This window comes from Kordia sp. (genome assembly GCF_022447245.1).
GTDB lineage: Bacteria > Bacteroidota > Bacteroidia > Flavobacteriales > Flavobacteriaceae > Kordia.
The window spans coordinates 1-50,496 of sequence record NZ_JAKVBC010000037.1 but is presented as its reverse complement, the minus strand read 5'-3'; the positions used below and the strand labels follow the sequence as shown (position 1 = coordinate 50,496).

Annotated in this window: 49 protein-coding genes and 1 pseudogene; 27 read left to right on the top strand and 23 right to left on the bottom strand. The window is 33.2% G+C overall.

From position 1 onward, the window contains the following. Positions 1-175: 175 nt before the first annotated feature. Positions 176-1,486, bottom strand: a complete 1,311-nt coding sequence (locus MK119_RS20110) for an Omp28-related outer membrane protein (RefSeq protein WP_290682721.1) — start codon at positions 1,484-1,486, stop codon at positions 176-178. A 230-nt stretch (positions 1,487-1,716) separates the two neighbouring features. On the opposite strand from MK119_RS20110, the gene MK119_RS20105 reads away from it, so the two are divergent. Further along, positions 1,717-2,205, top strand: a complete 489-nt coding sequence (locus tag MK119_RS20105; protein ID WP_290682719.1) for a TlpA disulfide reductase family protein — start codon at positions 1,717-1,719, stop codon at positions 2,203-2,205. Positions 2,206-2,255: 50 nt separating this feature from the next. Continuing rightward, entirely contained in the window at positions 2,256-3,941 is a 1,686-nt protein-coding gene (locus MK119_RS20100; RefSeq protein ID WP_290682717.1) for a DUF6029 family protein, read from the top strand. 110 nt (positions 3,942-4,051) lie between these two features. Here MK119_RS20100 and rsmG read toward each other — a convergent pair whose 3' ends face one another. After that, positions 4,052-4,681 carry a 16S rRNA (guanine(527)-N(7))-methyltransferase RsmG gene (gene rsmG, locus MK119_RS20095; RefSeq protein ID WP_290682715.1) on the bottom strand — a complete coding sequence of 210 codons (630 nt, stop codon included), beginning with the start codon at positions 4,679-4,681 and terminating at the stop codon, positions 4,052-4,054. A 122-nt stretch (positions 4,682-4,803) separates the two neighbouring features. On the opposite strand from rsmG, the gene MK119_RS20090 reads away from it, so the two are divergent. Next, on the top strand, positions 4,804-5,850 hold the full coding sequence (locus MK119_RS20090; protein ID WP_290682714.1) for a fatty acid desaturase: 1,047 nt from the start codon (positions 4,804-4,806) through the stop codon (positions 5,848-5,850). A gap of 209 nt (positions 5,851-6,059) precedes the next feature. Further along, a complete protein-coding gene (locus MK119_RS20085) occupies positions 6,060-7,244 on the top strand; it encodes a pyridoxal phosphate-dependent aminotransferase (RefSeq protein ID WP_290682712.1) in 1,185 nt (394 codons plus the stop codon). Between the two features lie 739 nt (positions 7,245-7,983). Here MK119_RS20085 and MK119_RS20080 read toward each other — a convergent pair. The 3 genes from MK119_RS20080 to trkA all read right to left on the bottom strand — a co-directional run bounded on the left by MK119_RS20080 (position 7,984) and on the right by trkA (position 11,197). After that, complete coding sequence (locus MK119_RS20080) at positions 7,984-8,241, bottom strand: hypothetical protein (RefSeq protein ID WP_290682710.1); 258 nt, start codon at positions 8,239-8,241, stop codon at positions 7,984-7,986. Between the two features lie 106 nt (positions 8,242-8,347). Beyond that, positions 8,348-9,805: a potassium transporter TrkG gene (locus MK119_RS20075; RefSeq protein WP_290682708.1), complete on the bottom strand. Its 1,458-nt coding sequence runs from the start codon at positions 9,803-9,805 to the stop codon at positions 8,348-8,350. A gap of 42 nt (positions 9,806-9,847) precedes the next feature. After that, positions 9,848-11,197 (bottom strand): Trk system potassium transporter TrkA, encoded by a 1,350-nt coding sequence (gene trkA, locus MK119_RS20070; RefSeq protein WP_290682706.1) that lies wholly within the window; start codon positions 11,195-11,197, stop codon positions 9,848-9,850. Positions 11,198-11,358: 161 nt separating this feature from the next. On the opposite strand from trkA, the gene ubiE reads away from it, so the two are divergent. Continuing rightward, on the top strand, positions 11,359-12,087 hold the full coding sequence (gene ubiE / locus MK119_RS20065; protein ID WP_290682704.1) for a bifunctional demethylmenaquinone methyltransferase/2-methoxy-6-polyprenyl-1,4-benzoquinol methylase UbiE: 729 nt from the start codon (positions 11,359-11,361) through the stop codon (positions 12,085-12,087). Between the two features lie 5 nt (positions 12,088-12,092). Beyond that, complete coding sequence (locus MK119_RS20060; RefSeq protein ID WP_290682702.1) at positions 12,093-12,812, top strand: porin family protein; 720 nt, start codon at positions 12,093-12,095, stop codon at positions 12,810-12,812. Between the two features lie 181 nt (positions 12,813-12,993). On the opposite strand, the gene MK119_RS20055 is transcribed toward MK119_RS20060, so the two are convergent. Beyond that, complete coding sequence (locus MK119_RS20055) at positions 12,994-13,725, bottom strand: RNA methyltransferase (RefSeq protein ID WP_290682700.1); 732 nt, start codon at positions 13,723-13,725, stop codon at positions 12,994-12,996. 38 nt (positions 13,726-13,763) lie between these two features. Here MK119_RS20055 and MK119_RS20050 point away from each other — a divergent pair, with 38 nt between their 5' ends. The 4 genes from MK119_RS20050 (at position 13,764) to accD (ending at position 19,577) form a co-directional block, all read left to right on the top strand. Next, positions 13,764-16,319, top strand: coding sequence for a BamA/TamA family outer membrane protein (locus MK119_RS20050; protein WP_290682698.1), 2,556 nt, complete (start codon positions 13,764-13,766; stop codon positions 16,317-16,319). Positions 16,320-16,502: 183 nt separating this feature from the next. After that, positions 16,503-17,138 carry a CPBP family intramembrane glutamic endopeptidase gene (locus tag MK119_RS20045; RefSeq protein WP_290682697.1) on the top strand — a complete coding sequence of 212 codons (636 nt, stop codon included), beginning with the start codon at positions 16,503-16,505 and terminating at the stop codon, positions 17,136-17,138. A 250-nt stretch (positions 17,139-17,388) separates the two neighbouring features. After that, positions 17,389-18,456 (top strand): class II fructose-bisphosphate aldolase, encoded by a 1,068-nt coding sequence (gene fbaA / locus MK119_RS20040; protein ID WP_290682696.1) that lies wholly within the window; start codon positions 17,389-17,391, stop codon positions 18,454-18,456. 263 nt (positions 18,457-18,719) lie between these two features. Further along, positions 18,720-19,577 (top strand): acetyl-CoA carboxylase, carboxyltransferase subunit beta, encoded by an 858-nt coding sequence (gene accD, locus MK119_RS20035; RefSeq protein ID WP_290682694.1) that lies wholly within the window; start codon positions 18,720-18,722, stop codon positions 19,575-19,577. An 81-nt stretch (positions 19,578-19,658) separates the two neighbouring features. Here the strand turns inward: accD and MK119_RS20030 are convergent, their stop codons facing one another. Then, positions 19,659-20,426, bottom strand: a complete 768-nt coding sequence (locus MK119_RS20030; protein WP_290682692.1) for a hypothetical protein — start codon at positions 20,424-20,426, stop codon at positions 19,659-19,661. Positions 20,427-20,732: 306 nt separating this feature from the next. On the opposite strand from MK119_RS20030, the gene rpsO reads away from it, so the two are divergent. Both rpsO and MK119_RS20020 read left to right on the top strand, forming a co-directional pair. Then, positions 20,733-21,002, top strand: coding sequence for a 30S ribosomal protein S15 (gene rpsO / locus MK119_RS20025; RefSeq protein ID WP_290682690.1), 270 nt, complete (start codon positions 20,733-20,735; stop codon positions 21,000-21,002). Between the two features lie 164 nt (positions 21,003-21,166). Then, on the top strand, positions 21,167-23,344 hold the full coding sequence (locus tag MK119_RS20020) for a polyribonucleotide nucleotidyltransferase (RefSeq protein ID WP_290682688.1): 2,178 nt from the start codon (positions 21,167-21,169) through the stop codon (positions 23,342-23,344). Between the two features lie 87 nt (positions 23,345-23,431). On the opposite strand, the gene MK119_RS20015 is transcribed toward MK119_RS20020, so the two are convergent. From MK119_RS20015 to MK119_RS19990, 6 genes are all read right to left on the bottom strand, one after another. Next, a complete protein-coding gene (locus MK119_RS20015) occupies positions 23,432-23,935 on the bottom strand; it encodes a hypothetical protein (RefSeq protein ID WP_290682686.1) in 504 nt (167 codons plus the stop codon). A 306-nt stretch (positions 23,936-24,241) separates the two neighbouring features. Further along, positions 24,242-25,357: a helix-turn-helix transcriptional regulator gene (locus MK119_RS20010; RefSeq protein WP_290682684.1), complete on the bottom strand. Its 1,116-nt coding sequence runs from the start codon at positions 25,355-25,357 to the stop codon at positions 24,242-24,244. 266 nt (positions 25,358-25,623) lie between these two features. Beyond that, positions 25,624-26,040, bottom strand: coding sequence for a GtrA family protein (locus tag MK119_RS20005; protein ID WP_290682682.1), 417 nt, complete (start codon positions 26,038-26,040; stop codon positions 25,624-25,626). A gap of 56 nt (positions 26,041-26,096) precedes the next feature. Continuing rightward, a complete protein-coding gene (locus MK119_RS20000) occupies positions 26,097-26,666 on the bottom strand; it encodes a CDP-alcohol phosphatidyltransferase family protein (protein WP_290682680.1) in 570 nt (189 codons plus the stop codon). A gap of 1 nt (position 26,667) precedes the next feature. Then, a complete protein-coding gene (locus MK119_RS19995; RefSeq protein ID WP_290682678.1) occupies positions 26,668-27,183 on the bottom strand; it encodes a CDP-archaeol synthase in 516 nt (171 codons plus the stop codon). Next, positions 27,176-29,485: a phosphotransferase gene (locus MK119_RS19990; RefSeq protein ID WP_290682676.1), complete on the bottom strand. Its 2,310-nt coding sequence runs from the start codon at positions 29,483-29,485 to the stop codon at positions 27,176-27,178. Before MK119_RS19990 ends, MK119_RS19995 begins: the two co-directional genes overlap by 8 nt. Positions 29,486-29,672: 187 nt before the next feature. On the opposite strand from MK119_RS19990, the gene MK119_RS19985 reads away from it, so the two are divergent. The 3 genes from MK119_RS19985 to rpe all read left to right on the top strand — a co-directional run bounded on the left by MK119_RS19985 (position 29,673) and on the right by rpe (position 32,226). Continuing rightward, positions 29,673-30,434, top strand: coding sequence for a 7-carboxy-7-deazaguanine synthase QueE (locus tag MK119_RS19985; protein ID WP_290682674.1), 762 nt, complete (start codon positions 29,673-29,675; stop codon positions 30,432-30,434). A gap of 133 nt (positions 30,435-30,567) precedes the next feature. Then, positions 30,568-31,431, top strand: coding sequence for a sigma-70 family RNA polymerase sigma factor (locus MK119_RS19980; protein WP_108112975.1), 864 nt, complete (start codon positions 30,568-30,570; stop codon positions 31,429-31,431). A 135-nt stretch (positions 31,432-31,566) separates the two neighbouring features. Further along, positions 31,567-32,226 (top strand): ribulose-phosphate 3-epimerase, encoded by a 660-nt coding sequence (gene rpe / locus MK119_RS19975; protein WP_290682669.1) that lies wholly within the window; start codon positions 31,567-31,569, stop codon positions 32,224-32,226. A gap of 63 nt (positions 32,227-32,289) precedes the next feature. Here rpe and MK119_RS24420 read toward each other — a convergent pair whose 3' ends face one another. The 3 genes and pseudogenes from MK119_RS24420 to MK119_RS19960 all read right to left on the bottom strand — a co-directional run bounded on the left by MK119_RS24420 (position 32,290) and on the right by MK119_RS19960 (position 35,287). After that, positions 32,290-33,897 (bottom strand): thrombospondin type 3 repeat-containing protein, encoded by a 1,608-nt coding sequence (locus tag MK119_RS24420; protein ID WP_366512848.1) that lies wholly within the window; start codon positions 33,895-33,897, stop codon positions 32,290-32,292. Between the two features lie 14 nt (positions 33,898-33,911). Next, a pseudogene (locus MK119_RS19965) lies at positions 33,912-34,274 on the bottom strand (thrombospondin type 3 repeat-containing protein); the annotation flags it as partial. A 230-nt stretch (positions 34,275-34,504) separates the two neighbouring features. Further along, positions 34,505-35,287, bottom strand: a complete 783-nt coding sequence (locus MK119_RS19960; protein WP_290682667.1) for a T9SS type A sorting domain-containing protein — start codon at positions 35,285-35,287, stop codon at positions 34,505-34,507. A gap of 605 nt (positions 35,288-35,892) precedes the next feature. On the opposite strand from MK119_RS19960, the gene MK119_RS24415 reads away from it, so the two are divergent. Continuing rightward, positions 35,893-36,006, top strand: coding sequence for a histidine kinase (locus MK119_RS24415; protein WP_366512847.1), 114 nt, complete (start codon positions 35,893-35,895; stop codon positions 36,004-36,006). After that, positions 36,003-36,548: a hypothetical protein gene (locus MK119_RS19955; protein ID WP_290682665.1), complete on the top strand. Its 546-nt coding sequence runs from the start codon at positions 36,003-36,005 to the stop codon at positions 36,546-36,548. The genes MK119_RS24415 and MK119_RS19955 overlap by 4 nt, the downstream gene beginning before the upstream one ends. On the opposite strand, the gene MK119_RS19950 is transcribed toward MK119_RS19955, so the two are convergent. Then, complete coding sequence (locus MK119_RS19950) at positions 36,545-37,291, bottom strand: zinc-dependent peptidase (protein ID WP_290682663.1); 747 nt, start codon at positions 37,289-37,291, stop codon at positions 36,545-36,547. The two genes, MK119_RS19955 and MK119_RS19950, sit on opposite strands and share 4 nt — an antisense overlap. A gap of 272 nt (positions 37,292-37,563) precedes the next feature. Between MK119_RS19950 and MK119_RS19945 the strand changes: the two genes are divergently transcribed. From MK119_RS19945 to MK119_RS19925, 5 genes are all read left to right on the top strand, one after another. After that, complete coding sequence (locus MK119_RS19945; RefSeq protein ID WP_290682661.1) at positions 37,564-38,004, top strand: hypothetical protein; 441 nt, start codon at positions 37,564-37,566, stop codon at positions 38,002-38,004. A 78-nt stretch (positions 38,005-38,082) separates the two neighbouring features. Then, positions 38,083-39,390, top strand: coding sequence for an aryl-sulfate sulfotransferase (locus MK119_RS19940; protein WP_290682659.1), 1,308 nt, complete (start codon positions 38,083-38,085; stop codon positions 39,388-39,390). A gap of 346 nt (positions 39,391-39,736) precedes the next feature. Next, positions 39,737-40,231, top strand: coding sequence for an RNA polymerase sigma factor (locus MK119_RS19935; protein ID WP_290682657.1), 495 nt, complete (start codon positions 39,737-39,739; stop codon positions 40,229-40,231). Further along, complete coding sequence (locus tag MK119_RS19930) at positions 40,215-40,835, top strand: hypothetical protein (protein ID WP_290682655.1); 621 nt, start codon at positions 40,215-40,217, stop codon at positions 40,833-40,835. The genes MK119_RS19935 and MK119_RS19930 overlap by 17 nt, the downstream gene beginning before the upstream one ends. A 97-nt stretch (positions 40,836-40,932) precedes the next feature. Further along, positions 40,933-41,961, top strand: coding sequence for a hypothetical protein (locus tag MK119_RS19925; protein WP_290682653.1), 1,029 nt, complete (start codon positions 40,933-40,935; stop codon positions 41,959-41,961). Between the two features lie 1,033 nt (positions 41,962-42,994). On the opposite strand, the gene MK119_RS19920 is transcribed toward MK119_RS19925, so the two are convergent. The 6 genes from MK119_RS19920 to MK119_RS19895 all read right to left on the bottom strand — a co-directional run bounded on the left by MK119_RS19920 (position 42,995) and on the right by MK119_RS19895 (position 47,756). Beyond that, a complete protein-coding gene (locus MK119_RS19920) occupies positions 42,995-43,618 on the bottom strand; it encodes a hypothetical protein (protein WP_290682651.1) in 624 nt (207 codons plus the stop codon). Between the two features lie 83 nt (positions 43,619-43,701). Further along, the gene (locus MK119_RS19915; RefSeq protein WP_290682649.1) at positions 43,702-44,031 is read right to left on the bottom strand and encodes a hypothetical protein; all 330 of its coding nucleotides are present in this window, start codon (positions 44,029-44,031) and stop codon (positions 43,702-43,704) included. 322 nt (positions 44,032-44,353) lie between these two features. After that, complete coding sequence (locus tag MK119_RS19910) at positions 44,354-44,764, bottom strand: DUF2452 domain-containing protein (RefSeq protein ID WP_290682647.1); 411 nt, start codon at positions 44,762-44,764, stop codon at positions 44,354-44,356. A 21-nt stretch (positions 44,765-44,785) separates the two neighbouring features. Then, positions 44,786-46,321 carry a cryptochrome/photolyase family protein gene (locus MK119_RS19905; protein ID WP_290682645.1) on the bottom strand — a complete coding sequence of 512 codons (1,536 nt, stop codon included), beginning with the start codon at positions 46,319-46,321 and terminating at the stop codon, positions 44,786-44,788. Beyond that, positions 46,322-47,620 (bottom strand): DASH family cryptochrome, encoded by a 1,299-nt coding sequence (locus MK119_RS19900; protein ID WP_290682643.1) that lies wholly within the window; start codon positions 47,618-47,620, stop codon positions 46,322-46,324. Then, complete coding sequence (locus MK119_RS19895; protein ID WP_290682641.1) at positions 47,613-47,756, bottom strand: DUF2256 domain-containing protein; 144 nt, start codon at positions 47,754-47,756, stop codon at positions 47,613-47,615. Before MK119_RS19895 ends, MK119_RS19900 begins: the two co-directional genes overlap by 8 nt. Positions 47,757-47,850: 94 nt before the next feature. On the opposite strand from MK119_RS19895, the gene MK119_RS19890 reads away from it, so the two are divergent. From MK119_RS19890 to MK119_RS19870, 5 genes are all read left to right on the top strand, one after another. Further along, a complete protein-coding gene (locus MK119_RS19890) occupies positions 47,851-48,624 on the top strand; it encodes an SGNH/GDSL hydrolase family protein (protein ID WP_290682639.1) in 774 nt (257 codons plus the stop codon). A gap of 119 nt (positions 48,625-48,743) precedes the next feature. Beyond that, the gene (locus MK119_RS19885; RefSeq protein WP_290682637.1) at positions 48,744-49,307 is read left to right on the top strand and encodes a nuclear transport factor 2 family protein; all 564 of its coding nucleotides are present in this window, start codon (positions 48,744-48,746) and stop codon (positions 49,305-49,307) included. A 43-nt stretch (positions 49,308-49,350) separates the two neighbouring features. After that, a complete protein-coding gene (locus tag MK119_RS19880) occupies positions 49,351-49,854 on the top strand; it encodes a DUF2867 domain-containing protein (protein WP_290682635.1) in 504 nt (167 codons plus the stop codon). Between the two features lie 172 nt (positions 49,855-50,026). After that, a complete protein-coding gene (locus MK119_RS19875; RefSeq protein ID WP_290682633.1) occupies positions 50,027-50,266 on the top strand; it encodes a YciI family protein in 240 nt (79 codons plus the stop codon). Between the two features lie 4 nt (positions 50,267-50,270). After that, positions 50,271-50,420 carry a hypothetical protein gene (locus MK119_RS19870; RefSeq protein WP_290682631.1) on the top strand — a complete coding sequence of 50 codons (150 nt, stop codon included), beginning with the start codon at positions 50,271-50,273 and terminating at the stop codon, positions 50,418-50,420. The last annotated feature ends 76 nt before the right edge of the window (positions 50,421-50,496 follow it).

The window sequence follows — 50,496 nt, the reverse complement described above, 5'->3', positions numbered from 1 at the left end:
TCTTTTTGAGTTCGCTTTACATAATTTGTTTTAATTACACTTAAAATTTAGTGTAACGCTATTTCAGGACGGGACATTACTAAAAAAGAAAAAGTATAGAACAAAAAAAGCAGCCTAATAGGCTGCTTTTATGTAAGAATTAAATGAATCCTAGCTAACTTTATAATTAATTTGATTAATTAAAATCTTTATCTTCTCCTGTGTGACCTCCATTAGATGATACAATATCAAAAGTATTATCAATGATCATAGCAACTACAGATATTTTAGTGTTATCAGAAATATTGCTTGGTATAGGAACATCATATATTTGAGTATACTTTTGTCCTGCTCCAGTGTTTCCTGATGGTATAGCATCTCCAAGTACAGCAGTAAGAGAGTGTCTTAACACATGATGGTGTCTGAAATCAGTAATTGGGTCAACACCTCCATAATAGCTAGTATAGTTTGCCTGAGAAGCTACGATATCACTTTCAAGAACGTATACTGCTAATTTAGCATTTGGCATTGCTTGTACAAAAGCTGCACTGACATATACTTGTAGGTTATTTCCAACTACCATAGAGTTTACAGATAATCCTCTTGAAGTTGTTCCTGAAGCCAAGTTAGTCACTTGATCAACATTACTGGGTTCTGGGTACGTCCACTCAGTAGTACCATTAAGTACAGCTGTTGGGTAGCTTCCTCCTGGATTTACTTGAGCAACTAAAGCAGAACTGTAAGAGTTTTGCATTCCATCTCCACTGTGTGCAGCAACGACAAATGCTTTATCTGTTGCAGCTTCAACTAATTCAATTCCGTAAGAAACTCTAGTACACCATCCACACCATGTCCCAGTTGCATCAATAAGACTCACTGTTCTCTGGAATGTTCCTGGTGCTGTTTCATCAGTCACCGGTAAGTCAAATACTGGAGAGTCTACTCCATCTTTAGTAGCTGTCACTTGTAAATCATCTGTAGTAATAGCCATAAATCTGCTTCCTGTAATTTGGTTTCCATTTACTGTAATTGTCGCACTATCCGTAATTGTATACTCATTATTTGAAGCATCTGTACCGATTACAATAAAATCAGCTGTATCTCCTATTTTTATAGTTGATTGTGTACTTTCTACTCGCAAAGCAGTAATGACTGGAGGAGTTACCTCTAAAGTAATTGCTCCACTAGTAATATTTTGATACCTTGCAGTAATTTGGTAGTTACCCGTTGCTGTTGGTGTAAACTCTACTCCTTGTATTGTACTGTTATTTACTAAAATAGAAGCACTAGATGTTACATTAGATCCATCATTTGCAGTTACTGTAAAAGTTACAGATCCACCTAATTCAATTGAGTTAGCACTTGCTGATACCGTAATAGAAGTAATTCCTGAACCTCCGCCACCTGGGTTCGGCTCTCCAGTATCATTGTCAGAATCACTGCTACATGAGTACATGAATAAAGCGAATACGACAACTAGGCATTGTAAAATGTTTTTTGTTTTCATAAGACTTTTTTTTGTTTACAAAGTTTGGTTTATGGTATAATTTGGGACTAATTTAGAGTAAATTTTCGTTAAAAAAAAGAAAAATCTAATAAACAGTTAATCAAACAAATAGCCTATAATTTATATAGAGAATATGGAGAAAATGCAAAAAATGAATTATTTTGTTTTTATTGTTTTTTTAACGCAAGCTTTTATATATTTACAGCGTTCTCACTATTAAACTAAAAAATATGAAGTCAATTATGAGTATTGTTGTTGTATTCTTAATGTATACACTACAAGCAAATGCGCAAAAAGAAATCCCGAATGTTTCTGTTAAAAAATTGGATGGTAGCTCCTTAAACATGGATGAAATCACCAAAACAAAAGGCGTAAAAGTGATCAGCTTTTGGGCAACTTGGTGTGTACCTTGTATTAATGAATTGGATGCAATTAGCGAAGTATATGATGATTGGATCGATGAAACAAATGTTGAATTGATTGCCATTGCTACTGATGATGCCAGAACAAAGAAAAGAGTAAAGCCATTAATTAATGGTAAAGGTTGGGAATATAAAATTCTCTTAGATGAAAATCAAGAATTACAACGTTCACTTAACATTACTGTGATTCCTCATGTGATCGTTATTAAGGATGGTAAAATTGTTTGGCGCCATACAGGGTACCAAATGGGTGCTGAAGAAGAACTTTACGAAGTAGTTAAGAAAAACGCAAAGTAAAGAAAACTGACCAACCAACCAAACACTAAACTAAACTATTATATATTTACATGAAGAAATTACTATACCTTTCTTTTGCATTAGCTTGCTCTGTTGGATTTGCACAAACACAAGATGATAGCGAAGATAAAAAGAAAGACTGGGGAACATTGACTGGTGGATTTGAATCAATTGTCCAATGGTATAATGATGATACAGGTCTTGGGAAATTTGCCGAAGACGAACACGTACGCTCTAACAATTATTTAAAATTAGATTATAATTACGGAAATTGGTTTGCTGGAATTCAAGTAGAATCGTATGCTCCAATGCCTTTACTAAATTACTCTCCAAAATTAGACGATTCAGGCATTGCACAATATTATGCAATGTACAAAACCAACAAGTTAGAAGTAACTGCTGGATATTTTTACGAACAATTTGGTAGTGGACTTATTTTACGTGGATGGGAGAATAGACCTCTAGGGATTAATAATTCATTTAGAGGTGGACGCGTAAAGTATCAACCTTCAAATTCATTATCATTCACAGGAATGTATGCAAGACAACGTGATGGTTTTGAAGTATCAGAAGGTGAAATTTTTGCTTTCAATTCTGAAATTGACCTCACAAATCTATTCAAATTGCAAAGTTCATCACTTTCAGCAGGATTCAGTTATGTTGGAAGAAAAGAAGATATACCAGAAGAATTTCAAAATACGGGCTTTGATGAAATGACAAATGCTTTTTCAGCAAGACTTGATTATTCTGGAAACTCTTTTTATTCTGGTATTGAATACATTACTAAAAGTGATGATGCAATCGTAAATTCACAGCGATTTATTGAAAACTTCGTAGAACCTGGAAGTGCACTTTTAGTTAACCTGGGATATTCTCAAAAAGGATTAGGAATTGATGCTACTTTTAGAAGATTAGAAAACATGAATTTCTTTTCTGAAAGAGAAGCCTCCGGAAATGTATTCAATGAAAATATCATGAACTATTTGCCAGGATTGACAAAACAGCATGATTATTTACTGACAAACATATATGTGTACCAATCACAACCTGCGATTTCCGTTCCAGATCCTTCTTTATTGAAGTTTGGTGAAATTGGAGGACAAGTTGATATTTTCTATAACTTCAAAAAAGGAACAGCACTCGGAGGAAAATACGGAACAAAGGTTGCATTAAATGCATCGTATTGGGCTGGATTAAAAGGAGATTTTAATTTTACAGATAGAAATGCTGAAATAGAATACTTTGGCTTTGGCCAAAAATACTTCTCTGAATACAGCTTAGAAGTTCGTAAAAAATGGAATCGCAAATGGCAAAGTATATTTTACTATGTGAATCAATATTATAACCAACGTTTTATTACAGATCAACGTGGTGAAGTAAATTCTAATATTGCTGTTGTTGAATCTACATATAGAATTAGTTCAAGACAATCTGCACGTATGGAGTTACAACATTTATGGACGCCAGACGATAATAAAAACTGGGCTGGAGCAACACTCGAATTTAATCTAACACCAAGATTATCATTCTATGTAAATGATATCTACAATTACGGAAACGATGATAAAGACGAACAAATTCACTATTACAATGTTGGAGGAAGTTTTGCAAGAGGCGCCACGCGTTTTGCAGTAAACTACGGTAGACAACGTGGTGGATTAGTGTGTGTTGGAGGTGTTTGCCGATTTGTACCACAAAGTACAGGTGTCACTTTTAACATTACAACAGCATTCTAATTTAGAACATAAAATAATATCTATTAAGATATAAAGAACTCTCAATAACCAAACCAACCAACTAACTACAAAAAATCCCTTAAGTATTCGTACTTAGGGGATTTTACTTTTTAAGGTTTATATTTTAAAGGAAGATGCACTACCTTTTTGGTGTCAAAGAAATCTTCTTCAAAGTAATCAGGAATAGCATACAAAGTAGCTTTTGGAAAATCTTTCAATTCTTCTGTCAAATCGCCTCCCTTCAAATACAAAATTCCGTTTTTTAATTCGTGTCGTTGTTTTTTAGCAACCTTTTTACGAACCCACTTTACAAAATCAGGCATATTGGTAACTGCTCTACTTACGATAAAATCGAACTCTCCCTTTACCTTTTCAGCACGTATATGATAAGCTTCCACATTAGTTAAACCAATACTTTCAGCAACAGCGTTAACAACTTTTATCTTCTTTCCTATCGCATCAACCAGTACAAAATTGACTTCTGGAAATAATATTGCTAGCGGAATTCCAGGAAAACCACCACCAGTACCAACATCTAAAATTTTTGAACCAGCTGCAAACGATTGCACTTTTGCAATGGCAAGTGCATGCAATACATGACGCACATACAATTCGCCAATATCCTTTCTTGATATCACATTAATTTGTGCATTCCATTCTTTATATAACATTTCTAACTGCTCAAATTGTTCTATTTGAGTTGCTGTTATACCTGTAAAATATTTTTGTATTATTTCCATATCTGCGGCAAAACTAATCTTTATTTATGATTATGTAAATTTATTGTTTCCAAATTACGATATTTGCAATATATTGTACCAAAAATTTAAATTGATTCTAAAATATTAAATAGTTTCCCTCCATGGCGCAGAATAATATTGATAAAGAGATCAAAGAAGCTCTTAAAAACTGGAGATCAATCATATCTAAATACAAGAAAAAAAATACTAAAAAGGCCATCGGCCAAATGCTATCTTCTTTTTTACCGTTTATTGCCGTTTGGGTATTAATGTATTTTACTCTCGAATTTTCATTAACCCTGACTATTTTATTAGGAATTTTAAATGCCTTCTTTTTGGTTCGAATTTTTATCATTCAGCACGATTGTGGACATGGTTCCTTTATTAAGTCAAAAAAAGCGAGTGATATTATTGGATATGCATGTAGCGTATTTAGTTTTCTACCATTCAAATATTGGGCAGAAACACATACATTTCACCATGGACATAACGGACAGCTAGAAACAAGACAAGTTGGTGATATGCCAACACTTACCGTAAAAGAATTTCGTGAAAAGAGTTGGTGGGGAAAATTTAGATACAAGGTGTTTAGAAGTCCAATCGTAATCTTTGTGATTGCTCCTGCGTACTACTTAATTGTAACTACAAAATATCCGTTCTTACAATTTAACAAGTGGCAAAAAATTACATTGACACTTTTAAAAGACAACCTCATCATTATTATTCCATATTTAATTATTGGGTACTTTGCAGGTTGGGCTGATTTCTTTGCGGTTCAGTTTATCATTCTATTTTTCTTTGGAATTATTGCATTTTGGTTCTTTTATATTCAACACCAACACGAATTCTCCTATAAGAAATGGAAAAAAGATTGGGACTTTTTACTTTCAGCCATCAAAGGAAGTACCTATTTAAAATTACCTAGAGTGATGGAATGGTTTACTGGCCATATTGGAATTCATCACATTCACCATTTAAACAGTAGAATTCCAAATTACAACTTAAGAAAATGTATTACTGAAAATAAAATTTTATCAAAATACGTAACAACTTTATCCTTTAAAGACGGATTAAAAATGATGTTTTTAAAACTTTGGGATGAAGAACAAGAACGTATGATAACGTTTAGAGAATATTACAAATTAGAAAAGATGCGCTTCTCTAACTAAAAAAATAAAATCACTTACAAAAAGTCTGCATTATGCAGGCTTTTTTTTATTTCTGTAACTATCTGTATATATTTTATCATATTTACCTAAAAACTAAAACTCATTGCAGAAAACCAAACAATTAGTAGCTACATTGTTTCTTCCTAAATGATAAAATACCTAATTTCGTAGCATTCAGTTTTTAAAATAAAATAACACAACACACAACGATGTCATTATTATCTGAAAGAGTTTTAAACATGTCTACTTCCGCTACCTTAGCAATGGCAGCGAAAGCAAGAGAATTAAGAAATGAAGGCAAAAATATTATCGGGCTAAGGCTCGGAGAGCCAGATTTCAACACGCCAGAGTTTATAAAAGAAGCCGCAATTCAAGCCATTAATGATAACTACAATAGTTACACACCTGTAGATGGTTATGGCGATTTGAAAGAAGCAATTATTAATAAATTTAAGCGCGATAATAATCTTACGTACACCGCAAGTCAAATTGTAGTTTCTACTGGAGCAAAACAATCACTAGCTAATGTAGCAATGGTTTTATTGAACGAAGGAGACGAAGTAATTCTTCCTGCGCCGTTTTGGGTAAGCTACAGTGATATTGTAAAATTGGCTGAAGGTGTTCCTGTGCAGGTAGCTACTTCTATTGAGACTGATTTTAAAATGACACCTGAGCAATTGGAAGCTGCTATTACACCAAAAACAAAAATGATTTGGTTCAGTTCTCCTTGTAATCCCAGTGGTTCTGTATATAGCGAAGCTGAATTAAAAGCATTGGCCTCAGTTTTAGAAAAGCATCCAAACATATATGTTGTTTCTGATGAAATATACGAACATATCAACTTTACAAGTGAACACTATAGCATTGCACGAATTCCGTCCATGTACGATCGCACAATTACGGTAAATGGTGTTTCTAAAGCATTTGCAATGACTGGTTGGAGAATTGGATATATCGGTGCTCCAGAAAAAATAGCGAGAGCTTGCAACAAAATTCAAGGACAAGTAACTAGTGGAGCTAATTGTATTGCACAACGCGCTACGATTGCAGCTCTAGAAGCTTCTAAAGACAAAATTCAATACATGATGGATGAGTTTTTAAAGCGTAGAGATATTGTCTTAGGTTTACTTAAAGAAATTGATGGTTTCAATGTCAATGTTCCTGAAGGTGCATTTTATATATTTCCAGATATTTCATCTTTCTTTGGTAAAACATTACGCGGAAAAACCATAAATAATGCTACTGATTTTTCTTTGTATCTATTAGATGAAGCTTTAGTTGCTACTGTAACTGGTGATGCATTTGGAAATCCAAATTGTATTCGTATTTCGTATGCAGCTTCGGAAGAAGAATTACGCAAAGCAATACAACAGATCAAAGAAGCATTACAGTAAAAATATCATTCAAAATGAAAAAAGCTGTTTTCTTGAGAAAACAGCTTTTTTTTATGGTTTTATCTTTATAACCTAATATGTATTTTTAGAAATGTAGGTCAGAAACAATAAGCCAAAAGATGTGTGATAAGTACATCTTTTGGCTTGGTTGAGATTAACTAAATAATATTAAGTATTAAAAGTGAAATTGTCAAAATAGCGCCACTAAACATGATAATGGCATTTGGAAATTTTCGTTCATATCGCCAAAAAAATTCCTTAATTCCAAAGAACAGGAACGTATTAAAAGCGTAGAAAATAACAACACAATACTTAAGGTCTATCCCGAAAAGCGTTCCTGCTGGTGCATAAGTTTCACCTGTAAGATCTGTATTTGTAAAGATCGTTACCACCGTGCTCGTTAACAAAACAACTGTAGCTAACCAGCAGAATTCGAGAAAGTTAAACCTCTTAAGCATTTATTTTTAAATCTTTTGTTTCACTGGTGTAAATATCCACAAAACATCCGAAGTTAAAAAACCCTTTGACAGGGGATTTTCCCCCTTTTTTCTGTAGGACTGTTTGAAAGAATTTTAATTTTTTGAAAAATATAAAAAATCAAGTGCAGTAGAGAACCAATTATAAAGTGTTGGCTCATTCTTCTACTGCACTCACAGTGATAAGTGATATTTTAAAGTTTAGTGCATTTATTTGTGATGCCCGATATCGAACTCAAATAATTTATTTATAATGTAGCTAATTAAATAAAAGTGATTAAATATGCTATGACAAATACTGAAACTTTTAGAATTGTTCCAGCAGCTGGAGCAAATTTGTAATGATTTGCTCGAACATGTTGCTTTAAGCGGAACAAAGAATTCGATTCAGAATTATTAAAATTTTCTTTAATTTCTTCTTTGTAAGACGAAGTCAAAATTCCTCTATTTACATAGTTTTCATTTGAATGAATGGGTTCGACTGGTACTAAATTTGTTTGAGTGTAATTTGTTGATGTCATGATTATTGTTTTTTGATTGATTTACACAAGTATGACGTATCAACAAAAAAAATGTTACAAGAAATTTCAAAAAAAATTTTAAGCGCCATTTTTAAATCATTGAAAACTAACGATTTCTCCAGAAGAATGGCGTGATTAGAATTAATACAGTAAATAATTCCAATCGTCCAAGAAGCATTAAAAAAGCACACCACCATTTCCCGAAAGACGGAATTGAGTTGTAATTTTCTAGCGGATTTAAGTCTCCCAATGCTGGCCCAACATTTCCTAAAGAAGAAGCTGCACCACCAATAGCCGATTCAAAATCTAAACCTACAAATCCTAACACCAAAGCTCCAATAATAAACAATAACATATACAGAATAAAGAATCCTAAGATATTGTATACAATATGTTCCGAGACAGATTTATTGTTGTAACGCATAGGAATAATAGCACGTGGATGTAACGTACGTTTAAATTCTAACAGACCGTTTTTAATCATCAACAAGTGCCTGACGACTTTTACACCACCTGAAGTGGAACCTGCTGAACCTCCAAGAAACATTAAACCAAAGAAGAAAATGGTTAAAAATGTAGTCCACGAAGTAAAGTCAGCAGTCACAAACCCAGTAGTTGTAATAACAGCAATGACGGAAAACAGCGAATGTCGGAAGCCGCTTTCCAGTTCTCCCCAAACCATTGGATGGTAGTCGGAGGGCTCTACATTTGCTTGCGTATGTATAATAACCGTAGCAATTAGCGTAAAAATGATGACAAAAGCTACATAGACTCGGAATTCTTCATCTCTAAAAACTTTTTGTATCTTTCCTTTAAAGGCAAAATAGCTTAAGACAAAGTTTGTTCCTGCCAAAAACATAAAGAAAATAATGATATATTGTATAATTGGATCTCCATTCCAATGTGCAATACTGGCATCTTTGGTAGAAAAACCTCCTGTAGATAATGTACATAACGCATGATTGATAGCGTCAAAAAAAGACATTCCTGCGACTTGTAATAAGATGGTTTCTGCCACTGTATATCCTACATAAATCAACCATAAACGTTTCGCAGTGTCTGTAATTCTCGGGTGCAATTTATCGGCACTTGGACCAGGTGCTTCTGCCGCAAATAATTGCATTCCTCCGATTCCCAATAAAGGTAAAATAGCAATTGCTAATACAATAATTCCCATTCCTCCTATCCAATGCGTCATACTTCGCCAAAATAATATTCCTTCTGGCAAACCTTCTATTTTCTCTAAAATAGTGGCTCCAGTTGTAGTATAACCAGACATCGTTTCAAAGAAGGCATTGGTAAATTTTGGGATAGTTCGGGTAAATATATACGGAAATGTTCCTGAGAGAGACATAAATATCCAACCAAAAGTAACGACAATATAACCTTCCCGCTTTTTGATTTCCTTTTTATGATCTTTGGTTGTCAACATAAAAAGTGCTCCAGCAATGATCGTCACCAATCCTGCCAAAAACAATTGTAACGTTACACCATCTTCATAAAGGTAACTTACCAAAGTAGCAAGTAACATAAATCCGCCATTGCAAATTAACAGCAGTCCCATTAAGTGAAATATGATTTTATAATTTACCCTCATTATCAAAGATTAGAGAAACATACGTTCTACTTTGTTGATGGATTGTGGTAAACTACAGACGACAACTCTATCGCCCGATTTGATATGAAAATCACCCAAAGCAATTAAACCTTCGCCTTCTCGAATTACACCTCCAATAATGGCAGATCGAGGAAAATCTAAGTCTTTTATTTTTTTATCACAAACACGTGAAGTGGGTTTTACGACAAACTCTAGCAATTCTGAATTCATATTGTTGAGTCGCGTCATATCAACAACGTCCCCTTTACGAATATGGCGAAATATATTGTTTGCTGCTAATAACTTTTTATTGATCAAGGTATCTATTCCTATCGATTGAGATAATTGGAAGTAATCCATATTTTCGACCAACGCAATGGTTTTTCGAATACTTTTCGATTTTGCCACCAAGCATGACATAATGTTTGTTTCTGAGTTTCCTGTTACGGCAATAAACGCATCCATATCATACACACCTTCTTCTTCTAACAACTCTACATTGCGCCCATCTCCATGAATAATCAAGGCATTTGGCAATTCATCTGCCAATTCAAATGCTTTTGATTTATCTTTTTCGATCAATTTTACATTGAATCTATTTTTGCATAAATCTCTGGAGGTTTTCAATCCAATTTTGCTTCCACCAAGAATCATTACATTCTTGATATCTTCTCGTTGTTTTCCAATTAACTTGTATAACTCCTCTACTCCTTCTTTGGAAATAATAAAATATACTTGATCGCCTTCTTTGAATAAGGTATCTCCACGTGGAATCAACGTATATTGTGTCCCAAATCGCTGAATAGCAATCGGCACAAAATGTAATTCTGGAAAAATACTTGCTGCTTCTTTTACACTTTTTCCAACAAAAGGCGCAGTTCGTTGCAAAATAGTACCAACCATTGTCAGCGCTCCATCTTCAAACTCATAACTATCGTTAAATGCAGATTGATCTAGTAGTAATTTTATTTCGGCAGCAGCTAATTTTTCAGGAGAAATCAATTCATCAATTCCTAAATCACTAAATTTTAATTCTTCTTGATTGTCAATAAACTCCGTATTGGATATTCGAGCAATCGTTCGTTTACAACCTAATTGCTTTGCTAGTACACAAATAGTAATGTTTGTTGTTTCGGAAGAAGTAACCGTAATTACCAAATCTGCAGTAGCAACTCTTGCATCTTTTAATACTGTGATAGAAGTTGCATCACCTTTTATGACACGTATGTCCAAATGTGCATCTGCATATTCTAAATTTTCCTTATCGCAGTCTATTAAGGTAATATCTTGAGATTCATAAGAAAGTAGTTTTGCTAAATGATATCCTACTTCACCAGCTCCCGCAATTATAATTTTCATCGAATTAACTTATTGAAAAAGTATACAAATATAAGGGAAAAAAGCAATCATTTGCTAATACTTTGCTACTTGACTATCAGATTTATAATACCTATGCAAATTATAGGCTTTACAACACAACATTGATAACAGGATTAATTATATTTGCCAAAATTTTCTATATGTCGAAAAATGTAACACCATACAAAGAGTCAAAACTTGGCAAAAAAGAGCAGGTTACAGAGATGTTTGATACCATTTCAGAGAATTATGACGGATTGAACCGTGTGATTTCTTTTGGTATTGATATCAAATGGAGAAAGCGAGTGGTTCGTATGGTTGGTGAAACTAATCCGAAGACTATTTTAGATATTGCTACCGGAACAGCCGATTTAGCAATTAATCTCGCTGAAACTAGTGCAGAGCGTATTGTTGGCTTGGATATTTCACCAGGAATGTTGGAAGTTGGTAAACAAAAAGTGAAGAAAAAAGCACTTCACGATAAGATTGAAATGGTATTAGGTGATGGTGAAAAGTTACCATTTGAAGACAATTCGTTTGATGCTATTACCGTTGCTTTCGGTGTTCGAAACTTTGAAAACTTAGAGCAAGGCTTACAGGAAATTTTCCGTGTTTTAAAACCGAAAGGAATTTTTGTTGTATTGGAAACTTCTGTACCAACAAAAGCACCTCATAAACAATTTTATAAATTCTACACAAAGAATATTTTACCATTAATTGGAAAACTGTTTTCTAAAGACAATTCTGCTTACGGATATTTGTCAGAATCGGCAGCTGCTTTCCCTTATGGAGAAAACTTCAACAATATTTTACGAAAAATTGGGTTTATAGATGTGAAAGATAAACCACAAACGTTTGGTGTAGCAAGTATTTACACCGCAACAAAATAGATTTTATGAAGAAGATTTTACTTATCATCTTTTGCATTTTCGCACTACAATCTGCATATCCTCAACTATTCAGCAAGAAAAAAGTATTGAATGATGCCAGTGGAGGAAAAGGTCAGATAGATAATAACACACTAACTTGGGGTTATTTTTTAGGATTTAACAGTTACGATTTTAAATTTACCTATAACAGAAATGCAGATGCCATTCAGTTGAAACCGTCTACAGGTTTTAATGTAGGTTTGGTTGGAGATGTAAAGTTAAATAACTATATGAACTTACGTTTGGAACCCGGAATTTTCTTTACCACACGTAATATTGAATATCCTGAAAGTTACGGTTTGATTGATCAAGTTGATAGAGAGCGTGAAATAAAATCGAGTTATGTGCACATTCCATTATTGTTAAAAATCGGAACCAAGCGCATCAATAACTTTAAACCGTTCATTATTGGTGGATTTTCTACTTCTTTGAATTTATCGAGTAATGAAAAGAATCCTGATGATAATTTTAATGGTCAATTTCGTATGAAACGTAGAACCTTTTATTATGAATTAGGATTTGGAGTCGATTTCTATTTGTACTACTTTAAATTTACACCTTCTATTCGTGGTGTATTTGCATTGAATGATGAATTGGTTCGTGATGTTGATCCAAACAGTCCATGGACAAGTAATATTCAAAAAATGCAAACGCGTGGAATTTTTATCAATTTTACGTTTCAATAATATCTTCGATTCTTTTTTTGATTGTTGATTTTTCATAAATGTCAGATTGAGTGATATCTTTAAGAAGTTTTGTATAAAACTTGCTTAAAAATAGAATTTCGAAGTACCTCTCGATATATTTTTTTTGCACAAATTCACTCGAAGTGACGATTTCAGATGATAGACTTTCCTAGAGAATCCTCTATATAAACTCACTACGCTTAAACTCATTCAACAAAATTCCTGTCGCCATGGCAACATTTAAACTTTCTGTTTGTTGAATTTCTCCAAAACGTGGAATGGCAATTTTTTCGGTGATTAATGCTGAGATTTCACCTGAAACGCCATTAGCTTCATTACCCATCACGAGAATTCCATTTGTTGGCAAATTTGTTTTGTAAACATTATTACCATCCATGAAAGCACCAAAAACAGGTAAATCAGTTTCTGAAAGATACTTTTTTAAATCAGTGTATACTACATTTATACGGGTTAGCGAGCCCATTGTAGCTTGAATTACTTTTGGGTTATAACAATCAACCGTAGTTTCAGAACATACAAGATGTTTCACACCAAACCAATCACACAAACGAATAATTGTTCCTAAGTTTCCAGGATCGCGAATTGCATCCAAGGCTACTATCAAACCTTCATTTTCAACCAAAGCAGGTTCCGAAATTTTAAAAAGTGCTAAAGCTTTATTGGGCGTTTTTAGGAAACTAATCTTTTTTAATTCAACTTCAGAAATTAATGTTACTTTTGAACTGGAAGCAAACAAACTTTCATCCGTAGTAAATAGTGTATCTAGCTCAAAATTAGAATTCAGAAACTCTTGAATCACCTTTTTCCCTTCAACCGCAAAGAGCCCTGTTGATTTTCGGTACTTTTTTTGTTGTAGACTCGTTATTATTTTTAATTGTCTTTTGCTAATCATGCAAATAGTTTAATTTTGAATTTGAAAAACACCACTTATTGAAATCCTTTTTAGCAAAAATATCATTATTTATTATAATTGGCGCATTTCTTAATTCTTGTAATACCATCAAATATGTAAAAGATGATGAATTACTATTAATTAAGAATGAATTAACAGTAAATGGAAAAACTTCAAACGATCCAGACGCGTTAAGTCAAATGTATCAAAAACCGAATACGCGTTTTTTAACACTTCCTATTCGATTACACGTATATAATCTTGCTGAAAAAAATCCTGATTCAACATATCAAGCATGGTTAAGTCGAAACCCAAAACGTCGTGGTCGACTGAATAAAAAGTTATCTAAAAAGCAAGTTAGAGAACTAGGAAATTACAAAATCGGTTTCAATAATTGGCTCAGAAAAACAGGAGAAGCACCTGTAATTATCAATAAGAAAAAAACTAAGAAAACCACCGATCGTTTAAAAGCATATTATCAAAATAAAGGTTTTTTTAATGCTAGAGCCGAATACGAAATTATCCCTGATGAAAAACCAAATAGAGCTAGTATTCAATATAATGTTGAAACAGGAAAACCATATTTTTTGGACAGTTTGTATGTCACCATCAAATCACCTGATTTAGATTCCATCTATAATTTACACAAAGACAAATCATTTTTAAAGCAAGGGAAACAGTACAGTACTTCTGATTTTTATAACGAATGTGAACGTTTAACAGTTTTATTCAGAAATTCAGGAATTTACAATTTTCAGTTAAACTCTATTAAACCAAAAGTAGGTATTGATTCTGTAAGAACAGATACCATGAACGGAGATTATAAACTTCCTGTTTTATTAAAAATCAACAACCTCAGTGAGCGAAAAAATGACTCCATTGTTGAAACAGAATACAAGGTACATCGAATTAAAAAAGTTAATATTTATACTGACTACACCTTTGCCAATTCGCGATCTGAGTATATTGATTCGGTGCAGTATGAAGATTTTACGATTTATTCAAATGATAAACTTCGTTTTCGCCCAAAAGCTATTACCGACGCTATTTTTATACAAGCAGGCAATGTATATAAAGATCAAGACAGAACCTTGACATACAAACATATTAGCAACTTAAGAACATTTAGGTATCCAAACATTCAGTACGAATATATTAATGATAGTCTGACAGATTTAGTCACAAATATATATTTACAACCTCGAAAGAAATTTTCTTTAGGTTTTGATATTGACATCACACATTCTAACATTCAGGATTACGGATTCTCATTTAGTACATCATTAATCAGTAGAAATGTATTTCGTGGTGCAGAAACTTTGGAAATTGCCGCAAGAGGAACTTTAGGAGCTTCTAAAGATGTTGCCGATTCGGAGGATCAATTCTTTAATATTTCTGAAATTGGTGCAGATATTCGATTGAACTTTCCGCGATTCTTTTTCCCGTTTAAAACGGATAAGATTATCCCAAAGTATATGCTTCCTACTACTGTATTATCTTTAGGAACCAGTGTACAACAAAATATTGGATTGGACCGACAAACTTTTACTGGTTTTGTGCGTTATAATTGGCGCCCTACAAAAAAGAATACATTCAATTTAGAGTTGTTCAATCTGCAATTTATTCGAAACTTAAATACGAGCAACTATTTTAATGTATACACGAGTTCGTATGATCGCTTGAATTCTGTAGCACAAAGTTCTAATTATTTAGGTGCAGATGAATCGTTAAATATTGCTGCTGGCCAACCTGACCAATTTATTGAAGATGTAATTTTTAATGGTTTTGATGTTACTGCTAGTGAACTTTCTACTGTTTTAAGTGTAGCGCAGCGACAATTTCGATTGACGCAAGACAATTTAATCGCTGCATCAAAAATCAACTTTTTACATAACAGCAAAGAAAATATAGCAGACAATACGTTTTTTCAGTTTAGAACCGAATTGGAGCTTGCTGGAAACTTTTTATCAGCCATTGCTAGCGTAGCCAACTTGGAAAAAGATTCCAGAGGAAACTACAAACTCTTTGGTGTTCCGTACACACAATATGTCAAAACAGAATTTGATTACATAAAGCACTGGGAATTGTCTGGAAAACAGGATGTATTAGCTTTTAGAACTTTCTTCGGAATTGTCATTCCATATGGAAACTCAGACAATATTCCGTTTGCACGAAGTTATTTTGGTGGTGGATCAAACGATAACAGAGCTTGGAGCGCTTATCAATTAGGCCCAGGACGATCGGCAAGTATTTTAGACTTTAATGAAGCCAACTTAAAATTGACGTCGAACATAGAATATCGTTTTGATTTGTTCGGAAGCTTTAAAGGTGCTTTGTTTGCAGATGCAGGAAACATTTGGAATGTTTTTGATGATACAGAAGAAGAAGGTAGAAAATTCGACGGTTTGGAATCACTCAAAGATATTGCACTTGGAACAGGTTTAGGTTTGCGTTACGACTTCAGCTTCTTTGTCTTACGCTTTGATATTGGTTTCAAAACCTACGATCCTGCCTATCCAGTTAACAATCGCTGGTTCAATGACTATAACTTTGGAAATGCTGTGTATAATATTGGGATTAATTATCCTTTTTAGGTTTTTGGTGTTGGGTTTTAGGTATTAGATGTTAGAAAACATCCTTTTCGTTCGTATTTAACTTTTTAAATTATTTATATTGAATCTGCTGAAGCATAAATTTTCTTTTTAAATTCTCAAAATAAACACCTCAATTCAAAATATAAACTTACAAATCATCCCGTGAATTTCCTCAAAGCTTTTTTGTTTACAATATTATATTGTCTTATTCAAGAATTAATCTGGCCTTGGCATTATATATCCTTCGACGATATCGACTCTGTCAATACGTTAGATATATATAGTTTAGTAAGCGAATGTATTTTTGCATGTATACTTATAATACTTTTCATAAGTATCAAAAGAAAAGATGTATTTGAGTTTAAAAAGACTGCTCCAAAATTTTATATTTTAGGGATTCTACTAGGAATTGGATTTGTGTTTTTTCAATCAGTACTTGACTTCTTATACTATTTCGAAATTGCACCTGATCTTTACAATTATAAATTAGCACCTGAAGAACTTAAATCTTTTGACGCTTTAAGATCCATTCTACTTGTTCCTTTTATAGAAGAACTTTTCTTCCGAAATTATCTTCAACGTGAACTCATCCAAAAATACAAACCTTGCTTAGCGATATTTTTTACATCGCTATTATTTGCATATATACACCTTCAAGTTGAAGTAGCAATATTTGACAATACAAGCATCAATTGGCATCATGGATATATTACATTGTTTGGAGGCTATATTTTAGGTGTACTTTCATACAAGTCAAAATCAATCATTCCTTCTATCCTACTCCATATCTTTTGGAATTTGACGGTTACAATTGTATAATTATACTTTCTTCCTGAAACTAAAACGTTTGCGCTTTCAGAATGCAAAAAATCTTCTCAAAAATTCTATTGAAAAAATGACAATATAATTCAAAATTTAAAATTCAACATTCAAAATTTTTCAGTAAAAACACTCGAAATTATCAAATTCGCAAAAGTGACTTCACAGGAGCTTCTAAAATTGTCAACTACGTAAAAACTCATCACAATTTTATTACTTTTGTAATCCAAACAAAAAAAACCAAAAGACGATGAGTCATAATATCAAACCAGGAGTTGCTACTGGAGACGAAGTACAAGAAATATTCAAATTAGCCAAAGAAAAAGGCTTTGCATTACCAGCAGTAAATGTAGTAGGTTCAAACTCTATTAATGGAGTTTTAGAAACCGCTGCAGAATTAAATTCTCCTGTCATCATTCAATTCTCTAATGGAGGTGCACAATTCAACGCAGGAAAAGGATTAAGTAATGAAGGGCAAAAAGCAGCCATTGCTGGTTCTATTGCTGGAGCAAAACACGTTCATCAAATGGCAGAAGCATATGGTGTTCCTGTAATCTTACATACCGATCATTGTGCTAAGAAATTATTGCCTTGGATTGACGGTATGTTAGACGCAAGTGAAGAGCACTTCAAGCAAACTGGAAAACCTTTATACAGTTCACACATGATCGATCTTTCGGAAGAACCATTAGAAGAAAACATCGAAATATGCAAAGAATACCTAGCGCGCATGAGCAAAATGGGAATGACATTAGAAATCGAATTGGGAATTACAGGTGGTGAAGAAGATGGAGTTGACAATTCTGATGTAGATGCTTCTAAATTATATACACAACCAGAAGAAGTTGCGTATGCATACGAAGAGTTAATGAAAGTAAGTCCTCGTTTTACCATTGCTGCAGCTTTTGGAAATGTACACGGTGTATACAAGCCAGGAAATGTTAAACTGACACCAAAAATCTTGAAAAATTCGCAAGAATATATCTCAGAAAAATACAATGTTGGACACAATCATATTGACTTTGTTTTCCACGGCGGATCAGGTTCTACTTTAGAAGAAATCAGAGAAGCTATCGGATATGGAGTCATTAAAATGAACATTGATACAGATTTACAGTTTGCATTTATGTCTGGAATTCGTGATTATATATTAACGAAGAAAGACTACTTAGCAGCACAAATTGGAAATCCTGATGGAGACGATATTCCTAACAAAAAGACCTATGATCCAAGAAAATGGTTACGTGAAGGTGAGTTAACATTCAAAACACGTTTAAAGCAAGCCTTTGAAGATTTAAACAACGTAAATACCTTATAATATTTGGACATTCTCATGTAAATGAGAAGCTCACAAAATAAACAAGAACACAAAAACCTTGTTAACACTGAAATTCAATGCGTTAACGAGGTTTTTTATACCTAGAAAAAAATGAAACTATAGATAGCCAAATCAAATTTTGAGTTTCATCAATAAAAACAGTAATTTTGTCGACTAACTAAAAATAAAACTAACTAATTTGATCGTACGATACAGATTGTCACAAACGATCTAACATTGTAAATCGTAATTCACAAATCATTATGGCTTGGTTTAAAAGAAAAGAAAAAGGTATTCAAACCTCAACAGAGGAAAAAAGAGATACGCCCAAAGGACTTTGGTACAAATCGCCAACAGGAAAAATCGTTGATTCAGAAGAATTAATGAAAAACTTCTACGTAAGCCCTGAAGATGGATACCATGTACGTATAGGAAGTAAAGAATATTTCGAAATATTATTTGATGATAATGATTTTAAAGAACTCGATAAAAATCTTACATCAAAAGATCCATTAAAGTTTGAAGACAGTAAAAAATATGTTGACAGACTTAAAGCTGCTAAAGAAAAAACTGGTTTAAAAGACGCTGTTCGTACAGCTGTCGGAAAATCGAAAGGAAAAGATTTAGTCATTGCTTGCATGGACTTCAAATTTATTGGAGGTTCTATGGGAAGTGTTGTAGGTGAAAAAATTGCACGTGCTGCAGATTACTCACTCAAAAACAACATTCCATTCATGATCATTTCAAAATCTGGTGGAGCACGTATGATGGAAGCTGCATTATCGTTAATGCAATTGGCAAAAACATCTGCAAAATTAGCGCAATTAGCTGACGCTGGAATTCCATACATCTCATTGTGTACGGATCCAACAACTGGAGGAACAACTGCTTCATTTGCAATGCTTGGAGATATCAATATTGCAGAACCTGGTGCCTTAATCGGATTCGCAGGACCAAGAGTTGTTCGTGATACAACAGGAAAAGATTTACCAGAAGGTTTCCAAACATCAGAATTCTTATTAGAGCATGGATTCCTAGATTTTATCTCACACAGAAAAGAATTGAAAAACAAAATTAACTTGTATATTGACTTGATCCAAAATCAGCCAATACGCGCGTAATTTTTTTACAAATATAATGATAAAGAAAGGCTTCCAAATGGAAGCCTTTTGTCGCTTAAAACTAAAAATTACTCAAGATTGCTAATCTAAATAAATTGTAACTGTTTCTCCATTTGGGTTTGTCCAAGTGGCTTCACCATCACAGGTTCCATCTCCATAAGCTAAAGTTCCTGTATTATCATTCTTAGATAATTCAACGGTTCCGCTTACAATAAATGCACAAATAGCTTCTCTACGTAATGCAGTTGTAATAGTTGCAGCATGTGTATTCCCAAGTCGTCCTGTAGTGGTCGCATTTCCTGTGATAGAAAATACATTATCTGTCCAAGTTCCCGAACCAATACCTTCAATCCATTCGCTAACTCTTACTCCTTCACGAGTGGCTGTAGTTTCATCTGGCCATGTTACTTGCATATTTACTTGTGCTGTCGATTGTGGATTTCCTGCATCGTTTGAAGCTATACGTTCTAAACTGCGTGTTCCTTCTACCAAAACACCATTTCGTGTAAAATTATCAAACGTTACAGCAATTTCTCTTGTCGCTGGATTTACAACTACTGCATGACTCATCATAATAATTCCGCTGACGACATTTCCATTTGGCAATTCGCATCCATCACCAAAATCGAGTGTTCTTTGGGTAAAACCTGAACTAATCTCAGTAGTAATGGTTACACATGTTGGTAAAAATGATACTGAAGATTTTGCTTCTACTGAAGCTTCATCAACGATCAATCCAATATCGTCTGATATCAAATCTATTTCTGCACTCCGTTTTGCAAGTTGATCATCTATTGCAACTTCCTTTTCAAAGGTTTCTATTGCGGTTTCATTTTGACAAGCAGTCATTAAAAAGAGTGTCATCAATACTACTAAAAATCCCTGTTGCTTTTTGAATTTAGTTTTTCATCTGTTCCTGTTTTAAAGGTTTTCAATTTTTGTAAGATGGAATTCCTCTGTAATCTATTCAATTTGGTACCAAAACTAATTGCTAAGTCACATTACATATTTAACGTTTTTTAACAATTATGTTCTTCTGACTGCCACAAATCAAAAAGGTTTAATTATTCATTTGGATTCTAAAAAATAGTAGTATATTTGCCGCTTGATATGATAGTCGTATCAATACATAAAAATTATTAAAACAATATTGGCATGTACTTAACTAAAGAAGTTAAAGAAGAGATCTTCGCAAAGCACGGAAAATCTGGACAAGATACAGGTTCGTCTGAAGGTCAAATTGCGTTATTCACGTACAGAATTAATCACTTAACGGAGCACTTAAAGAAAAATCGTAAAGATTTTAACACTGAGCGTTCTCTAGTAAAGTTAGTAGGTAAAAGAAGAAGCCTACTTGACTATCTAAAGAAGAAAGATATCAACAGATATCGTGCAATCGTAAAAGAATTAGGATTAAGAAAATAAAAGGAAAGAGGCTTCGTGCCTCTTTTTTTAATTACATAAACACACTTTTTACTCATTTGTAAGAAGTTATAAAAAGCTATAATTACTGGTTTTTCATTGGGTCAACACAACAACTACACACAACAACACAACGACCTAAGTTTAATTAGAATTAAAGAAAATTTATGATTCCAAAAGTTTTTAAAGAGGTCATAGACCTTGGTGACGGAAGAGAAATCTCTCTCGAAACCGGAAAATTAGCGAAGCAAGCGCATGGTAGCGTTGTCGTACAGTCGGGAAAATGTATGTTATTATGTACGGTAGTTTCCAATTATCACCAGGCAGATGTTGACTTCTTACCATTAACTGTTGACTACAGAGAAAAGTTTGCAGCAGCTGGTCGTTATCCTGGCGGTTTCTTTAAAAGAGAAGCAAGACCAAGTGATGGAGAAGTATTGACAATGCGTTTGGTAGACCGCGTATTACGTCCATTATTCCCAAAAGATTACCATGCTGAAACGCAAGTAATGATTCAGTTAATGTCTCACGATCCAGAAGTTATGCCAGATGCAATGGCTGGTTTAGCAGCTTCTGCGGCAATTCAGTTATCAGATATTCCGTTTGAAACGGCTATTTCTGAAGTACGTGTTGGTCGTATAAATGGAGAGTTCATTATCAATCCTACGTTAGCACAGTTGGGAGAATCTGATATCGATATGGTTATTGGAGCTTCTGCAGATTCTGTAATGATGGTAGAAGGTGAAATGAAAGAGATTTCAGAAGAAGAAATGACAGAAGCTATCAAAGCAGCACATGAAGCTATTAAAATTCAGTGTGTAGCACAGTTGAGATTAGCGGAAGCTTTTGGTAAAAAAGAAACTCGTGAGTACGAACCTGCAGTCGAAGATGAAGCATTGGCTGAAAAGATTCACGGAATGGTATATGATAAAACATATGCTATTGCTAAAGCAGGTTCTTCTAAGCACGAACGTGGACAAGCATTGAGCGATTTAAAAGAAGAAGTCTTTGAATCATTCACTGAAGAAGAGCAAGAAGAATTGGGTAAACTAATTCATAAGTATGTTGCAAAAGCACAAAAATCTGCCATCCGTAACTTAACATTAGATGAAGGATTACGTTTAGATGGTCGTCAAACTACAGACATCAGACCAATCTGGTGCGAGGTAGATTATTTACCATCTACACACGGTTCGGCTATTTTTACACGTGGAGAAACACAAGCATTAGCTACTGTCACCTTAGGAACATCGAGAGAAGCAAACCAAATAGACATGCCATCTTATGAAGGAGAAGAGCGTTTCTATTTACACTACAACTTCCCTCCTTTTTCAACAGGAGAAGCGCGCCCTATTAGAGGAACATCGCGTCGTGAGGTTGGACACGGTAATTTAGCGCAACGTGCCTTAAAAGGCATGGTTCCTGATGATTGCCCATACACAGTACGTGTGGTATCTGAGATTTTAGAATCAAACGGTTCATCTTCTATGGCAACAGTTTGTTCGGGAACAATGGCATTAATGGATGCTGGTGTACAAATGATTAAGCCTGTGTCTGGAATTGCAATGGGATTAATCTCTGATGCAGACACAGGAAAATACGCTGTATTATCAGATATCTTAGGAGATGAAGATCACTTAGGAGATATGGACTTTAAGGTAACAGGAACTGCTGATGGTATCACTGCTTGTCAGATGGATATCAAAATCAAAGGATTGTCATACGAAGTTTTAGTAAAAGCGTTACAACAAGCTCGTGACGGACGTTTACATATTTTAAGTAAACTAACGGATACGATCGAAACTCCAAACGAGAATGTAAAAGCACATGCTCCAAAAATGATTACACGTGTTATTCCTGGAGAATACATTGGTGCATTAATTGGACCTGGAGGAAAAGTAATTCAAGAGTTACAGAAAGAAACAAATACGACAATTGTTATCAACGAAGATCCTATAACAGAAGAAGGAATTGTTGAAATCTTAGGAACAGACCAAGAAGGAATTGACGGTGTGTTAGCTAAAATTAACGCGATTACTTTTAAACCAGAAAAAGGAAGCATTTACGAAGTAAAAGTTGTAAAAATGTTAGATTTCGGTGCGGTTGTAGAATATACTGAAGCGCCTGGAAACGAAGTATTGTTACACATTTCTGAGTTGGCCTGGGAACGTACAAACAATGTAAGTGATGTTGTAAAAATGGGTGACATTTTAGACGTAAAATACTTTGGTGTAGATCCTAAAACACGTAAAGAGAAAGTGTCTCGTAAGGCTTTGTTAAAAAGACCTCCGAGAGAAGAGCGTAAGCCACGTGAAGACAAGAAACAAAGAGAAGAAAAAAAGTAATCTTTTCTAAATATATTAAAAAAACGCCGCGAAATTTCGTGGCGTTTTTTTATGTATCTTATCGTAAAATTTGTAATGCAGTTTTTTTTAAAAATCCACTTGAAAAGAAAGTCCGCCACTCATGACTGATTGAACAGTATTCATATTGATACGTACTTGTGTGCCAATGGAAAAAGAATTTCCTATCATAAATTTGAGCTTTGTGATGAAAGGAACACCAACTGTGATACTTCTATCATGTGTAAAATCAAGATTTTTTCTTTTGTAATTAAAATAGGAAAGTCCTACAAAGCCTTCCCATTGCAACCAACTTGTCAATTCAGATTTTTTTCCCCAAGACAGACTTATTTCTGCGAACGAATCACCTTCTGATCCAAACAAATTTAATTCTTCTCCAAACTGACCCGATACCAAAAAATCATTTCCTTTATATGATAAACCGATGTCTCCACTAATTGAAAACCCACCTGGCCCGCCTAAATAAATTGAAAGTGGGTTTAATGAAATTGAGTTGAACTCAACACGCTTATTTTTCTCTTGAGAAAAACCTAATAAAGGCACTAATAATAAGATAACAATACACTTCTTCATAATTAATTCGGTTTTAAAATTTATATGAAACAAATGTAGTTACGATACCAAGTTTCAAGATCCGAAATGTTAGTTGGTAGAAATATTCGGATATTTTTTTGTCTTGATTTTTGAATGCTAAAAAGTACAATTAAAAGCAAAAACCACTGGTAAACACTTACTTTAAAACAGTTTCTTACTCGATACTAGAAACAACTATCTATAGAAGAAAATAGTTTCAATTTGTATGGTATTTAAGTTTTTTTAAATGTCCGAAATCTTATTTGGATGAAAATTTAAGACGGTTTATACCTCCTATATAATTGTTCAATGTGTTTTTCGATATTCTGAAGGCGTAAGATCTGTAAACTTTTTGAAAGCGGTATAAAACGTAGAACGCGAATTAAATCCACATTCCAATCCAATAGCGACAATCGTATAATTATCAAAATCGTCATCTTTTAGCAATGCTTTTGCCTGTGCAACGCGTAAGGAGTTGATATAATCTGAAAAGTTATATTCACTGTAATTATTGATTAGTTTTGACAAATGCCCCGCACTAATATCGAGCTCATCGGATAATTGTTCCAAACTCAATTTTGAATCCAAGAAACGTTGTTCAGACAAAATATAGCTTGCAATGGTTTCGAATTCTTGTTGGTGCTTTTCTAATAAATTATTTTCAGTTTCCGACACTACCTTTTCTGTTGTTTCATGCTTCAATGCTGCAAGTTTCCCACGCAACATAATTCGATCATGTAGTAAGGTATAACGAGAAGTTCCTTGATAACCGATCCAATACAACAATATAGAAGTTGCCAATCGTAATGGATAATATGCACGCGCATCTTCAAAATATGTATTTAACCCAATTGCCAACACCCAAAAAGCAATGACAAATCCACCTAAAATTAGAAAGATTTTCAACCATTTTATATCATCATAATCTACAATAAAATCAAGGAGTTTGCTTTTTTGAAATACAATTTGAAGACATTTATAGAAAAGAAAAGTTGACAATGCTGCATTGACCATTTCTTCAGCTCTTGTATACATTTTAATTATAGAAACATCTGCTTCTGTAGCATTCAAAATAAAAATACTACGCACAATCAACTCGATCACAAATAATACAATGGCAAACTTAACATAGCTACGTACTTTGTCTTCAATTTTTAAATAATAAATTAAAAACATATAAAACATGGGCATGATAAACATATACCAAGACACTAAAAATTGCCGCAAAAAGAAGAAATCAAAACGAAAATCTTTTGCGATAAGCCAAGCTTGCAGATTGTTCAGCGATAAAAAGAAAACGGTAAGATTAAGGAAAATGATCACCTTATCTACTTTCTTTTTAGAAAATAATGTGAAACCGTTGAAGATAAAACCTTGAACAGCTCCGGCAATCAATAAAAAGTTAAAAAAGTTTGAATCCATTACTTTTTCTTTGTCGTGAAATTAGGAAACTCAAGTTAAACTTGAAATATTTTTGGACTTTATTTAACACAAGTCTATCAAAAATATATTCCATTCAATATCTGGTATATTTTCTAGTTTACAAGCGACAATTTTGCTACCTACTTTTATAAATTAAATTAGCTGTAGCATGTAAAGTTGCAAATTTAAATAGAAGGCATACTTTTAATTATTGCATTTAATAAAAAACAGAAAACTCAGGACAAACTGTGTTTTTTACGGACATTCTATATTATGTATGAAATACTTGAAGTAGACTTAAAGATATACTTTTTAAGAAACACTAAACTAATCAAAGCTGAAGATAGCAAACAAATTCCCCACACCAAACGATGATGCAACTGTAAAACTTCAGCCAGAAACCAATTGAGTCCAGTACTAAATAGCAGTCCGACAGTATCTACAATATACGCTCGATATAAACTTTTAAAGTATGAACCTTGATGCGAAAAAGTAAAATATCTGTGTAATGCATGTTGTCGTGCAATTCCAATAATAAAAGCCAGTATCCAACTAATCGTAGCTTTGGGAGAAAACGGATTCAAATAGTATACAATTTCATAGGTAATGAATCCTAAAATCACACCTAAAGCAGCAATAATTAGCAGTCGAGTAGTTTCGGATTGCTTGAAAAAGAAAGACATAGTTTAGATTTTAGATGTTGGGTGTTGGGTGTTGGGTTATGGAAAAATCAACGCTTTTAACTTTCTTTCAAAACCCAATACAAACCTTTGGCATCTGTTTTCATTGCATTTGAAATCATGAGAATTATAATTTCTTCAATGTGTGAAATGTATCCAATAATCATTGCTACATAAAACAAATATTCATTATAACTCCACGCAAACAATACAAAAATGAAGAAACCCTGAACGTAACCTCCAATTTTTGTGGTGTATAAATGTAGAGTTGGAAACTGCCTGAATTTTATAAAAGAGATCAATAAGCCTAACACGAAGAAACCAATGAATGTCCAAAGCATCCAAATAGATTCCGCAAAGTCATGAATTTTAAACGTGAAAATTCCGATAAAAGCAGCAATGAACGTTCCGTTGTCAGCTAATGAATCTAATCTTGCGCCAAATTTTGTTTGCAGATTGAAACTTCTCGCAATCAAACCATCTAAAATATCTGTGACTAAGTTTACACATAAAAATATGGCAAACATCTTTTCTTCTCCTGTATAGATAAACCATACGATTAAGGGAAATGTGAGCAATCGGTAAAAGCTTAAAAAATTAGGAACATTGTATATATTTTCTTTTTCCATGTTAGAATGATTTTTTGATGTGAAATTGAACTAAAAGTTGACTGATTATAATATGGGTTGCACTGGAGATTATGAAGAGTAGCAACGCATATGGAAACGAGATAAATCCCATTAAAAAGTACACCAATATGACTCCAAAAGCAGAATCCATTTTGTCAATGAATGCAAAGAGTATTCTGTTGGATGTTGCTTGTTGTCCAGCTTGAATTCCCAATTTTCGTTTCATATACGAATTTGGTAACTCAAACAACATATATGAGAAACCAAGCATAAACCCTATAAAGAAAGTATGTTCTAATTGAAAATTACAGGCCAAATCAAGTACGTATAACACTATGGAGTTCACAAGGGAAACAAACACAAAGCCTCTCCATGTTTTATTTTTGCCAAATAGTTTTTGTGAAATTGATATTGTCAACCATGAAAACATATTTTTTTTAATCACAAACATGTGCAATACATTTGAAATGATTAAAGGCAGCAAAACAATATAGATATGTTGTAAAAAACTATGCATCTTCTTCCAAATATTTGAGCATTTTTAATGCCGTTTTCAATACGCGTTTTGAGAAATCGTACGCAATTAAAATTCCTGAAACTTCATAGAAAGACAATCGCGTGATGATGTACACTTTCAATGCATATCTATAAGTTTTTATCCATACATTCCAATCCACTTCATCATACAATTGATAATGTGTTTTTAGATAAAAATAAAGTTCATCTTTTTTGAAACTTGGCAATAATGTAAAACTCAAAAACTCTACAATATCACGTTGTGGCACATCAATAACTGCTAATTCCCAATCGTAAATTACTGGCATTCCATTATTTCTAATTGCAATGTTCCTCGGATTAAAATCGTTGTGCACAATTGTTTTTTCAACATGAATCTCTTTTTCTTGATTTTTTAGATCATCAATCTCATCATGTAGTTTTTCCAATACATTTTTTTGATCTACTTCTGCACATTCTGTGATGAGAATCTGCATCATTTTTTTGTATAATTCGCTCACTTTCCACGGTTGGAATTCTTGAACATGTGTAAAATCTTCCAACTTCACTTCTTGATGAAATTGTGTAATTGTTTTCATGACAGAAAGAATATCGCCAGGTTTCCATTGTTTAGGATCGTTTTCAGTGTTCATGATTTTCATATCAGAAACAGACAAAAATTCTTGAATCAACATAAAAATTTCACGTTTTGGATTGACATGTTTCCCAAAATACTTTGGCATATTTTCAAATCCGCTTTTGTGTAAATACGAATACAACTCAATTTCTTTGAGATGACAATTATGGTATTCTAAATGTCGTTTAGATTTTATCAACACATCTGACAATGTTGGACTTATAGAAGCAGCAATGGTATGCAAACCTTTGATTACCTCATCATCAAGTGGTTTTGATTTTATGAGTACATCTTTGGTTTGGGCGATGCCATTTTGTTGTATGTAATCAATCTGAAATGGCAAAAAACCTATGATTTTTTTATTAACCTTTGATGCTATGTTTGTTAAAATTCCATTCTCTAACAACTCATGTGACTTTGGCTGGATGTGCTGAATCTGTTTGTCTTCAAAAAAACCATTCAAACTCGATTGTACAAAGCTTGATGTCAGTTCTGAAGGTAATAACCATTGTACAGGTTTGTTTCTTCCTAATTTTTCATGTGCTTTTGCGAATTCACCACTGACAATTGCGGCATAAGTTGAAATCTCTAATCCTAACGCAAAACCTGCGATGAGTTTCGCAAATCGCTCCACTTTTCCGCTTCCATGACAATCCATTATTTTCAATGCCTGTGCTTGTCTCGGTAAGGAAGTTCCGCCGCCAATACTTCCTATGACTAAGTTTGGTAAAGTTAATCGCATATACAATCCGCCATTTTTTTGTTCCAAATGCAATATTCCCACACTAGACTCATGGATAGAAGCCAAGTCTTGCCCTGTTGCCACAAAAATCGCAGCAATCGCATTAGCAACATTGATATTATAACCAACCATTCCGTCTTTTTCTGCTAACTTTTTGGAAGGATGAAAACAACGCATCAGTTTATCGGAAGTTGTACGCAGTACTTTCGTGATGATTTCTTCTGAAAGCACGCATTTGGCTACTACATGAATTCCTCTACCAGAATCTATATTGTATTGTGATACTTTTTTATCACACGCACCATTTCCTTCAATCACAAAATCTAAAGGTTTAACTCCTGTTGCATTTGTAAAAGCTTCTACCAAATACAGCATTGCATGCCACGTACAGGTTGTTGTCATATTTTGTCCAGAAGCATCGCGTGTTTCGTAGCTAAACTTTGTATGTATTACATTTATATCTTGAATGCAATTAATTGCTATTAGTTTTCCATAATTTGTATGTGCTTCCGCAGCTTCTTTGATACTTAAAAATGCAGTTTTTACATAGTGTTTAAAAATAGAAGCTTCTTCTACGTTTTCAAAAATAAACATAGGCGAACGCGTCATTCTTTGCCATTTCACTTCTGCAGAAAAACCTTTGCTTTTGCTAATCACTTTAGCGCCGCGATTCATGCTTGCAATCAACGCTCCTTCTAAAGTTCCTGCTGGGCAGTACACTAATTCTTGTGTTTCTTGATCATTAAAAAGTAATGGACCAACAATGCCCAATGGAATTTCAGTGCTTCCGATATAAGATTCTATATTTCCTCTAATATCCTGAAACTCTAATGTGGCTTCAGAAATGATATTTGTATCGATGTCATTGGCTTCTAAAAAGTCCAAACGCATATTCGTTGCAGTACTTGTTACAAGTCCTCTTCCTGGTATAATCGGTATTTCCATAATCTCAAATTTTAATACATTCAAAATTATTGCAATAATCACATCAAAAAGAGCAATCAACACAAACTATAGAATTATTTTTTGTGATTTTCACAAATATAAATTCAAATTTGATTCCGTTTCATATAGTTTTGTCTCTCCAATTGGAATGCGTTAATTTTGTGGTTTACCTTTTGAAGCAGCATTTATGACGAAATTGAAAATTGCAAATCTGGACGGAAGACCTGAAATTTTTCATTCCATACAAGGAGAAGGAAAAAATATGGGACAGCCGAGCGTGTTTATTAGAACATCGCTTTGTAATTTGCATTGTATTTGGTGCGATACAGATTATACGTGGAATTGGGAGAAAACGCGTTTTGCGCATGTAAAAGATGAAGATCCAGCGTATAAAAAGTATCAAATGGATAAAATGATTATTTCGCTTACGCTGGAAGAAATCTATGAAGAAGTTGCAAAAACTGGTTGTAAAAACATTGTATTGACTGGTGGCGAACCCATGATGCAATTGCAAGAACTTTCAGCTTTAATCGAATTTTTCAATAGTAAAGCAGACGATTATTTTTTTGAGATTGAAACCAATGGTACGTTGTTGCCTGATGCAACCTTTGAAGCCTTGATTGATCAATATAATGTATCTCCTAAGTTGGCAAATTCTAACAATCCGAAGAAATTACGTGAAAAACCAGCAGCATACGAATACTTTTCTACAAATGAAAAAGCAGTTTTTAAGTTTGTAATTTCCTCTGAGAACGATCTCACGGAAGTGTTAAACATTTGTACAACTTATAAGATTCCTAACCAAAAAGTATACTTAATGCCCGAAGGAACCAATCCAGAAGCATTGAAAAATAAGCAACAATGGCTGATTGAAGTATGCAAAAAGCATCAATTTCACTATACTGATCGTTTGCATGTGCATATTTATGGTGATAAAAGAGGTGTGTAATCTTTTAATTTTAAAGGAATTACACTTTTCGAAAAGTTTATTTAAAATATTTTTTAACTTTTTGTAACATTTATACCAATTCGTACGTATAACTAGTAGCGTAAGCACAAGATCAAAATCCCAAGTAGAGTACATGAGACAACTTAAAATTACCAAGCAGGTTACCAACAGGGAAACTGCGTCCTTAGACAAATATCTTCAAGAAATCGGTAAAGTTGACCTTATTACAGCAGACGAAGAAGTAGAATTAGCTCAAAGAATCAAGGCTGGAGACCAAATTGCTCTAGAAAAATTAACAAAAGCTAACCTTCGTTTCGTAGTATCGGTTGCAAAGCAGTATCAAAATCAAGGATTAACACTTCCTGATTTGATCAATGAAGGAAATTTGGGTCTAATTAAAGCCGCTCAACGTTTTGACGAAACGCGTGGTTTTAAATTTATATCGTATGCAGTATGGTGGATTAGACAATCTATCTTACAAGCATTAGCAGAACAATCACGTATTGTGCGCTTACCTTTAAACAAAATTGGTTCGATTAATAAAATTAATAAAACTTTTGCGTATCTTGAGCAAAGTCATGAAAGAGTACCTTCTGCAGAGGAAATTGCAAAGGAATTAGACATGACTGTGAATGATGTAAAAGAGTCGATGAAGAACTCTGGACGCCACGTATCTATGGATGCGCCGTTAGTTGAAGGAGAAGATTCGAACTTATATGACGTATTGAATTCTGGAGAATCGCCAAATCCTGATAAAGAATTATTACATGAATCTTTAAAAACAGAGATTGAGCGTGCTTTAGAAACATTGACGCCGAGAGAAGCAGATGTTATCCGTTTATATTTCGGATTAGGAAATCAACATCCTATGACTTTGGAAGAAATTGGAGAAACTTTCGACTTAACTCGTGAGCGTGTACGTCAAATTAAAGAAAAAGCGATTCGTCGTTTAAAGCACACATCACGAAGTAAAATATTAAAAACATATTTAGGATAAACTCCTAAAAACCGTACAGCAGTTTAGTTTTTATAACATAACTGTTCGTTTTTTGATTGATGAATGACGCTCTCGCATTGCGAGAGCGTTTATTTTATAGTACTTTTGTCGGCAAATAACAACACACTACAAATTATGTCTACAAAACGAATTGCGCCATCGATCTTGGCTGCAGATTTTGCCAACTTACAACGCGATATTGAAATGGTAAACGCAAGTGAAGCTGATTGGTTTCATATTGATATTATGGACGGCGTTTTTGTGCCGAACATTTCTTTCGGAATGCCAGTATTAAAAGCGATTAGTAAACACGCTACCAAAACTATAGATGTACATTTAATGATCGTTGACCCAGATCGTTATATTCAAACATTTGCTGATTTAGGTGCAGATGTGTTAACGGTACATTACGAAGCATGTACACACTTACACAGAACACTACAAGCAATCAAAGCGGCAGGAATGAAAGCTGGAGTAGCTTTGAATCCACATACCAATATAAGTCTCTTAGAAGACGTTATTCAAGATATTGATTTGGTTTGTATCATGAGTGTAAATCCTGGATTTGGAGGGCAATCATTTATAGAAAATACGTATGATAAAGTCAAAAAACTTAAAGCATTGATTACAGAAAAAGGAGCTGCAACCGAAATTGAAATCGATGGTGGTGTCAATGATAAAAATGCTAAAGCTTTGGTAGATGCTGGTGCAGATGTATTGGTTGCGGGAAGTTTTGTATTCCGTTCTGAGAATCCAACAGCAACTATTCAGAATTTAAAGCAGCTAGTTTCGTAAAGAAACTTATAAAAGTAATATAGAAAAGCGGTTGTCCACTAAGATACAACCGCTTTTTTCATTTTATTGTGGGCAAATTATTTGAGTTCCTACCAACTTTCCATTGGTATCTGGCTGGTATCTAAAACATTTCCCGTCAGCTGTTTTCATAATAATTCCACGATTGATATTACTGATAAACACATCACCATCCTCTACATGAAATTTAGCCAATGGATTATTTGTACTAACTCCTACAAAACCACTATTCGCACCTGCTTGCCCTTGACATGCATCACCTATTCCGTCATTGTCACTATCCAATTGATTATTATTTGCTACTGTTGGGCAATTATCACACGGATCACCCACACCATCATTATCAGTATCTGTTTGATCTGGATTTGAAATATCATCACAGTTATCTAGATCAATCAACAATCCATCTTCAGTACAATTTAAAATAGCTGAATTGATATCTGAACAGGTAAAAGCATTATTTGAAATAATTAATGATGAATACTCAAGTCCTCGCTCTAAAAGTGTCTCTATTATACAACAATTTGATAATTGTGTATTATTTTCTAATGTTAATTCTAAATTGCTCAAAGATAGAAAATCACTTATTACTGAAATATCTACTAATGAACTATTGCCTATTAATCTAAGTCTATTAATATCGGCTATATTTTCCAATCCTGACAGATTTGTTAAAGAAGCATTTGATGAAAATTCTAGTGTACCCGCACTAACTAAATTATCGAGCCCCTGAAGATTTACAATATCGGTATAGCTTATTTTCAAAAGACCTAATTGACTTACATTTAATCCTTGGAGTGAACTAAGTGGAGCACCACCAATATATAGTTGACTCAAATTCGTCACATTTTGAAAACCTAATAAGTTTGACAAATTACTTTGATTAATTGTTAACATATTGATTGTTGTTACACTTTCTAAACCATCCAAATTTTGTATAGGGTTATTAATAAACCATAGCCTATGGATTGTTGTTCCCACATGCAAACTAGACAAACTTGTTAAGGATGCATTTCCTTCGATTATTATACTTCTAGAATCATTAGATATATTCCCTAAAAAAGCTAAGGATGTCAAACTATCATTATTTATAATCTCAACACCTGAGCCATTACTATTCGTTGTAGAAGGATCAATACTATAATTCAAGTTTGTTAATTGCGGATTATTTTTGATTATTGGACCAGACTTAATGTAATGATCTGTAGTTTGATTTAATGTAAATGATTGTAAATTATTGCATCCACTTATATTGAGACTCGTATTTACTGGATCATTTATAACTAAATTTGGAAAAGAGATATCAGTCACTAAATCACAATTAAGAATAGTTAATTTTACAACAGATTGAAGATTTTCTAACCCCGTAAATGACGATAATGCCTGTAGACTATTCAATTTCAAGCTATAAACTTCTGTGATAAAAGATAGTCCTGAAATATCTGTAATTGAATTAGGGTTACTGAAACTACCTATGTTAAGTTCTGGCACATAATTACAAGTACCTGCATACATATTTACAAAGTTATCTACATCTTCTTGGGTATAAAGTGAAACAACATTGGAACCTGTGTTACACTGAGTTTGCGCAAAAAATTGTTGGTTACTTCCTAATAATAGGATGATTAATATAATTGTAATTTTCTTTATCATAGTTTTCATTTTTTTTATTGTGGACATATAATTTCCTTACCTACTAACATTCCTTGTTCATTTGGTTTATAGCGAAAGCATTTTCCAGAAGCAGTTGTCAATATAATTCCACGGTTAAAGTTACTTACAAACACATCACCATCTTCTACATGAAATTTAGCTAGTGGATTATTGGTACTGACTCCTACAAAACCTGTATTCGCTCCTGCTTGTGTTTGACAAGCATCACCAATTCCATCATTATCACTGTCTAATTGATTATTATTAGCTATAGATGGACAATTATCACAGGCATCACCAATTCCATCATTATCCGTATCTGTTTGATCTGGATTGCTATCATCCTGACAATTGTCAATAGCAATAACTCCATCATCTCCACATCCATTCAAAACAGTATTTGTGTCACAATAAGTATTGTTACCTGATAATGTTATTACACCTTCTACTTTGCCATTATCATAAAAATCTCCAATAATACAACATTCATTCAGGTTGATAGTGTTACCCAGTTACCACAGGATTGTGCTGTAACTTGTTGCTGAATTCCAACAAAAAGACAAATTAGTGTTATTATAATTCTTTTCATAGTATTTTAATGTTATAACTATTGCACTTTAATTTTCTTGACACTAAATTTCTCTGCGCTGTAAATCTTAGCCAAATACATTCCTTTCGCTAGCAGTCCTAAGTCTACTTTATCTGTTTTGGTAGTTACCAATACTTGATTTCCTAATAAATTATATATTTCAACTTTATCAATCTTATCTAAGGATCGAATATAAATGATATCATTTGTTGGATTTGGGAATACTTGTAATGATTCAATAGTAGCTTCTTCTGTACTTAAAACACTTTGGTGTACCAATCTAATTTGACCTGGCAAGGTATAATCTAATGCAAAATTAGAAAGGTTTGCTCCTAGATTTACGTTTGTGAATTGTCCCGAAAGATTTCCTGTATATGATATAATGGTAAACGAATCGGTTGTTGCAGGAATAAAACCATCAATAGTTGCGATATCTAAAACTCCATTCGTAACTAAATCACCGTCAATAAATACATGATCATGTCCATTTTCTATTCCGATTCCTGCATTTCCTTGAATATCTAGCATAAATCCAGCATTCGGACTATTGCTCAAAGTAGAATTAAACCCTAAATCACCAATAACCACTCCGGGATTAATTATAGCAAAATTCCTAGCTACGGAAAAATCCATAATTCCGTCTCCTTTAATTTGTCCATTATTTCTATTTGCGAAACTCTCCGTACTATATATAAGAGCTGACTCTTGCAGCATTATTTCTGCTCCATCATTCACAAGACTTTGTGCTTGCAATTGTATAGTGATACTTAATAATAAAACAAATAGTATTTTTTTTATCATAACAATTTATATTTCAAAAAAATAAAAGTAATACATTAACACACATTCAAGAATAACTGAATGTTAAGCTTCCAAAAAGCTGACTTTTTACGAGTATTTTGGGGGAGAAAGAAATGTAAAAACAGCAATATGATCTAAGTAAAGAAAAAAATCAATACAAATTATATTTCTTACCTATTTTTTTATAAAATAGAGGCAGTAAATCACTAATTATAATAACTTTTGAATTGATATTAAGACAATACTTTCTTAGTATATTTTCACTAAAAAAGTTAATACGAAAAGCATAAATATACTATTTCTGCACTTGTCACAAGGTCAAAAAATCATCATTTCATCAATAAATCATCGTCTTTTCGCTGTCAATTCAGGAAAATTGAAGTTTTTTATTGCATTTTTAAAAAAACACTTTCAAAAAACTAAAAATCAAACAAATACCACTTTCTAAAACATTCTACATTCCGTGAATATAGAGCCCATTTTCGAGAAAACAGGCAAAAACATGTTGTCTTATGCATGTAACAATAGTACATTTACATATACCTATTTGAAAGTAAATCCCTAAAGCCAGCGTAACTAATGTTAACTCTAAAAAAATGTATTGAATGTCATCAAACGAATTATCGTTGCGATATGATCTTTTGAATTCCCAAATGAATCCGCATTTTATAAATAATGCAATTCAAAGTATCTGTAACGCTATACAAAAGGAAATGTGAATCAATCTATCAACTGGCTAAATAGACTTTCACATTTGTATCGACTTGTTCAAAAATCTACAAAACGTAAATTGATAGATTTACAAGACGAAATTGAAATTTCAACACTATATATCGAATTACAACGCGATCTTTTTGATAAAGGTTTCGCATATACTATTGTAATTGATAACGCGCTGAAAGAAGAGCTAGAATATACCAAAGTACCGCCATTAATTTTGCAACCTTTGATAGAAAATGCAATTGTTCATGGTTTAAAAGGTATGAAACGCAACGGAAAAGGCGAATTAAAGATTTCCATTATGCTAGAAAAAGAAATGTTATACGCATGCATTACCGATAATGGTGAAGGCATCACAAAAACGGAAAAAGAATTAAATGAAAGCGCAGGAATTTCGCTCGAAAACATCAACGAACGTTTAAAAATCATTAACGGTGCTTCTTGCGAACAAAAGCTTTTAGATGTGCGCACATTACGCAATAATACAGGAATCGTTGCAGGAACACAAAGTTGTCTTCGAATTCCGTTAATTCAGATTTAAAAATCAGCAACATTCATATTTAGCATCAATTTAACTCTGTTATAAATGTTAGGCAATTTTGACCTGAACTCATCAGGAGTTTCAAAGAAATGCTCAACCAAAACAGATAAAAATTCATACTGATTCTCAAACGCATAATCACGCAAATAATTCATTTTTATCAAGCGTTTTTGTGCATCTGCATCAGTTAAAGAAACAAGCAATAAATCGTAGTGCTTTAAAAATGATCGAGCACTATAACTGCTTTCTGTCAAAAAACTAAAGTGTACCGCATGGGTAAGTTCATGAATCCCAAGATTGAGATTATCGTCTTCAATTTTGATGCCTTCTTCGAAATCTTCCCACGAAAACACTAAAGTTTTATAAGTCGGATTGGCTTCTCCTTTATGATACTGTTTTGTAATATTTGAAAAGTAATGTTGTGGGTATACTAAAATAGTTTCAAACCTAGAAAGTAAATAACGTCTAAATCCAAAGGTAAGCATCACCGCTGTAGAAGCTATCAAGAGTTGCATACGTTCTGTGACTAATAAATCTTCACGACCCACAAATGTATGACTGTTAATAAAACGCAATACTCTATGTTCAAAAACACGTTGCTCTTTTGTTGTCAACTTACTATAAAAAGATATTTCTTCGGATACAACTGCTCGTTGCCTTTCAGTAAACTTTTTCGCAAATAAGACAAAGCGATACAGGTCTGTTTTTCGATAAATAAAACTTTTAAGAGGATCTAGTAGCAAGAGCGGTAATTTAAGAAATAAGCCTTTCGGTATAATTTATAATTCGGTTTGTTTGCTAAAATACTTATTCTATTATACAAAAAACAACTTCCTTTACAATTATTATCCTCTTCACAAATATATTTTGAGTAAAAGCGTCATATACTACAAAAAAAATTTCTTGCGTTATCTGTAAAATCGATGTTACTATGAATATAAATTCTATGCTAGTATTTCTGCTTTTCTCTTGTTTTATACTGAATGGCTACAGCCAAAACCTTAGAGATTTTAGCATGTACAAATACACCAATTTTGAAGCTGGTTATAGCTATAGTTTTGGAGAAGCTAATAATAGAAATTTTCACTTGCTTTCAGTTGGATTGAATAAAATGGTTTTTGGCGGAAGGCATGGTGTTGGCTATAGCTATGGAACAGGAACTGATATTGGTATCAATACTAGAAATTTTATCATAGCACCAAAAATAAACGGTTTTATGTATTTTCAGTTTTTTGTAATTGGTTCAGAGTTGTCTGTCTATACCGACTTTAAACAAGCAACATTACGTTACATTCCTATTTTTGGAATTGGTGGTGAAAAAGCCAAGTTAACCATCAATCCGCAAGTAATTTTAACAAATAAAAGTTTTGAACCTATTGATCGTGGAGCGATACAATTGACGATTAATTTTTCACTAGGAAAACGCCAAAAAACACGAATGAACATTAAAAATTGAATAGAAAAGCTCATTATTACACATTTTTTTCATGTAATTACTAGATAATTATCTATTTTTAGCCTACTAATTAAAGCTATGATGAAAATTACACCCACCTTAAAATATGTTGCCTGTGCATTACTATTGGCACTTGCAAGCTGCAACGATGATGATTCTGTAATTATTACTCCTGAAGGAGAAACACCAAACCCAACCCCAGTAACCTTAGCTCCTGAAGTAGAAGTGTATGACGCTGACAAAGTTCATAACAACTTAACACTTGCAGTGAATGCGGGTAAAAACTCTGCATTCTTGGTTAACAAAACGGGACAAAAAGTTCACGAATTCACTTTTGATGAACCTTTAGGAAATGACTTAGAAATATTACCTAATGGAAAACTCTTAGGTATTTTTAAAGCTCCTAACGCTCAAATTGAATTTGGTGGTTATGGAGGAATTGTAAAAATTCTAAACATCAATGGTACTGTAGAATGGGAGTATACATTGAGTAACGAGAATTTTGTATTGCATCATGATGTAGAAATGCTACCAAACGGAAATGTATTATTACTAGTTTGGGAACGTATTCCTGAAGCGGAAGCTGCTGCCCAAGGATCTTCAAACCCTGGTGACATTTACCCTGAAACTTTAATGGAAATTAATCCAGAAACAAATGCTGTAGTATGGCAGTGGAGAAGTTACGATCATATTGTACAAGACTATAATGCTTCACTTACTAATTACGGAATAGTGGCAGACAATCCTCATAAAATCAACGTAAATTATAATCCGATTGCCAATGGAGATATTATGCATGCTAACGGACTTGATTATGATGAAAACAAAGATATCATTTATTTAAGTGTAAACTTTTACAGTGAAGTTTGGGTAATTGACCATAGCACAACAACTGCAGAAGCAGCTACTGGCGCTGGAGGAAATTATGGAAAAGGTGGCGATTTGGTTTACCGATTTGGAAATCCACGTGCTTATGACAACATGATGGGAGAAGTACGAGGCGATCGTAATCACTATCCAAATTTATTAGAAAATGGCGTACAAGGAGAAGGAAATATGCTCCTTTATGTAAATGGATTTGATGAAGGAGTTTCTACAGTATATGAATTGGAAATGCCAACCCCTTTTTCATTGATGCCTAACACGGACAATGAACCTAATGTAGTGTGGTTTTACAAGAATGACGATATCTTTTCAAGTAAAATATCTGGTGCAGAACGTTTAGATAATGGAAATACCTTGATTTGTGAAGGTGATTTTGGTTTCTGGGAAGTAACACCTGAAAAAGAATTGGTATGGAAATACAATGGCGGAGAAAGTTCTTTCTTCTGGAGAGCATACGATTATGAAGTTGACGATCCAGTAGTAGCAAGTTTTGGATTGTAGTACAATCAATTTACATACAATATATTCAGAAGGCAACTAATACAAAGTTGCCTTCTTTTTTATAAGCTATTTTAACCATACTCACTTTTTTCTAAAAAAAATAAAAATCGCATGTAATAAAATCCACTTTGAGCCACTAACGAAGTACAAACAGTTTGTAAAAACATAAAAAACTCAAAATGTTAGCACACATTCTTAATCAAAAAGTTAGTTTTCATTTCTCAGCAATTGCTACAGATGATGTGATGAGTTCATTAATGGGGCAAATAATTCTTGCTTGTATAAGTATTATTTATTTTCTGTTATTTTTAAAAATCATTCAATCATTGATGAAGAAAACTTTTTAATGAGTCACGATTTTTATACATCACAGATTCTTCCACATGCGGCAATCATCATCAAAATTTGTCGTGCCTATAGCAATTCGCAAGAAGATTTTGAAGATTATTACCAAGAAGTATGCTTGCAAATTTGGCGAAGTCGCAACAATTTCAGCGGAAAATCGGAATGGTCAACTTGGATTTATAGAGTTTCCTTAAACGTTTGCTTAACCTTATTGAAGAAAGACAAAAAAAACGCAAACACTTTTGTATCGGACGCGATTCCAAAAGATGTGCAAGACGACAATCAAGCGTTTTTTAAAGAAGCTTCTTTAAATGAACTCTACAATGCCATTAAACAGTTGAATGAAATCAACAGAGCCATTATTTTATTGTATTTGGAAGAGAAATCGTATCAAGAAATTGCTAGCATTATGGGAATGAATGCCAATACTATTGGCGTTCGCATCAATCGAATCAAAGAACAGTTAAAAAAATTAGTACATGGAAAAATCAATTGAACATATCTGGAAAGAAGGCTTTATCAATAATGAAACATTAACAATCCCAAAAATTGAAAATTTATACAATCAAAAATCACAACACTTAGGCGATAAAATTATGCGTGTTTTACATGCTGAACCTAAAACTTTACTATTAATGGCCGTTATTTTCCTTGTTGGTAATTATGCCATTGGAAATAGTTTTTGGTCAGGAAGTATCGGCTCAATTTGGTGTATTGTATGGTACTTCATTACAAAAAAACAAGTGCAGAAAATAGAAAGCGTTCAAAAAGAAACCAATTGTTATAGTTTCCTAAAATCATTGCACAAACTCTTATTACAAAGAAAAGCAGCAACAGCAAGATTACTTTGGGCGGCTACACCAGCAATGTTAATTCCTTTAATAATCTATACATACTCCAATCAATATGAAAAGAATTTTGGGGAAATTTTTGGTGTAGAGACACTTAACTTCCCTAACGAAGGGTTATTTGCAATTATACCTTTGGCTACCGTATTTTCAGTAGTCGTATATCATGTTTCTTTTCAATTGGGTTATGGTTCTATCATGAATAAGTTAAAGCAACTAATCAGTGATATGGAAAGCTTAAAACAAGGGTAAAGTTTAGTGTAATATTGTTGGAAATTTATTTCCTTTTTGTGTAACAAATTGAATAAAAAAGTGTCCAATTGGCGAAGCCAACTCTAAACATTTTGATATGCAAACACTATTGAATTTCCAACAACGTTTTGCTAAATTTCTAATCCCACTAGCACTCTTCATCGGAACGTATTTTTTTATCAAATCACCGTATTTTTTAGAACATGCTAGCACGCTTACATTTGCAGTTTCTGCTGATTTGCTACTTACAATTCCTATTCTGTATTTTCTATTAGTTAGAAAAACAAACATTCCAAAAACAACTGTAGTTCCCATAATGATTATTGGGTTGTTGATAGGATTTAATTCGTTACCAGAAAGCAACCAAGAATATTTACAACTTTTTAAAACTTGGTGTATTCCAGTCATAGAAATTGGTGTAGCGTCATTTATTATTTATAAAGTTCGAAAAGCCGTTTTATTTCATAAAGCTCAAAAAGATACTTCCGTAGACTTTTTTACAGCACTGAAAAAAACCTGTGCCGAAATTTTACCGAAACCTGTGGCTGGACCGTTCGCAACAGAAATCTCAGTATTTTATTATGGACTCTTCTATTGGAAACGTAGAAAACTAGCCGAAAATGAATTCAGTTATCACAAAGAAAGTACGGCTTTGTCTCTATTCTTCGTATTGATTTTTATCATTGCCATAGAAGTTGTTCCAGTACATATTTTATTAGAAAAATGGAATAGTCTTGCTGCATGGATACTCACCATTTTGAGTATTTATTCTGGGTTGCAAATTTTTGGATATGCAAAGTCACTCATGAAACGTCCAATTGCTATAGAAAACAATGATCTGTCACTACGCTACGGAATTATACAAGAAGCTGAAATTCCACTAGCTGACATCAAAGAAATCACATTGTCTAGCAAAGAATTTGATAAGGAAGAAAATATTGTCAGATTGTCTTTATTAGGTGAAATGGAAGGTCATAACATGATCATTGAAACCAACAACGAACATACATTACACGGTTTATTTGGCAGTAAAAAGTCATTTACTAAAATCGCTTTGCATGTAGATAAACCTGCTGATTTTAAAGCGTATATTAAAACATTATTGAATAATAGAGAAACTATTTAGAACATATTTTTTTCATTACAACAAACTTTTTGAGGTTACAAAAGACATTATGGTTTAAGTAAGTATTGAAGTTTTAGTTGTATGTATCTTGGTCTAAAATGGAGTAGTCTTGATATTTGCAACGCATAACTTAAAAACACCATTTAATGATTAGATTGAAGCTACATTTTGTTTCAAAGGATTCAAGACCGATTATTCTGTAAAATGCATGTTCCTTGGAGCACATCTATTTATCATCTTCGAATTGGATGGGATTGAATATCATACTATCTTTTACAATGAAAGTTCAGAACTAAATAGAAATCTTACCAATATATTGGATTTCAAGCATAGATATACATTATCTCTCCATTTCTGCGCATCAAGATTCTGAAATGTTAGTAGTTCAATTTAAAAGAAATGGCGCATATCCGTTTTTGAAGACTCCTATCCATGAACTCAATAATAAGGTAATTTCGACAGAAGAACTTCTTGATGAATAGATACTACATTTTGAGATCAAATTTTGCATGATGAAAGGAGATTATTTATTGGCTCGTATCTAAATTCTCAACAAAACCTTATCTATCAGTTTTAAAAAAGTACTTCACATAATTTTCTATAATAATGAAATCTTTAAGCTCATCCAAAACATGTAACAACTATAATGGATAGATATAGCCTATGAATCTAGGCATATTATTCAAGGATTTTTTAAAAAAATCAAAGTATTTTCTGTATTTAATCTTAGTGACTTTTTAATTAAGGTTGAATCTAATTTTTTCCCACGAGATCCATAAAGAAAATTTACTGTGACAAAACCAGCTACCAAATCTCGCATTGATATAGGTTTAAAACTTAAAGGTAAAGAAATTACAGAACACCCTGAAAATTCGTAGGTTTTTGGTACCATGTGCAGACATAGAGTACGATTAACAGGTATTGGCCTAGTTGATGGAAAGTTGAAAGCTTTGTGCAAGAAGCGTATGAAAAAGCAGAATAGTTATATCAAACTCACGTTAACTTGATGTTGTTCTAAATACGGAAAACTGGATCATTCAATAAACTCACTACTACTAATAGCATCAAAACCTATCGTCATTAGCAATAATATAAACATGGCAATAAATGTGTAAAATAGAATAGCTGCGAAATCTACTTTCAAATACTGACCGTCGTTTTGCCGTAACATAGGTTGTCTTTTTAAAAATAATGGAATCAGTGCTATAAAAAACAAAGGAGTAAATAAATAACGAAGAAACAGCCTATTTTTTTGTTTGTGAAATTGTGCTTTTGCAAATTGTAAGTAATTGACACTGCCTTTGTGAATGGTTAATACTTTTTCTTCTAAAACACCTAATGTTAACTGATCGCCTTTTTTCACATTTTTACGAAGCTGTTGATGTTTTAAATATTTATAGTCAATTCCTCTTAATTCAAATGTGCCTGATGTGGTTTGAAAAATCACAAAAGGTTTACCCTGAACCTTTGATGTATTTTGAGGCTTTACAAAACGAGGATTTTTAGTCAGTGTCACTGTAATCTTCTTTATATCATCTTTTTCATAAATTGGACTTGAAAAAAAGGAAACTGATATGAATACCAGAAAAATACTAGCTGCTATTTTAAAGCCTTTCTTTTTTTCCTCCCATGTCTTTTGTTTCCAATTATTTATCAACAGAATAAATTTTTAATATAATTTACCACTTCCCACATTTTATCAGCATGTAAACGAAAAGTTTCCAGATAGTCAAAACCTCATTATTCAATAAACTCACTTGCCATTATAAAATCATAGCCAATAATAAAAATAAGCAATATAAAACTCAATATTGAAACTATGAATAAAATAGCACCAAAACTTATATTTTGATAGCTTCCATCATTTAATATTATCTTTGGTCGTTCCTTAAAGAATAGTGCTACCGAACAAATAATAAATACAGGGAAAAGCATATATTTCGTGAATAAGCTTTTTTGATTTTCATAGAATCGTGCTTTATCAAACTGTAAATATTCAATAGCACCTTTACTCATCGTAAGTATATTATCGTCAATAATTCCTATCCTCAATTCTGTACCTGATTTCACATGGGTTCGAAATTCAAGTCGATGGGTTAGATATTTATAATTTGCTCCTATAACTTCATATCGATGCTCTTTTGTTGGTAATTCTAAATAATAGAATATACTTCCTCTTCCTGCTTTACCACGAACTCCTGATTTAAATTTTGGTTTTCCTGATAAATTAATTGTTTTAAACGTTAAATCTTCTTTTTTGTATTTGGAATCAAGATGTTCACACAGATAACAACAAGACTAATAACGGCTACTATTATTGAAAACTTTTTCTTTTCTCTCAAAGTTTTATTTTTCCAACGATCTAGCAATAAAAATATATTTAGTAAAAAAATTAATCCTCAACCACTTCCCACATTTTGTCAGCATTCAAACGAAAAGTTTCCACATAATCAAAGTTACATTGACTTGGCGCAATGATCGATAAAAATGGTTGCTGATATTTGTCTCTATACAAGTGATATGTTTCTCCAACAATCGGCTCAAAATTAAATCTTGCATTGTAAATCAAGTTGTTGTATTCAAACTTTTCCATCAATGCGTCGTATTCAGCTTTCAGTTCATCATAACGTGCTTTGACTTGTTTGTTGACTTTATCAATATTCACATTTTTCCAAGTTACCGTATCAGGTGTAGTAATACTAGGCGCTCCAACATTGGTAGCATATGCCTTTAAACCAGCATTATAACTGTTTGATTCTTCGTCAAAAACTACATTGTCAGGTTTTTTATCTTCTTCTTTCATATCTTCGGTTTCTTCTCTCTTTTAATACTTTTCTGGATTTGCAATCACTGCTTCTGCTCTACTCTTCAAAGCCGCTAATTTTGTTTTGTCCATTTTATTGAGCAAGTTCATCATCATAGACATACGCTGATTTCCTTTAAAATATTCACGCTTTTCATCTAAAAAATGCCAATACAATGCATTAAATGGACATGCATCTTCAGTCTCTTTTTTAGATACTTTATACACACAATCTTTGCAGTAATTACTCATTTTATTGATGTAGCTTCCACTGGAAACATACGGTTTTGTTGCTACCAATCCGCCATCGGCAAATTGACTCATCCCACGCGTATTTGTAATTTCAACCCATTCTATGGCATCAATATAAATACCTAAATACCATTTATCTACCTCATCTGGATGCGTTTGTGTGAGCAATGCAAAATTTCCAGTGACCATTAATCGTTGAATATGATGTGCATACGCATGATCTAAACTTTGAGAAATGGCATGTTTCAAGCAATTCATCTTCGTATTTCCTGTCCAGAAAAAGTCAGGAAGCGAATTCGTATTATTTAATTTGTTCAAAGTTCTATAATTTGGCATTTCTTTCCAATACATTCCACGCATATATTCACGCCAACCTAAAATTTGTCGCACAAAACCTTCTACTTGCGAAATATCAATTTTGTTTTTATGTGCTCGCCAATACGAAATTACGGTTTGTATAACTTCCATCGGATGCAGCATTTTAGAATTCATTGCAAAAGATAAGCGACTATGAAATAGGAAATGTTCTTCGGTATGCATCGCATCTTGATAGTCTCCAAAATATTGAAGTAGATTTTCACAAAAATAATTCAGTACATTCAAACAAGCTTCTCTATTTGTGGGCCAATGAAAGTTGTTAACATCTATAGAACCTATCGTTTCAATTTTAGATTTTTCAATCATTTTACAAATGTCTGAAACAGTGTTCTTCGATTGTTTTTCAACGGGAATTTCAGGTGAACCTTTCCATTTTTTACGATTGCTATGATCAAAATTCCACTTTCCGCCTTCTGGATTCTTATCATTCAACATCATGATATTGTACTTCTTTCGCATGTTGCGATAAAAATATTCCATGACTAGTTGTTTTTTCCCTTCAAAAAAATCTGCAAAATCCGTTCGCGTTGTTAAAAAATGTTCAGTATCAAAAGCTTCTGTTTCAATATTTAATTCGTGGCAAAACATTTTCAACTGTTCATCCAAACGGTATTCATCAGGCAATTGGTATTCAAATTTTTCTATAGCATACTCTTCAATCAACTGATTCAAATTCGACACCAAATCCTGTTGATTTCGCTTATCGTCTAAGCTATAATATACAACTTCGTGTTGCTCATTTTTCAACCAATCGGCAAACGAACGCATACTTTTAAAAAACGCAACTACTTTCTGAATATGATGTCTTACATAATCCGTTTCTTGACGCATTTCTGCCATAAAGTATACAACGTCTTCGTTAGTATCATCATACCAAGAATGTTGCTGATTCAATTGATCGCCAAGTATTAATCGTAAAGTTTTCATTTAAAATAAGCTAGTTTGTAACCAAAGGTTTTGAAATTTATTATTGCCATCATAGCGTGCTGCCTGGAGTTTTACATTAAAGGTTCGGTCGCGTGGATCATTTCCAACACCAGAAACATACAGCCAATTTCCATAGTTACTATGCACATCATAATCTATTAACAATGATTCAAAATACGCGGCACCAATACGCCAGTCAAGCTTTTGTGTTTTGGCAAAATAAGAAGCTACGTTTTGGCGACCGCGATTGCTCATCCACCCAGTATGTTTGAGTTCGAGCATGTTTGCATTTACAAATGGTTCTGCTGTTTCCCCATCAATCCATTGTTGAATTAATTGTTTATCAGTGTTCCATTCGTACGGCGTATGCAAAATACCTTCAAGTTTGAAGATATCGTTTCCGTGTTTTAGGGAAATGTATTTGAAAAAGTCGCGCCAAATCAATTCAAAAATCATCCAATACGAAGATTGATTTTTAACGATTTCAGATTCATATTTTTTGACTTCATGATAAATCATTCGCGGTGATAAACTTCCGTTGCCTAACCAGGTGGAAAACTTGGAACTGTAATCTGTTCCTACCAATCCATTTCGTGTGTTTTTGTAATAAGATAGCTTCTTGGTGTTCCAGGTATAGTCATGCAAACGCTGTAATCCTGTCTTTTCACCTCCTTTGAAAGGAAAAGCTGTTCGCGAATCAGTATCGAAATCTGTATGTCCTAACTCTTGTAATGTTGGAACTCTCGTCTGTTGTGGCACTCGGTTTTTTTCTGGCATTTTGGAAATAGTTTCCAGTTGGCGAACACTAGCATATTTTTCACATTTCTTTCTAAATATGGTAAATACTTGTGGAATTTTGTCTATTGTCATCGGAATGTCCTCTGGATGAAATAAAAACTGATCGTACGCTTCAATCCAATCCACATTACTAGTAATTTCTTTTTGAACATTGTTTACTACTTCTCTTTCTTCAGAAGTCCATTCGTTTTGTAAATAAACAGAAGTAACCTTATGAATCTTGACATATTCAGGAATTATTTTTTCGGGTACATCAACATGTACAAACAGCGGAATGTTCAGTTCGTTTAATTGTTGTTGTAAATCCTGCACTGTTTCTATCAAAAACTGCGCACGGTATTTTCCTGTTTTTGTAAATCCGAAACGATCTTTTTCAAACTGTCGTGGATCAAAGCAATATACAGCAATCACAAAGCTGTTTTCTTTGGCTGCTTTGACCAACGAAATTTGATCGTGAATTCGCAAATCATTTCGAAACCAAACCAATCCCGTTTTAGTCATGCTTTCTGTTTTTATTTCTTCTACAACGTTCGCTACAATACTGAACTTCATCCCAAACACGCTCCCATTTTTTACGCCAAGTAAACGGTCGTTTACACACTTTACAGACTTTTGATGGAAGGTGAGTTTTCTTCATAATTCATTTTTGTTTAACAAATATACAAAATCATTAAACAAATATATTTTTGATATGTAAAATTGTATATTTATAATGCTTATTTGAAATGATTATGAATATTAAATACACGCTTGGCGCGATTGTTTCTGTTCCGCTTTTACCGATGCTTTACTTTCAAGGAAAGAAAATTAAACGGACCATTCCTGAGTTTCCAGAAGCAACAGATGTAGAAGGTTTGATTCCTATGGAGAGTGAACAGTCTTTTCAATTGATCACAATTGGCGAAAGTACCATTGCAGGTGTTGGCGCTTCAAGTAATGCTAAAGGTTTTACAGGAACGTTGGCGAAAGAATTATCAACACATGTTCCAGCAAATATTTCATGGAAAGTATATGCTAAAAGTGGATATACAGCACAATGTGTGACTCAAAATATTATTCCTCAAATTACAGAACATTCTGTAGATTTAATTGTTATTGGACTTGGTGGCAATGATAGTTTTGTGCTTCGAACGCCAAAACGTTGGAACAAACATATTCGTACCTTAATTGATGACATTCGCTCTATGTATCCAAGAACACCTATTGTATTCGCCAATATGCCGCCAATTAAAGAGTTTACAGCTTTTACAGGTCCTTTTAAGTTTGTTATTGGAAACTTGGTATTGCATTTGGGTAAAGAACTCGAAAAAGTAGTACATACTTATGAAAACGTGTATTATAGAGCCAAAGGTTTGGAATATCACGATTTGGTAAAACGTATGAATTTGAATGCAACCCCAGAAGATTTTTTTAGTGATGGCGTACATCCATCTGAATTAGCCTATCAGGTTTGGGCAAAAGATGTTGCAGAATTTATTCAAGAAAAAAGAATTCTCTCTGCGTGATGTATACTTTTTATTCGCATAGAAAAATCTGTCAAGCAATTAAAAAATAGTTTACTTTTTTATAGCATAGGTTTCTAAAGTTTTCTACTTTAGGAAGCGCAATTTTTAATAGATAACTTATGAAATTCAAACATACTTTACTGCTTTTTTTTAGTGTTTTTATATTGACATCTTGTTCAGATAATTCGTCACTTGGAATAATTACATCTTTTGTAGAAGCAAGAAACAACAATGATGTCGATAAGCTTATCGAACTAACAAGCGAAAATTATTCAGAAACTTTTCGGAATGATTTTGTAGAAGTTAAAAATAGAAAAGAACTTTTACGAAATTTAGAATGGGCCAAAGAGTTAAAATCATTACTTACCATTAAAGAGGTTGTTTCTGAAAACGATGCAGTAATCATCGTAATTGAAGAAAGTAAAAATTATATTGATGATGCTTTAAAAAGGAAGCCTCGTAAATTTAAAACCACATATTATCTTAAAGACGGAAAAATACTGAAACAAAGTTTTGATAATGCGCCCGGCGAAAAATTTGACACAAAAGCAAATGATGTATTGTATGGCGACTTTGAACGCTATTGTAAAGTAAACAACATCAAGTTTTCTTGGGAACCTACTAAAGAGGCTGGAATAGCGCTTAGAAAAGCCTTGGAAAAATATGCAAATCGCAAGGAATAGTTGTAAATTTAGGATTCTTTAATCATCTTAACATCCACACCTAATGTTAAAAGTAAAAGAAGAATCCATTTTTATCTCTGAGAATGCAGCAAATTTGCTTCCTAGAATTGATTTTGCAGATACATTTTCAACAACCAATCGCATTCATTCGATTCAAGAAATTACGAATCAAATCTTTAATACCACTCCAAAATTGATTGCGTTTCTATTCAAAATTAGAAACAGCATCGTTCAGTTTTTCGGGCTAAAGACAACCTTACCAGAAGACCATCATGAAGAATTTAAAGTTGGTAGTTACATCAAATTCTTTAAAATTTATGATATCACACCGAGTGAAGTTATTTTAGGAGCAAATGATAGTCACCTAAATTTTAGAGCTATTGTTTCTGACACCAAAGTCGCTTCTCACAATATCAAAGTGACTACTTTAGTTGAATACAATAATAAGAAAGGAAAAATATACATGAACCTCATCAAACCGTTTCATAGAATGGTCGTAAAACGTATGGTTTCACAAGCTTTTCAAAGTCCAGAAAAAAATAATTAAAAAATATGTCCTCTTTTATCTTTTGTAAAGCGTCTTAAAGATATAAACCTTGTAAAAACACTATTATGAAAGAATTTATGATGATTTTCGTTGTAGTAGATTACGCTGATTTAGGTCTTTCTCCTGAAGAATTACAAAGCCGTATGGGAAAATGGTTCGCATGGGGAAATAAATGGAAGAAGCAGGAATCCTTCGTGACGGAAATACATTGAATCCACAAATTCGTCGTATTGTTGGCGAAAATCGTACGGTAACCGACTTAACTTCTACCGAAATAAAAGAAATTATTGGTGGTTACTATATGGTTGTTGCCAACGATTTTGATGCGGTTCAAGAAATTGCACAAGATTTCCCTGATTACGATTTAGGAGGAACGGTAGAAATCAGAGAAGTAACTGATTTAGAACAATGAAGTTATGTATACTACAGAACACTTTCAGATTATTATGTTGCCACAAAACATAGAAAAAGCCATTGAACTGCTTGATTTAGCGCTTCAAGCAGTCACAAATTCATTGGAAAAAGAACATTTACAAAAAAAGCGCAGTATTTTAGTGAGTTCATAGTAGATACATCCATGAAAATTTCTTCCAAACAACTTTCTATACTCGTTGCTACACTAGTAGTACTTTTAGTAATTTA

Excerpts from the sequence above, each read along its gene's own strand:
- MK119_RS20075 (WP_290682708.1), bottom strand. The coding sequence starts at position 9,805 with ATGGGACTGCTGTTAATTTGCAATGGCGGATTTATGTTACTTGCTACT.
- MK119_RS19930 (WP_290682655.1), top strand. The coding sequence starts at position 40,215 with ATGGAAAAATCAATTGAACATATCTGGAAAGAAGGCTTTATCAATAAT.
- ubiE (WP_290682704.1), top strand. The coding sequence starts at position 11,359 with ATGTCGAAAAATGTAACACCATACAAAGAGTCAAAACTTGGCAAAAAA.
- MK119_RS20010 (WP_290682684.1), bottom strand. The coding sequence starts at position 25,357 with ATGGATTCAAACTTTTTTAACTTTTTATTGATTGCCGGAGCTGTTCAA.
- MK119_RS19890 (WP_290682639.1), top strand. The coding sequence starts at position 47,851 with ATGAATATTAAATACACGCTTGGCGCGATTGTTTCTGTTCCGCTTTTA.
- fbaA (WP_290682696.1), top strand. The coding sequence starts at position 17,389 with ATGAGTCATAATATCAAACCAGGAGTTGCTACTGGAGACGAAGTACAA.
- rpe (WP_290682669.1), top strand. The coding sequence starts at position 31,567 with ATGTCTACAAAACGAATTGCGCCATCGATCTTGGCTGCAGATTTTGCC.
- MK119_RS19910 (WP_290682647.1), bottom strand. The coding sequence starts at position 44,764 with ATGAAAGAAGAAGATAAAAAACCTGACAATGTAGTTTTTGACGAAGAA.
- MK119_RS19935 (WP_290682657.1), top strand. The coding sequence starts at position 39,737 with ATGAGTCACGATTTTTATACATCACAGATTCTTCCACATGCGGCAATC.
- MK119_RS20060 (WP_290682702.1), top strand. The coding sequence starts at position 12,093 with ATGAAGAAGATTTTACTTATCATCTTTTGCATTTTCGCACTACAATCT.
- MK119_RS19995 (WP_290682678.1), bottom strand. The coding sequence starts at position 27,183 with ATGCATAGTTTTTTACAACATATCTATATTGTTTTGCTGCCTTTAATC.
- MK119_RS19875 (WP_290682633.1), top strand. The coding sequence starts at position 50,027 with ATGGAAGAAGCAGGAATCCTTCGTGACGGAAATACATTGAATCCACAA.
- MK119_RS20080 (WP_290682710.1), bottom strand. The coding sequence starts at position 8,241 with ATGACATCAACAAATTACACTCAAACAAATTTAGTACCAGTCGAACCC.
- MK119_RS19990 (WP_290682676.1), bottom strand. The coding sequence starts at position 29,485 with ATGGAAATACCGATTATACCAGGAAGAGGACTTGTAACAAGTACTGCA.
- MK119_RS19960 (WP_290682667.1), bottom strand. The coding sequence starts at position 35,287 with ATGATAAAAAAAATACTATTTGTTTTATTATTAAGTATCACTATACAA.
- MK119_RS20085 (WP_290682712.1), top strand. The coding sequence starts at position 6,060 with ATGTCATTATTATCTGAAAGAGTTTTAAACATGTCTACTTCCGCTACC.
- MK119_RS19945 (WP_290682661.1), top strand. The coding sequence starts at position 37,564 with ATGTACAAATACACCAATTTTGAAGCTGGTTATAGCTATAGTTTTGGA.
- MK119_RS20030 (WP_290682692.1), bottom strand. The coding sequence starts at position 20,426 with ATGACTGCTTGTCAAAATGAAACCGCAATAGAAACCTTTGAAAAGGAA.
- MK119_RS20105 (WP_290682719.1), top strand. The coding sequence starts at position 1,717 with ATGAAGTCAATTATGAGTATTGTTGTTGTATTCTTAATGTATACACTA.
- MK119_RS20055 (WP_290682700.1), bottom strand. The coding sequence starts at position 13,725 with ATGATTAGCAAAAGACAATTAAAAATAATAACGAGTCTACAACAAAAA.
- MK119_RS19880 (WP_290682635.1), top strand. The coding sequence starts at position 49,351 with ATGTTAAAAGTAAAAGAAGAATCCATTTTTATCTCTGAGAATGCAGCA.
- MK119_RS19905 (WP_290682645.1), bottom strand. The coding sequence starts at position 46,321 with ATGAAAACTTTACGATTAATACTTGGCGATCAATTGAATCAGCAACAT.
- MK119_RS24420 (WP_366512848.1), bottom strand. The coding sequence starts at position 33,897 with ATGATAAAGAAAATTACAATTATATTAATCATCCTATTATTAGGAAGT.
- MK119_RS20005 (WP_290682682.1), bottom strand. The coding sequence starts at position 26,040 with ATGTCTTTCTTTTTCAAGCAATCCGAAACTACTCGACTGCTAATTATT.
- rpsO (WP_290682690.1), top strand. The coding sequence starts at position 20,733 with ATGTACTTAACTAAAGAAGTTAAAGAAGAGATCTTCGCAAAGCACGGA.
- MK119_RS19900 (WP_290682643.1), bottom strand. The coding sequence starts at position 47,620 with ATGACTAAAACGGGATTGGTTTGGTTTCGAAATGATTTGCGAATTCAC.
- MK119_RS20110 (WP_290682721.1), bottom strand. The coding sequence starts at position 1,486 with ATGAAAACAAAAAACATTTTACAATGCCTAGTTGTCGTATTCGCTTTA.
- MK119_RS19980 (WP_108112975.1), top strand. The coding sequence starts at position 30,568 with ATGAGACAACTTAAAATTACCAAGCAGGTTACCAACAGGGAAACTGCG.
- MK119_RS19895 (WP_290682641.1), bottom strand. The coding sequence starts at position 47,756 with ATGAAGAAAACTCACCTTCCATCAAAAGTCTGTAAAGTGTGTAAACGA.
- trkA (WP_290682706.1), bottom strand. The coding sequence starts at position 11,197 with ATGAAAATTATAATTGCGGGAGCTGGTGAAGTAGGATATCATTTAGCA.
- MK119_RS20090 (WP_290682714.1), top strand. The coding sequence starts at position 4,804 with ATGGCGCAGAATAATATTGATAAAGAGATCAAAGAAGCTCTTAAAAAC.
- MK119_RS20020 (WP_290682688.1), top strand. The coding sequence starts at position 21,167 with ATGATTCCAAAAGTTTTTAAAGAGGTCATAGACCTTGGTGACGGAAGA.
- MK119_RS19870 (WP_290682631.1), top strand. The coding sequence starts at position 50,271 with ATGTATACTACAGAACACTTTCAGATTATTATGTTGCCACAAAACATA.
- MK119_RS19985 (WP_290682674.1), top strand. The coding sequence starts at position 29,673 with ATGACGAAATTGAAAATTGCAAATCTGGACGGAAGACCTGAAATTTTT.
- MK119_RS20100 (WP_290682717.1), top strand. The coding sequence starts at position 2,256 with ATGAAGAAATTACTATACCTTTCTTTTGCATTAGCTTGCTCTGTTGGA.
- MK119_RS24415 (WP_366512847.1), top strand. The coding sequence starts at position 35,893 with ATGTCATCAAACGAATTATCGTTGCGATATGATCTTTTGAATTCCCAA.
- MK119_RS20015 (WP_290682686.1), bottom strand. The coding sequence starts at position 23,935 with ATGAAGAAGTGTATTGTTATCTTATTATTAGTGCCTTTATTAGGTTTT.
- MK119_RS19940 (WP_290682659.1), top strand. The coding sequence starts at position 38,083 with ATGATGAAAATTACACCCACCTTAAAATATGTTGCCTGTGCATTACTA.
- rsmG (WP_290682715.1), bottom strand. The coding sequence starts at position 4,681 with ATGGAAATAATACAAAAATATTTTACAGGTATAACAGCAACTCAAATA.
- MK119_RS19925 (WP_290682653.1), top strand. The coding sequence starts at position 40,933 with ATGCAAACACTATTGAATTTCCAACAACGTTTTGCTAAATTTCTAATC.
- MK119_RS19885 (WP_290682637.1), top strand. The coding sequence starts at position 48,744 with ATGAAATTCAAACATACTTTACTGCTTTTTTTTAGTGTTTTTATATTG.
- accD (WP_290682694.1), top strand. The coding sequence starts at position 18,720 with ATGGCTTGGTTTAAAAGAAAAGAAAAAGGTATTCAAACCTCAACAGAG.
- MK119_RS20000 (WP_290682680.1), bottom strand. The coding sequence starts at position 26,666 with ATGGAAAAAGAAAATATATACAATGTTCCTAATTTTTTAAGCTTTTAC.